52 protein-coding genes (2 of these 52 only partly in view) are annotated in these 56,685 nt (G+C 70.4%); 25 read left to right on the top strand and 27 right to left on the bottom strand.

The features are described 5' to 3' along the window. On the bottom strand, positions 1-1,016 hold the 5' portion of the coding sequence (locus tag AB0I04_RS13025) for a thiamine pyrophosphate-requiring protein (RefSeq protein ID WP_360882989.1). Its footprint begins 769 nt before the window's first position; the window shows 1,016 of its 1,785 coding nt (coding positions 1-1,016); it begins with the start codon at positions 1,014-1,016; its stop codon lies off the left edge, out of view. A gap of 80 nt (positions 1,017-1,096) precedes the next feature. Here AB0I04_RS13025 and AB0I04_RS13020 point away from each other — a divergent pair, with 80 nt between their 5' ends. Both AB0I04_RS13020 and AB0I04_RS13015 read left to right on the top strand, forming a co-directional pair. After that, on the top strand, positions 1,097-3,982 hold the full coding sequence (locus AB0I04_RS13020; RefSeq protein WP_360882986.1) for an FAD-linked oxidase C-terminal domain-containing protein: 2,886 nt from the start codon (positions 1,097-1,099) through the stop codon (positions 3,980-3,982). After that, positions 3,979-5,049: an enolase C-terminal domain-like protein gene (locus AB0I04_RS13015; RefSeq protein ID WP_360882983.1), complete on the top strand. Its 1,071-nt coding sequence runs from the start codon at positions 3,979-3,981 to the stop codon at positions 5,047-5,049. Before AB0I04_RS13020 ends, AB0I04_RS13015 begins: the two co-directional genes overlap by 4 nt. A 48-nt stretch (positions 5,050-5,097) precedes the next feature. On the opposite strand, the gene AB0I04_RS13010 is transcribed toward AB0I04_RS13015, so the two are convergent. Beyond that, positions 5,098-5,454: a hypothetical protein gene (locus tag AB0I04_RS13010; protein WP_360882980.1), complete on the bottom strand. Its 357-nt coding sequence runs from the start codon at positions 5,452-5,454 to the stop codon at positions 5,098-5,100. 378 nt (positions 5,455-5,832) lie between these two features. Here AB0I04_RS13010 and AB0I04_RS13005 point away from each other — a divergent pair, with 378 nt between their 5' ends. Continuing rightward, on the top strand, positions 5,833-6,744 hold the full coding sequence (locus AB0I04_RS13005) for a hypothetical protein (RefSeq protein WP_360882977.1): 912 nt from the start codon (positions 5,833-5,835) through the stop codon (positions 6,742-6,744). 24 nt (positions 6,745-6,768) lie between these two features. On the opposite strand, the gene AB0I04_RS13000 is transcribed toward AB0I04_RS13005, so the two are convergent. The 4 genes from AB0I04_RS13000 to AB0I04_RS12985 form a co-directional block, all read right to left on the bottom strand. Beyond that, complete coding sequence (locus AB0I04_RS13000; RefSeq protein ID WP_360882974.1) at positions 6,769-7,632, bottom strand: hypothetical protein; 864 nt, start codon at positions 7,630-7,632, stop codon at positions 6,769-6,771. A 326-nt stretch (positions 7,633-7,958) separates the two neighbouring features. Continuing rightward, positions 7,959-8,192, bottom strand: a complete 234-nt coding sequence (locus AB0I04_RS12995) for a hypothetical protein (RefSeq protein ID WP_360882971.1) — start codon at positions 8,190-8,192, stop codon at positions 7,959-7,961. Beyond that, complete coding sequence (locus tag AB0I04_RS12990; RefSeq protein WP_360882969.1) at positions 8,171-8,527, bottom strand: hypothetical protein; 357 nt, start codon at positions 8,525-8,527, stop codon at positions 8,171-8,173. The genes AB0I04_RS12995 and AB0I04_RS12990 overlap by 22 nt, the downstream gene beginning before the upstream one ends. Positions 8,528-8,833: 306 nt before the next feature. Continuing rightward, positions 8,834-10,846, bottom strand: coding sequence for a S53 family peptidase (locus tag AB0I04_RS12985; RefSeq protein ID WP_360882967.1), 2,013 nt, complete (start codon positions 10,844-10,846; stop codon positions 8,834-8,836). Positions 10,847-11,048: 202 nt separating this feature from the next. Here AB0I04_RS12985 and ctaD point away from each other — a divergent pair, with 202 nt between their 5' ends. After that, the gene (gene ctaD, locus AB0I04_RS12980) at positions 11,049-12,725 is read left to right on the top strand and encodes a cytochrome c oxidase subunit I (protein WP_360882963.1); all 1,677 of its coding nucleotides are present in this window, start codon (positions 11,049-11,051) and stop codon (positions 12,723-12,725) included. Positions 12,726-12,770: 45 nt separating this feature from the next. Here the strand turns inward: ctaD and AB0I04_RS12975 are convergent, their stop codons facing one another. The 11 genes from AB0I04_RS12975 to AB0I04_RS12925 form a co-directional block, all read right to left on the bottom strand. Further along, on the bottom strand, positions 12,771-13,592 hold the full coding sequence (locus AB0I04_RS12975; protein ID WP_360882960.1) for an SDR family oxidoreductase: 822 nt from the start codon (positions 13,590-13,592) through the stop codon (positions 12,771-12,773). Between the two features lie 22 nt (positions 13,593-13,614). After that, on the bottom strand, positions 13,615-14,610 hold the full coding sequence (locus tag AB0I04_RS12970) for a diiron oxygenase (RefSeq protein ID WP_360882957.1): 996 nt from the start codon (positions 14,608-14,610) through the stop codon (positions 13,615-13,617). A 12-nt stretch (positions 14,611-14,622) separates the two neighbouring features. Further along, the gene (locus tag AB0I04_RS12965) at positions 14,623-15,258 is read right to left on the bottom strand and encodes a TetR/AcrR family transcriptional regulator (protein ID WP_360882956.1); all 636 of its coding nucleotides are present in this window, start codon (positions 15,256-15,258) and stop codon (positions 14,623-14,625) included. Positions 15,259-15,443: 185 nt separating this feature from the next. Continuing rightward, positions 15,444-16,151 (bottom strand): hypothetical protein, encoded by a 708-nt coding sequence (locus AB0I04_RS12960; RefSeq protein ID WP_360882953.1) that lies wholly within the window; start codon positions 16,149-16,151, stop codon positions 15,444-15,446. After that, complete coding sequence (locus tag AB0I04_RS12955; protein ID WP_360882951.1) at positions 16,138-17,370, bottom strand: ATP-grasp domain-containing protein; 1,233 nt, start codon at positions 17,368-17,370, stop codon at positions 16,138-16,140. The genes AB0I04_RS12960 and AB0I04_RS12955 overlap by 14 nt, the downstream gene beginning before the upstream one ends. Positions 17,371-17,410: 40 nt before the next feature. Beyond that, positions 17,411-18,379 carry a glycosyltransferase family 2 protein gene (locus AB0I04_RS12950; RefSeq protein WP_360882947.1) on the bottom strand — a complete coding sequence of 323 codons (969 nt, stop codon included), beginning with the start codon at positions 18,377-18,379 and terminating at the stop codon, positions 17,411-17,413. A 269-nt stretch (positions 18,380-18,648) separates the two neighbouring features. Next, complete coding sequence (locus AB0I04_RS12945; RefSeq protein WP_360882944.1) at positions 18,649-19,911, bottom strand: hypothetical protein; 1,263 nt, start codon at positions 19,909-19,911, stop codon at positions 18,649-18,651. Position 19,912: 1 nt separating this feature from the next. Beyond that, on the bottom strand, positions 19,913-20,761 hold the full coding sequence (locus tag AB0I04_RS12940) for a hypothetical protein (protein WP_360882942.1): 849 nt from the start codon (positions 20,759-20,761) through the stop codon (positions 19,913-19,915). Further along, positions 20,758-21,762, bottom strand: a complete 1,005-nt coding sequence (locus AB0I04_RS12935; protein WP_360882939.1) for a GNAT family N-acetyltransferase — start codon at positions 21,760-21,762, stop codon at positions 20,758-20,760. Before AB0I04_RS12935 ends, AB0I04_RS12940 begins: the two co-directional genes overlap by 4 nt. 12 nt (positions 21,763-21,774) lie before the next feature. Continuing rightward, the gene (locus tag AB0I04_RS12930; protein WP_360882936.1) at positions 21,775-22,794 is read right to left on the bottom strand and encodes a hypothetical protein; all 1,020 of its coding nucleotides are present in this window, start codon (positions 22,792-22,794) and stop codon (positions 21,775-21,777) included. Beyond that, a complete protein-coding gene (locus AB0I04_RS12925) occupies positions 22,779-23,786 on the bottom strand; it encodes a GNAT family N-acetyltransferase (RefSeq protein ID WP_360882933.1) in 1,008 nt (335 codons plus the stop codon). The genes AB0I04_RS12930 and AB0I04_RS12925 overlap by 16 nt, the downstream gene beginning before the upstream one ends. Positions 23,787-23,851: 65 nt before the next feature. On the opposite strand from AB0I04_RS12925, the gene AB0I04_RS12920 reads away from it, so the two are divergent. Both AB0I04_RS12920 and AB0I04_RS12915 read left to right on the top strand, forming a co-directional pair. After that, positions 23,852-24,667 (top strand): hypothetical protein, encoded by an 816-nt coding sequence (locus tag AB0I04_RS12920; protein WP_360882930.1) that lies wholly within the window; start codon positions 23,852-23,854, stop codon positions 24,665-24,667. Positions 24,668-24,847: 180 nt separating this feature from the next. After that, positions 24,848-26,059: a pyridoxal phosphate-dependent aminotransferase gene (locus AB0I04_RS12915; RefSeq protein WP_360882927.1), complete on the top strand. Its 1,212-nt coding sequence runs from the start codon at positions 24,848-24,850 to the stop codon at positions 26,057-26,059. A gap of 103 nt (positions 26,060-26,162) precedes the next feature. Here the strand turns inward: AB0I04_RS12915 and AB0I04_RS12910 are convergent, their stop codons facing one another. Next, on the bottom strand, positions 26,163-27,410 hold the full coding sequence (locus tag AB0I04_RS12910; protein WP_360882924.1) for a serine hydrolase: 1,248 nt from the start codon (positions 27,408-27,410) through the stop codon (positions 26,163-26,165). A gap of 79 nt (positions 27,411-27,489) precedes the next feature. Here AB0I04_RS12910 and AB0I04_RS12905 point away from each other — a divergent pair, with 79 nt between their 5' ends. From AB0I04_RS12905 to AB0I04_RS12895, 3 genes are all read left to right on the top strand, one after another. Then, the gene (locus AB0I04_RS12905; RefSeq protein WP_360882921.1) at positions 27,490-28,041 is read left to right on the top strand and encodes a helix-turn-helix domain-containing protein; all 552 of its coding nucleotides are present in this window, start codon (positions 27,490-27,492) and stop codon (positions 28,039-28,041) included. 175 nt (positions 28,042-28,216) lie between these two features. Then, the gene (locus tag AB0I04_RS12900; protein WP_360882918.1) at positions 28,217-28,576 is read left to right on the top strand and encodes an ArsR family transcriptional regulator; all 360 of its coding nucleotides are present in this window, start codon (positions 28,217-28,219) and stop codon (positions 28,574-28,576) included. 156 nt (positions 28,577-28,732) lie between these two features. Continuing rightward, on the top strand, positions 28,733-30,820 hold the full coding sequence (locus AB0I04_RS12895; protein ID WP_360882915.1) for an ATP-dependent DNA helicase: 2,088 nt from the start codon (positions 28,733-28,735) through the stop codon (positions 30,818-30,820). Positions 30,821-30,843: 23 nt separating this feature from the next. Here the strand turns inward: AB0I04_RS12895 and AB0I04_RS12890 are convergent, their stop codons facing one another. Beyond that, positions 30,844-32,544: an AMP-binding protein gene (locus tag AB0I04_RS12890; protein ID WP_360882912.1), complete on the bottom strand. Its 1,701-nt coding sequence runs from the start codon at positions 32,542-32,544 to the stop codon at positions 30,844-30,846. A 142-nt stretch (positions 32,545-32,686) separates the two neighbouring features. Then, positions 32,687-33,721: an aminotransferase class V-fold PLP-dependent enzyme gene (locus AB0I04_RS12885; protein WP_360882909.1), complete on the bottom strand. Its 1,035-nt coding sequence runs from the start codon at positions 33,719-33,721 to the stop codon at positions 32,687-32,689. Positions 33,722-33,999: 278 nt separating this feature from the next. On the opposite strand from AB0I04_RS12885, the gene AB0I04_RS12880 reads away from it, so the two are divergent. After that, positions 34,000-35,076, top strand: coding sequence for a DUF4192 domain-containing protein (locus AB0I04_RS12880; protein WP_360882906.1), 1,077 nt, complete (start codon positions 34,000-34,002; stop codon positions 35,074-35,076). A gap of 81 nt (positions 35,077-35,157) precedes the next feature. On the opposite strand, the gene AB0I04_RS12875 is transcribed toward AB0I04_RS12880, so the two are convergent. Further along, positions 35,158-36,075, bottom strand: a complete 918-nt coding sequence (locus AB0I04_RS12875; RefSeq protein ID WP_360882903.1) for a LysR substrate-binding domain-containing protein — start codon at positions 36,073-36,075, stop codon at positions 35,158-35,160. Positions 36,076-36,184: 109 nt separating this feature from the next. Between AB0I04_RS12875 and AB0I04_RS12870 the strand changes: the two genes are divergently transcribed. Continuing rightward, the gene (locus AB0I04_RS12870) at positions 36,185-36,799 is read left to right on the top strand and encodes a LysE family translocator (protein ID WP_360882900.1); all 615 of its coding nucleotides are present in this window, start codon (positions 36,185-36,187) and stop codon (positions 36,797-36,799) included. Between the two features lie 73 nt (positions 36,800-36,872). On the opposite strand, the gene AB0I04_RS12865 is transcribed toward AB0I04_RS12870, so the two are convergent. Continuing rightward, positions 36,873-37,223: a hypothetical protein gene (locus AB0I04_RS12865; protein ID WP_360882897.1), complete on the bottom strand. Its 351-nt coding sequence runs from the start codon at positions 37,221-37,223 to the stop codon at positions 36,873-36,875. A 196-nt stretch (positions 37,224-37,419) separates the two neighbouring features. Between AB0I04_RS12865 and AB0I04_RS12860 the strand changes: the two genes are divergently transcribed. After that, complete coding sequence (locus AB0I04_RS12860; protein ID WP_360882895.1) at positions 37,420-38,532, top strand: polysaccharide deacetylase family protein; 1,113 nt, start codon at positions 37,420-37,422, stop codon at positions 38,530-38,532. A gap of 83 nt (positions 38,533-38,615) precedes the next feature. Beyond that, positions 38,616-39,146 carry a DUF1707 and DUF4870 domain-containing protein gene (locus tag AB0I04_RS12855; protein ID WP_360882892.1) on the top strand — a complete coding sequence of 177 codons (531 nt, stop codon included), beginning with the start codon at positions 38,616-38,618 and terminating at the stop codon, positions 39,144-39,146. Here the strand turns inward: AB0I04_RS12855 and AB0I04_RS12850 are convergent. Then, positions 39,124-39,714 carry a pyridoxamine 5'-phosphate oxidase family protein gene (locus tag AB0I04_RS12850; protein WP_360882889.1) on the bottom strand — a complete coding sequence of 197 codons (591 nt, stop codon included), beginning with the start codon at positions 39,712-39,714 and terminating at the stop codon, positions 39,124-39,126. The two genes, AB0I04_RS12855 and AB0I04_RS12850, sit on opposite strands and share 23 nt — an antisense overlap. A gap of 93 nt (positions 39,715-39,807) precedes the next feature. Here AB0I04_RS12850 and AB0I04_RS12845 point away from each other — a divergent pair, with 93 nt between their 5' ends. The 7 genes from AB0I04_RS12845 to leuS all read left to right on the top strand — a co-directional run bounded on the left by AB0I04_RS12845 (position 39,808) and on the right by leuS (position 48,411). Then, positions 39,808-41,172, top strand: a complete 1,365-nt coding sequence (locus AB0I04_RS12845; RefSeq protein WP_360882886.1) for an FAD-binding oxidoreductase — start codon at positions 39,808-39,810, stop codon at positions 41,170-41,172. 2 nt (positions 41,173-41,174) lie between these two features. Next, the gene (locus tag AB0I04_RS12840) at positions 41,175-42,458 is read left to right on the top strand and encodes a class I SAM-dependent methyltransferase (RefSeq protein ID WP_360883189.1); all 1,284 of its coding nucleotides are present in this window, start codon (positions 41,175-41,177) and stop codon (positions 42,456-42,458) included. A gap of 161 nt (positions 42,459-42,619) precedes the next feature. Then, on the top strand, positions 42,620-43,486 hold the full coding sequence (locus AB0I04_RS12835; protein WP_360882883.1) for an alpha/beta hydrolase: 867 nt from the start codon (positions 42,620-42,622) through the stop codon (positions 43,484-43,486). A gap of 89 nt (positions 43,487-43,575) precedes the next feature. After that, a complete protein-coding gene (locus tag AB0I04_RS12830; protein ID WP_360882880.1) occupies positions 43,576-44,829 on the top strand; it encodes a cytochrome P450 in 1,254 nt (417 codons plus the stop codon). A gap of 73 nt (positions 44,830-44,902) precedes the next feature. Then, on the top strand, positions 44,903-45,145 hold the full coding sequence (locus AB0I04_RS12825; protein ID WP_360882877.1) for a hypothetical protein: 243 nt from the start codon (positions 44,903-44,905) through the stop codon (positions 45,143-45,145). Further along, positions 45,142-45,615 (top strand): SRPBCC family protein, encoded by a 474-nt coding sequence (locus tag AB0I04_RS12820; RefSeq protein ID WP_360882874.1) that lies wholly within the window; start codon positions 45,142-45,144, stop codon positions 45,613-45,615. The genes AB0I04_RS12825 and AB0I04_RS12820 overlap by 4 nt, the downstream gene beginning before the upstream one ends. Positions 45,616-45,945: 330 nt before the next feature. Next, positions 45,946-48,411 carry a leucine--tRNA ligase gene (leuS, locus tag AB0I04_RS12815; protein WP_360882871.1) on the top strand — a complete coding sequence of 822 codons (2,466 nt, stop codon included), beginning with the start codon at positions 45,946-45,948 and terminating at the stop codon, positions 48,409-48,411. Between the two features lie 51 nt (positions 48,412-48,462). Here the strand turns inward: leuS and lexA are convergent, their stop codons facing one another. After that, complete coding sequence (gene lexA, locus AB0I04_RS12810) at positions 48,463-49,167, bottom strand: transcriptional repressor LexA (RefSeq protein ID WP_360882869.1); 705 nt, start codon at positions 49,165-49,167, stop codon at positions 48,463-48,465. Between the two features lie 628 nt (positions 49,168-49,795). Here lexA and nrdR point away from each other — a divergent pair. From nrdR to AB0I04_RS12795, 3 genes are all read left to right on the top strand, one after another. Beyond that, positions 49,796-50,260, top strand: coding sequence for a transcriptional regulator NrdR (gene nrdR / locus AB0I04_RS12805; protein ID WP_360882866.1), 465 nt, complete (start codon positions 49,796-49,798; stop codon positions 50,258-50,260). A 72-nt stretch (positions 50,261-50,332) separates the two neighbouring features. After that, complete coding sequence (locus AB0I04_RS12800; protein ID WP_360882863.1) at positions 50,333-53,152, top strand: vitamin B12-dependent ribonucleotide reductase; 2,820 nt, start codon at positions 50,333-50,335, stop codon at positions 53,150-53,152. A 305-nt stretch (positions 53,153-53,457) separates the two neighbouring features. After that, positions 53,458-53,967, top strand: a complete 510-nt coding sequence (locus AB0I04_RS12795; protein WP_360882860.1) for a TetR-like C-terminal domain-containing protein — start codon at positions 53,458-53,460, stop codon at positions 53,965-53,967. 41 nt (positions 53,968-54,008) lie between these two features. Here the strand turns inward: AB0I04_RS12795 and AB0I04_RS12790 are convergent, their stop codons facing one another. Continuing rightward, complete coding sequence (locus tag AB0I04_RS12790; protein ID WP_360882857.1) at positions 54,009-54,473, bottom strand: nuclear transport factor 2 family protein; 465 nt, start codon at positions 54,471-54,473, stop codon at positions 54,009-54,011. Between the two features lie 82 nt (positions 54,474-54,555). On the opposite strand from AB0I04_RS12790, the gene AB0I04_RS12785 reads away from it, so the two are divergent. Next, a complete protein-coding gene (locus AB0I04_RS12785; RefSeq protein WP_360882854.1) occupies positions 54,556-55,161 on the top strand; it encodes a TetR family transcriptional regulator in 606 nt (201 codons plus the stop codon). 78 nt (positions 55,162-55,239) lie between these two features. On the opposite strand, the gene AB0I04_RS12780 is transcribed toward AB0I04_RS12785, so the two are convergent. Next, a complete protein-coding gene (locus tag AB0I04_RS12780) occupies positions 55,240-55,980 on the bottom strand; it encodes an SDR family oxidoreductase (RefSeq protein WP_360882851.1) in 741 nt (246 codons plus the stop codon). 95 nt (positions 55,981-56,075) lie between these two features. On the opposite strand from AB0I04_RS12780, the gene AB0I04_RS12775 reads away from it, so the two are divergent. After that, the gene (locus AB0I04_RS12775; protein WP_360882848.1) at positions 56,076-56,627 is read left to right on the top strand and encodes a TetR family transcriptional regulator; all 552 of its coding nucleotides are present in this window, start codon (positions 56,076-56,078) and stop codon (positions 56,625-56,627) included. A gap of 23 nt (positions 56,628-56,650) precedes the next feature. Here the strand turns inward: AB0I04_RS12775 and AB0I04_RS12770 are convergent, their stop codons facing one another. Next, positions 56,651-56,685 carry the 3' end of a zinc-dependent alcohol dehydrogenase family protein gene (locus AB0I04_RS12770; protein WP_360882846.1) on the bottom strand. 964 nt of this gene lie beyond the right edge of the window, so only the last 35 of its 999 coding nucleotides appear in the window; its start codon lies beyond the right edge, outside the window; it ends in the stop codon at positions 56,651-56,653.

The raw sequence follows: 56,685 nt of genomic DNA, 5'->3' as shown, positions 1-56,685 counted from the left end.
CGATTCTTCTGCTTCTTCAGCTTCGGGATCAGTGCCCGCAGCGTCTCCGCCGCGTCGCCGACCAGGTTGACCTCGTTCGGGTAACGCATGCCGATGAGCTTGCCGTCCACGTCGATCTGCACCGCCCGCGCCTGGCCGAACTCGGGCAGGAACTGGGAGTACGGGAAGTTCGAGCCGACGATGAGCAGCGTGTCGCAGTCGCGCATCATCTCGTACGACGGCCGGGTGCCGAGCAGGCCGATCGCGCCGGTGACGTACGGCAGGGTGTCCGGCAGGACGTCCTTGCCGAGCAGGGCCTTGGCGACGCCCGCCCCGGTCAGCTCGGCGACCTGCTGTACCTCCGCGGCGGCGCCGCGCGCGCCCTGACCGACGAGGATCGCGACCTTCTCCCCGGCGTTGAGGACCTCCGCGGCGCGTTCGATCTCCGCGGGCGGCGCGACCGTGACGGGGGGCGTGTAGCCCGGGGCGCTCGACGGGACGTTCTTGAACGCGTGCGTCGGCGGCTCGTACGGCTCCTCCTGCAGGTCGGAGGGGATGATGATGGCGGTCGGCGCCCGCTCGTCCAGCGCGATCCGCATCGCGCGGTCGAGGAGGTTCGGCAGCTGCGCCGACACGGTCGCCATCTGCACGTACTCGCTGGCGACATCCTTGAACAGGGAGATCAGATCGACCTCCTGCTGGTAACTGCCGCCCATGGCGGAACGGGCGGTCTGCCCGACGATCGCCACCACCGGGACGTGGTCCAGCTTGGCGTCGTACAGGCCGTTCAGCAGGTGGATCGCGCCCGGCCCACTGGTCGCCGTGCACACCGCCGGCTTGCCACTGAACTTGGCGTACCCGACGGCCTCGAAAGCGGACATCTCCTCATGGCGGGCCTGCACGAACCGCGGTTTGTCGTCGGCCCGCCCGAGCGCCGCGATGAGGCCGTTGATCCCGTCACCCGGGTAGCCGAACAGGTATTCGACGCCCCACTCGCGGAGGCGTTCCAGCAGATAGTCGGCGACAGTGCGCGTCATCTCTCCTCCTCGTGTGCCTACCCAGGGTGCGGTTCCCGGCGCACGGGGTTGAAACCTGCCCGGGGGGTATCCGGGGTCGTATGAGCAGCCTTCAGCGAGATCTCGAGGCGCGGGTCGACGGGGAGGTCCGGTTCGACGCGGGTTCGCGCGCGGCGTACGCACACGACTCGTCCAACTACCGGCAGACGCCGATCGGGGTGGTGGTGCCCCACTGCGTCGAGGCCGCCGTCGAGGCGGTCCGGGTGTGCCGCGAACACGGGACGCCGCTGCTCTCGCGGGGCGGGGGGACGAGCCTGGCGGGGCAGTGCTGCAACGAAGGCGTGGTCATCGACTGGTCGAAGTACTGCGATCGGCTGGTCTGGCTGGACGAGAGCCGTCGGCGGGCGCTGGTGGAGCCGGGCGTCTGCCTGGACGACCTGAACGACCGCCTGAAGCCCCACGGCCTGCACGTCGGGCCGAAGCCATCCACCCACGACACCTGCACGATCGGCGGGATGGTCGGCAACAACTCGTGCGGCGCCTCGGCCCAGGCGTACGGCAAGATGGTCGACTCGGTGATCCGCCTGGAGGTGCTCACCTACGACGGCGTGCGGATGTGGGTCGGGGAGACCTCCGACGAGGAGTACGAGAAGATCCTCACCGAGGGCGGCCGCCGCGCGGAGATCTACCGGGCGATGCGTGAGCTGCGTGACGAGAACCTGGCCCTGATCCGCACCCGGTACCCCGACATCCCGCGCCGGGTGTCCGGCTACAACCTCGACTCGCTGCTCCCGGAGAGGGGCTTCAACGTGGCGCGGGCGCTCGTGGGCAGCGAGTCCACGCTGGTCACCGTGTTGCAGGCGGAGATCGAGCTGTTCCCGGTGGCGAAGTACCAGACGCTCGCCGTCATGGGGTATCCCGACATCTTCCGGGCGGGCGACGCGGTGCCCAGGGTCGCGAGCCACCGGCCGTTGGCGCTCGAGGGGCTGGACGAGACGCTGATCGACATCGCCCGCGCCGAGAACGCCGCGGGCAAGGAGGCCCTCGAGGGCCTGCCGGAGGGCTCGGGCTGGCTGATGGTCCGGTTCGGCGGCGACACGCGTGAGGAGGCCGACGCCAGAGCCGAGCAGATGATCAAGGACCTGCGGGGGAGCGAGCACGACCCTCACGTGGTCTTCATGGACGATCCCGCCGAGGAGGAGCGCCTGTGGAAGATCCGCGAGGCGGGCCTCGGCGCGACGGCGTACCCGCCGGGCCATCCCGACACCCATGAGGGCTGGGAGGACGCCGCCGTCCCGCCCGACCGCCTCGGCGACTACCTGCGCGACTTCCGGGCGCTGCTCACCGAGTTCGACTACGGGCAGGCCTCGCTGTACGGGCACTTCGGGCAGGGCTGCGTGCACACCCGCATCGCCTTCGATCTGGAGGACCCCGGCGGGGTCGGCAGGTACCGCCGGTTCGTCGAGCGGGCCGCCCGCCTGGTGGCCTCGTACGGCGGGTCGCTGTCCGGCGAGCACGGCGACGGTCAGTCCCGCGCCGAACTCCTGCCGATCATGTTCGGGCCCGAGATCGTCGAGCTGTTCGGCCGCTACAAGCGGATCTTCGACGCCGAGGACCGGATGAACCCGGGCAAGGTCGCCGCCCCGCCCGGCGGGCGCGTCCACCGTCTCGACGAGAACCTCGACCACCTCGACTACGACCCCGCCGAGCCCCGGACCCACTTCTCCTACCCGGATGACCATCACCGGTTCACCCATGCCGTGGCCCGCTGCGTCGGCATCGGCAAGTGCCGGTCCTCCTCGGGCGGCGTGATGTGCCCGAGCTACCGGGTCACCGGCGAGGAGGAGCACTCCACGCGCGGCCGCGCGCGCATCCTCATGGAGATGATGCGCGGTGACGTGATCACCGACGGCTGGCGGTCGCAGGAGGTGCACGACGCCCTCGATTTGTGCCTGGCGTGCAAGGGCTGCCGCGGCGAATGTCCCGTCAACGTGGACATGGCGACGTACAAGGCCGAGTTCCTGTCCCATCACTACCGGTGGCGGCCCCGGCCGCTCGCGCACTACTCGATGGGCTGGCTGCCGCTGTGGGCTCGGATGGCGTCGGCCGCGCCGCGCGCGGTGAACGCCCTGACGCACGCCAAGGGTCTGAACCGCGTGGTCAAGCGGGCCGGCGGCGTCGACCGCCACCGGGAGCTGCCCTCCTTCGCGTCCGAGCGCTTCATCGACTGGTTCGCCCGACGGGGATCGCAGGGGGACGGCGATCCGGTGGTGCTGTGGCCGGACACGTTCACGAACAACTTCCACCCGGACGCGGGCAAGGCCGCCGTACGGGTGCTGGAGGCGGCCGGGTTCCGCGTCGAGGTGCCGCCCGTCCCGCTGTGCTGCGGGCTGACCTGGATCTCCACCGGCCAGCTCGGCACGGCCGCCCGCGTGCTGCGGCGCACCGTCCGCGCCCTCGCGCCACGGCTCCGCCGCGGTGTGCCCGTCATCGGCCTGGAGCCCAGCTGCTCGGCCGTGTTCCGCTCCGACGCGCCCGAACTGCTGGCCGGGGAGCCGGTGTCGGAGGACGTCGAGCGGCTCGCGAAGCAGACGCACTCGCTGTCGGAGTTCCTCCTGGACCGGGCCTCCGGGTTCGTCACGGCGCCGCCGCACGGGACCGGGATCCACGCGATCGCCCAGCCGCACTGTCACCAGCACGCCATCTGGGGATTCGACGCCGACCGCGAGCTGATGAAGCGCGTCGGGATCGAGGCGGAGGTCCTCGACGAGGGCTGCTGCGGCCTCGCCGGCAACTTCGGCTTCGAACGCGGGCACCACGACGTGTCGGTCGACGTCGGCGAGCTCGGAGTGCTGCCCGCCGTACGGAACGCCGCGGACGACACCCGGATCCTCGCCGACGGCTTCTCCTGCCGGACCCAGATCGAGCATCGGACCCCGGCCCGGCCGGTCCACCTCGCCGAACTCCTGGCGGAGGTGCTCACGTGATCGGGCTCTCCGCGGCCGCGTACACGATCCCGACCGACGGCCCCGAGGCGGACGGCTCGCTCGAGTGGACGTCGACGACGATGGTCCTCGTCGAGGTGCGGGCCAATGGCCGTCACGGCATCGGCTGGACGTACGGCCCGACCGCGATCGCCGACGTGGTGACCTCGGAGCTGGCGCCGGTGGTGAGCGAGGACGTCCCCGCGTCGCACGAGGCGATGTGCCGGGCGGTCCGCAACGCCGGGCGGCCGGGGATCTGCTCGATGGCGATCTCCGCGGTCGACTGCGCGCTGTGGGACCTGCGGGCCCGGACGTTCGGGGTCCCGCTGCACCGGCTCCTCGGCGCCGTCCGCAGCGAGGTGCCGGTGTACGGCTCCGGCGGCTTCACGACCTATGACGCGGCCCGGACCCGGGAGCAGCTCGGGCGCTGGGCCGGCGATCTCGGCATCCCCCGCGTCAAGATCAAGATCGGTGAGGCGTGGGGGACCCGGGAGAGCCGCGACCTGCGGCGCCTCGAGCTCGCCCGCGAGATCATCGGCGGCGGCGTGGAGCTGTACGCCGACGCCAACGGCGCGTACTCCGCCAAACAGGCGATCCGCGTCGCCCGGCAGGCCGCCGACGTCGATCTGCGGTGGTTCGAGGAGCCCGTCTCCTCCGACGACCTGGCCGGTCTGCGGGAGGTCCGCGCGGCCGTCGAATGCGAGGTGGCGGCCGGGGAGTACGGCTATGACCTGCCGTACTTCGCCAGGATCATCGACGCCGTCGACTGCCCGCAGGCCGACGTCACCCGGGTCGGCGGCATCACCGAGTTCCTGCGCGTCGCCGGCCTGGCCCGCGCGCACGGCAGGGACCTGTCCGCGCACTGCGCCCCGCACCTGCACGCGGCCGCGATGGCCGCGATCCCGAACGCCCGCCACATCGAGTGGTTCCACGACCACATGCGGATCGAGTCGATGCTCTTCGACGGCGCGCTGTCGCCGAAGGGCGGCTCCATCCGCCCGCGCGACGACGCTCCCGGCCTCGGCCTGGAGTTCAAACGGGCCGACGCCGAGCGCTACCGCGTTCGCTGAGCCGGAGCCCGGTCACGGCAGGGCGACGACGCTTGAGCCGGTGCCCGGTCAGGTGGCGGACGGCAGGGCGACGACGGTGCGGATGCGCCGCGCCACCTCGTCGACCTCCTCCACCGGCAGGATCGGCTCGGAGTCGTGACCGCCGCGCTCGGCGTCGGTCCACACCCAGCACCACCACAACCGGCCCCCGCGGGACTCGATCGTGACGGACTGGCTGAGCGGCGCCGCCGGCTCGAAGAGGTGGGCGACGCCGTCGCCGAGGTCGGGCGCCGGTGCGTCGCCGCGCACCGACAGGGTCAGGGGCCCGGTGATCGTGGCGTGCAGCCCGAGCCCGCTCACCTCGTCGGCGAGCGTGCGGAGCGCGTGTTCGAGCGCTTCGCGGTGGGGAGTGGGGCGTGCGCCCATCGCTGTTCCCTTCCGGAATCGCCGGTCTTCGAACAGGCCGTCGACACCTGCTATTTCAGCTGGTCAATGAGCCTGTTTCGGCAAGTCCAGCCCTTTGTTGGAAATGATGCATGCTGATCGGTGAGGGCGGTAGCGGGCGAGTGCGATACGCACTACTCTCCGAATATGGACGGTCACGGCCTCCCTGAGGCACTTCGATCGATCATGGGCCGGCGCGGCTGGTCACAACTGGATCTGGCCCGCGAGCTGGGGGTATCTCAAAGCTGGGTGTCCCAGGCGTCGCGCGGGATTCGCGACCCGGGAATCGGACGAACGGAACGACTTCTGAGCCGCGTAGGTTGGGAGGTACGCATATCGCCCATTTCGGAGGACGATCCCGTGAGGCGCAGAGAGTTCGTCGCGACGGCAGCATCCATCACTTTCGTTCCCTCCCCGAAGGTCGGTCCCTATCAGGACCCGGGCTACGTACGGCACCTCGCCGAACGGCTCGCGCACGACCGGTACCAGCAGGGCGGCACCCCGGTCGTCGCCACGGCGTTGCGGCATCTGCGGAAGGTCGGCCCGGCGGTGGGCGGGTCCGATCGCGCGCTCCAGGAGGCGTCCTCCGACCTGGCCGGTGAGGCCGCGCGCGTCCTCTACGACTCACGGCGTTATCCGGCGGCCGAGCGGACCGGGGCGTTCGCCCTCGAACTGGCCCGCCGCTCCGGCAGCGTCCGTGCCCAGGCCGACGCGTACAGCACGCTCAGCCGCGTCAACATCGACCAGCGGCGCGGCGACCGCGGCGCGATGTACGCGCGGCGGGGCCTGCGGCTCGGCGACCTGCCGCCGGCGCGCGAGGCGTGGCTGCGGCTGCGCCTCGGCCGCTCGCTCGCCCTGCTGCCCGGGCGGGAACGCACGGCACGAGAGGTCCTCGACGAGGCCCTGACCGTCCACGGGCTGCCCGCGTACGAGACGGCCGACATGCTCGGAAACGTCGGGGTGGCGCTGCTCGGTATGCGCGAGTACGACGTCGCCCGCGCCACCATCGCCGAGGCCGTGCGCCTCAGCGCGCAGTGCTCCGCCCTCCTCGCCGTCGCCTACCAGGCGTGGGAGGTCGAAGCGGCGCTGCGGTCGGACGACGCGTCCCTGGCGGCCGTCCGGATGACCGCACTGGCCCGGATCGCCCCGCTCGTGTCGTCCGCGCGGGTCACCACCCACATCGAGAGCGTCTACCGGATGTCCGGCCGCTGGGCCGCAGTGCCGGAGATGCACGACGCCCGCGAGCAACTCCACTCCGTCATACGAGGGTAAGCCGAGGCCAGAGATTTCCAGTGGTCACGCGGCGGCGGCCGTGGTGCGGCGGAGAGCGTCGAGGTCGCCTCGCATGACGTCGGTGTACGGGATGGTGAAGTCCCCGTTCGGCATGGTGTTGGTGAAGCGTGCGCCGATCACACGGGCTGGGAGGTATGGCGCGGCGGGTCCGTGCCGGCCCGGGTGCCGCCCATGTCCGGCACGGCTGTCGTCGGCGGTGTAGGTGACCGGGACACCCCACGAGGTTGGGGGGTTGTCACGTCCGAGGATGACCCAGTGGTCGGTAGGGACGTGCGCGGTCAGATCGGGAACGCCTCCGGTGTGGCAGTCCAGCGCCGGTAGTACGAAGTGGCGGAGGCTGTGCGGTCGGTACCACATGAGCAGTGGGTTGGCTGATCTCGCCTCGGTGTTATCGAAACAGCACACGATGATCGCATGCCCGGGATAGCGAGCAGCGTAGAAGCCGAACAGTGGTGTGTTGGGCTGGATCCGTCGGTGTTCGGGCACTTGTTCCAGCGCTTGAGGGATCAGGGTGGGGTCGGTGGCCAGTACCACGGTGTAGATGTCATGGTCGAAGATCTGGACGGGCGGTGGTCCGCCGGCCATCGCAACGCAGCCCTCTGGCATCGGCCGCCAACCGCGGGTCGGGGGAGCGATGGCGTCGACCATGTCGCGCAGGACGCGCGGGCAGTGGCGGGTGTCGACGAAGTTCGCCGGGGTCATGCCGGTGGCGGGCACGTGCAGGAGCATCGCGTTCGGTCCGCTCGCCAGGTTGACAGCGGTGTTCTGATAGCCCAGCACATGGACCCGGCCGTGCTCGGGATGCCTGGTCTGACCGTGATACAGAATCGTGCCCGAGAACTGTGACGCCGCTGTCGACACGCACATCCGACACCCTCCCGAGGCTGAGATCACGTGGAACGATAGCGTCTGGCAGCCTGGACGCGCGAAGTCAGTGTCATAGGTCGATGAAGCAGGCGGCGCCGATGTTCTCGCCTGTACTCAATGCCATGCGCCGTCGGAGATGGTGACCGCTTGGAAGGAGCCGTCAATGAGGCGGCGCGACACTTCCTGCCATTCGCGGATGACTCTCCGTCGGCCGTCTGGGATCCCCGGCCAGCGGTCACGGGTGACCAGTTCTCCCGAGTATACCGGCTCCCACGATATGGCATAGAAAGGCCCGACTTCGGGAAGCAGGGTCCTGAGGGCATGGATTACCCGGCGGTACCGTTCGACAGCAATATCGACGGGCGCCATTTGTGCCATTGTGCGGTCTTGTTGCTTCTCAGGATGTCGTCGACATACGACCGTACGGCGATGAGCTCGTCGTATGCCTCGGCAGGAGGCATGGCGCAGACGGCCAGCGCATAGTGCTCGACGAGCTCCCCGAGGCTGTCCGCGACGGCGTCGAAATTACAGCCGTTGATCAGGTGAAGCGCCTCGAGCACACGCCGACCTCGATGCAGCCCGGCAACAGCGGCGACCCCGAGGAGAGCGCGCCGTCGCATGTCGTCCTCCCCGCTGGTGGTCGGGCGGCTGGATGGCGGAAACAGATCGTCTTCGGCCATATCGAACGCCACGCGTAGGCCGCCGTCCAGTCACGGGGGAAGTGTTCGCCTTTCTCCCAGCCGAGGATCTGCCGGACCAGCGAGGTCACGGGCGGATACGGCCGACCGGTGGCCTTCTGTAGCCGGCGGGCCATCTCGTGCTTGTTCCACGAACGCCGCTCTCGCTCCGCTTGTAACCGCGCCGCCCACGACGGCAGCGTCTGCTCACTGGCCACGTCCCCATCCTCCGGCTCGTCCCGACCATCCGGCGACACACAGTGTCGGGATGTTGCGCCCAGCATCGGTCCTCTCGCGGCGTCTCCGCAGCGGCTTCCCTCTGACGCCTGACGGGTGGCCGTGGTCGGGACGTGACCCACGGTGACTTTGCCGCTGTCATGGTCACGTTGCCACCGACCTTGACGGGGCGATGACCGGTTTTGACGGGCCTGCTACGTCAAAACCGACGTCAAAGCAGGTCCCGTGCAACGCGAAGGGGCCGGGCGCGTGAACGCACCCGGCCCCAAGCTGCCGACTGTGACCGGTTAGAACCGGTAGGACAGCAGGTACCTCGCCGTCGGGGTGCCGACGCCGGTGATGCTGTCGTAGCCGCGGACGGCCGGCAGCGCGTCACCCTTGGGGATGCCGTAGTTGCCGGTGGTGCGCAGGACGTAGACCAGCGGGCCCTTCTTGCCGTACGGGTCGGTGTAGTTGGTCCGTACGAAGGCCACCGGGTTCTTGCCGAGCGGGTGGTCGGTCACGTCGTGGTACAGGCCCTTGCCCGCCCGCAGGTAGATCGCCGGGTTGGCGAAGCCGAGCGGCGCGCCGCCCTGGCGCTGCTGCGCGAGCGCCTGCAGGCCGGCGATGGTCGGGCAGGCGAGGCTGGTGCCGCCGACGCGGCTCTCGGCGTAGCCGAACGTGCCGTCCGGCAGCTGCGCCCAGATCGGGTAGCGGATGCCCGTCGTCGAGTCGGCGACGGCCGAGATGTCCGGGATGACGCGCATCGGCTTGGCCGCCTTTGAACCGTCCGGCAGCGTCCGGCTCAGCGACGACGGCACGACCGCCCGCTGGTAGCCGGGCTGCGTGAACAGCTCGCTGGTGCCGCCGCCCGAGCCGCCGGCGTAGTCGGCCGGGTACTGGCCGGGAGGCGCCGGGTCCCACGTCTTGCCGTCCTTGGACAGGTTGTCGTTGCTCATGTTCCAACCGGTCTCGAACGCGTACCGGTTGTGGCCGTCCACGGCGAGGCTGGTGCCGCCGACCGCGGTCACCCATGGGTCGGAGGCCGGCATGTCCGTCTGGCGCTTCGTCGACCCGCTGTCGCCGTAGCGCGCCTGGCACGGCGTCTTGGGCACCTCGTAGCCGCAGTCACCGGTGGAGAAGTAGAAGCCGATGCCCTCGATCGCGCCCTGCTTGTAGATCGACTCTTCCGCCTGGATCATCGCCGGCGTGTAGTGCTCCGACAGGTCGCCCCAGGAGTTGCTGACGATGCCGGCCAGGTGATTGTCGACGATCTTGATGAGGGCGTCGTCGAGTCCGGTGTCGAGGCAGTTCTGCGCGCCGACGTAGACGACGTTGGCCTTGGGTGCCACCGCGTGCACGGCCGTGACGTCGAGCGCCTCCTCGCCGTACCACCCGGCCGCACCGCACGCGTCGGTGTTGTCGAAGGTGGCGGGCAGGGCCTCCTGGTACTGGCCCTTGGCGAACGGCCGCTCACCGTACTTCTTGGAGTAGATGTTCGAGACCTCGAGCATCTTCGGCGCGGCGTAGGCGTCGACGATGGCGACCGTCGCGCCCTTGCCGGTGAGCCCGCTCGCCGTGGCGCCGTACGCGCCGCGCAGCTGCTTGGGCAGCAGGCCGCACATCGCGCGCGACTGGTGCTTCCCGTAGGCCTTCGGCTGGGCCGTGGCCACCTTCTGCCCGTAGTACTGCGCGCACGGCTGGGCGACCCAGTAGTTCGGCTCGGGCGGGGGCAGCGTGTCGCCGTGGACCCGGACGTGCTTGGCGCTGTCCAGGCCGGTGATCGTGAGCACGGCCGAGGAGACCGAGGCGGGGACGGTCGCCTCACCGGAGGGCGCCCGGACGACCGCGCCCTCGGCGGCGTAGTTGCGGAAGTCGGTGCCGAACGCCTTCTTCGCCTGGGCGACCTGCCCCGTGACGTGGACGTAATGGCTGTTGACGGCGTCGACCTGCAGGTGCGAGGAGGTCAGCCAGGACTTCACGGAGTTCACCTGCTCGGCCGAGGGGCCGAAGCGGGCGTTGAAGTCGGCGGGGCTGAGGAACTTGCGGTACTGCGGGCTGCCTGGCGTGGAGACCGCCTGGGCGTAGGCGTCGAGGCCCTTGGGGTCCTTGCCGGCCAGCCAGATCCTCGCGTCGAGCCGCTGCTCGTCGCTGGTCTTGCCACGGTCGGCGGAGGCACGCGCCCAAGTGGGCTTGGTGCCGGCGACCGGTCTGCGGTCGTTCGCCTGCGCTGTGGTCGTGGCCGCCAGGCCCGCCGCGATGAGCGGCAGAGCCAGGGCCGCGGCCGTCAGCGCACGACGACGTCGTCCGTCTCGGGACATCCACCCGTCCTTTCGTGAGCGGCGGAATGATCGCCGCGTCGCGAGGATTTCGGTGGGGCTCCCGTGAATCAAGAGACGTTATGAAATAGATGCAAGAATCGGGAACCGAGGGCCACATGTGGACATGGAGCAGCGCTCTTGCGTGTCGCGTGACGAGGGCGAATAGTGGATTGCGGCGATGCCTCAGGGCAGGGGAGACCTCATGGTCCTACTCGGTCGTACGCCCCCGGCCGCGGCAGCGCGGTCTCGGCCCCGCACGAAGGGGCAACAAGTCGTCGCGTGGCTCACGTCGACCGATCACAAGGTGATCGGTCAGCTCTACCTGGCGACCTCGTTCGGCTTCTTCCTGGTCGCGGGTCTGATGGCCATGCTCATGCGCGCGGAGTTGGCCAAGCCGGGCCTGCAGTTCGTGAGCAGGGAGCAGTTCAACGTGCTGTTCACGATGCACGGGACGATCATGTTGCTGCTCTTCGCGACGCCGTTGTTCGCCGGCTTCGCGAACGTCATCATGCCGCTGCAGATCGGATCGCCGGACGTCGCGTTCCCGCGTATGAACATGTTGAGCTACTGGCTGTTCCTGCTCGGGGGGCTGATCGTGCTCGCCTCGGCGTTCGCCCCCAGCGGCGCGGCGAGCTTTGGCTGGACCGCGTACGCGCCGCTGAACAGCGTGGTCAGATCGCCCGGAATCGGCGGGGATCTATGGATCATGGGGCTGGTGCTGTCGGGCCTCGGCACCATCCTGACCGCGGTCAACTTCATCACGACGATCGTCGGAATGCGGGCGCCGGGCATGACGATGTTCCGGATGCCGATCTTCACGTGGAACGTCCTGTTCACCAGCGTCCTCGTCCTGATGGCCTTTCCGGTGCTGGCCGCGGCGCTGCTCGTCCTGGAGGCGGACCGTAAGCTCGGCGCACACGTGTTCGACGCCCAGTACGGCGGTGCCATGACCTGGCAGCACCTGTTCTGGTTCTTCGGACACCCCGAGGTGTACATCATCGCGCTGCCGTTCTTCGGGATCATCACCGAGGTGATCCCGGTGTTCAGCCGGAAACCGCTGTTCGGGTACATCGGCATGGTCGCCGCCACCATCGCGATCACCGGCCTGTCGATGGCCGTCTGGGCGCATCACATGTTCGCCACCGGCCAGGTGCTGCTGCCGTTCTTCTCCTTCATGTCGTTCCTGATCGCGATCCCGACCGGGGTGAAGTTCTTCAACTGGACGGGCACGATGTGGCGAGGACACCTGTCCTTCGAATCACCGATGCTGTGGGCCATCGGATTCCTCGTGACGTTCTTGTTCGGGGGGCTGACCGGCGTCATCCTCGCCTCACCGCCGCTGGACTTCCAGGTCACCGACTCGTACTTCGTGGTGGCGCACTTCCACTACGTGGTCTTCGGGACCGTCGTCTTCGCCATGTTCGCCGGGTTCTTCTTCTGGTGGCCGAAGATGACCGGGAAGATGCTCAACGACCGGCTCGGAAAGATCCAGTTCTGGATGCTGTTCATCGGCTTCCACACGACGTTCCTGGTCCAGCACTGGCTCGGGGCCGAGGGGATGCAGCGGCGGGTCGCCGACTACGCCCGGGAGTTCGCACCGCTGAACCTCGTCTCCAGCATCGGCGCGTTCCTGCTGGGGGCCTCCACGCTGGTGTTCTTCTGGAACGTGTTCATCACCGCGCGGAAGGCGCCGCGCGTCGGTGTCGACGATCCGTGGGGCTTCGGCAACTCCCTCGAGTGGGCGACCTCATGCCCGCCGCCGCGCCACAACTTCACCTCGATCCCGCGGATCCGCTCCGAGCGCCCCGCCTTCGACCTGCACTACCCGCGCCTGCCATCGCCACCTGCCGAGGAGCTCCCGGCCGGCGAGGAACGCTGACAGCGGCCTCCCGGACCCGGCGCCGGCCGCCTGGAACCGTACGCTTCAGCGGGCGAAGCCGCGCATGCGCCGTACGCTGAGGCCGGCGACGCGCACGGCGCCTCGGGGCCACAACCGGGCGGCCAGCCACGCCGCGCGGGACGAGGCGGGGGCCACGATGAGGGGGTCGTTGCGGTCGACGCCCCGCAGCACGTCCCGGGCCAGCTCCGGGGCGGTGTAGAGCCTGCGCTGCACGCGCTGCGCCGCCTGCCGGGCGTTCTTCGCGGCCTCGGTCTCCGGCAGGTCCGGGTTGGCGTTGTCGAGCAGGGGCGTGTCCACGAAGCCCGGGCAGATCACGCTGACCCGTACGCCCCGGCTCGCCGCCTCGGCGCGGAGCGCGAGGCTCATCCCGACGACCGCGTGTTTCGTGGCGGTGTAGGGCAGCATCAGCGGCGCGGGCACCAGGCCGGCCATCGACGCGGTGTTCACGATGTGCCCGTGCCCCTGCTCCAGCATGATCGGGTACGCCGCGTGCACGCCGTGGACGACGCCCCGCAGGTTGACGTCGATGGTGCGGTTCCAGTGGTCGAGGGTCAGCTCCTCGGTCAGCCCGCCGACCGCGATGCCGGCGTTGTTGAACACCAGGTCCAGGCGGCCGTGCTCCTCCCGGACCGACCGGTACAGCGCGGCGACCGCGTCCGCGTCCGTCACGTCGAGGGCGGCGGCCGCGACCTTCGCGTGCGCGGACAGCCGGTCCGCGACCTTCTTCGCGCCGTCGGCGTCGATGTCGGCCACGGTCACGGTGTCGCCGCGTGCCGCGAGTGCGGTCGCGATGGCCCGGCCGATGCCGGAGGCTCCGCCGGTGACGATGGCGATCCGGGAGGTCATGGATGGACTCCTCGTACGGGTCTCAGCGGGCCGCTCGGGCCCGGCGCGGTTTCGGGGTGTCCCAGAGGCCGACGACCTTCCACACCCGCGTGCTGACGCGGTTCAGCAGGCCGAGCTCGGCGGCGAGGTCGCGGACCTTGGCGACGCAGGCCTTCAGCTCCGCGGACCAGGCGTCCGTGCGGTACGCCTCGCGGACGACCTCCTTCGGGATGCCGAAGTACTTCACCATCGGGCCCGGGGGAGCGAGCATGATCCGCGCCATCCGGCCGAGGACCAGGGGCGTGGCCACGGCGAGCGCCCTGCGGCGGACGGGGTTCATCGCGGGCACGCGGTGGCGCAGATAGTGGCGGGCGAAGGAGATGTGCCGCGCCTCTTCGGCGATGTGGATCCGCATGATCGTGTCCTGCAACGGATGCAGCCCGTCGCCGTCCTTGATCGTCTTGCGCTGGACGTAGTCGATGGGGTCCTCGCCGCCCAGCACGAAGATGAAGAACAGCTCCGTCGAGATCCTGGGGACGTGCGGGAAGATCTGGGCGAGGAGGTCGAGGGCCTTGGGCATGCCGCGGATCGGCATCTCGGTCCGGTTGACGAACTCCTGGAACATCATCGCGTGCTGACATTCCTCGCTCGTCTCGTGCAGGACGTAGCGGAACTCCGGGGATCCGTTCGGCAGCCGGTAGGCGTAGCTCAGCAGCCCGCGCTTGAGCAGGTTCTCGAACTGCAGGCCGATCTTCATCATGGTGGCCACGCGCCACAGGCCGATCCGGGACTGCACGTCCGGGGGCTGCGAGCGGTACCACTCCGTACGGCCGAGCGGGTCGACGGGCGGCAGGATCCAGCGGGGGTCGTCGGGATCGAGCGCGAAGTCCGGGTCGGCCCAGGGGATGTCGGCGTAGGCGTCCCAGTGCTTGTCGACGGACGCCTTCGACAGGCGCTCGATCACACTGGTGTAGGCCGCGCGGTCGGAGACCTTCGCGCGGATCTCCTCGTCCAACGTCTTGCTCGGGGGATTGGGCATGACACTCCTCCCTTAGGGGATGAGCAGGCGGGCCAGGCTCTTGATCCGCGTGAGCACCGCCGCCTGGTGGCCGTTGGCGTCGTCGTCGAGGGAATTCTGCAGCGTCAGGCCGACGAACATGGCGAACACGGTCCGGATGAGCGTCCCCGCGGTCTCCTCGTCCACCGACTCCGGGAAGAGCCGCTGGAACTCCTCAAGGATGACCTGGATGATCCGCTCGTTGATGCCGATGCTCAGCTCGCGCAGCGTCTCGTCCGTGCGGGCCGCCATCGCCAGCTCCATGAGGGCCAGCGCGGGCGCCTGCCGGAAGATCTCCCACAGCAGGTCCAGTGCGCCCTCGACGTTGCGGCGCTCCGCCGGCAACGCGGCGAACGCCCGCTCGAACGCGATCCGCTGCCGCTCCAGCAGGTGCTCGAGCGCGGCCGCGACCAGCAGCATCTTCGTGGGGTAGTGGTGCTGCTGCGCGCCCCGCGAGACGCCGGCGCGGCGGGCCACCTCGGTCGTCGAGGTGCTCGACCAGCCCAGCTCGGCGAGGCACGCCACCGTCGCGTCGAGCAGGCGGGCCTGGGTCTCCGCACGCCGCTCCTCCTGCGTACGGGGAGCGCGGCGCGGCACCCGGCCGTGTCGTCGGCGGCTGGTCACTGACATGCCTCGACGGTAGACGCCGACAAACATGCAATCAAGCCTGCTTGTTTGTTGCCCCGGTCACACTATTGGATGGCACGTCCAAGGAGCCGGGCCCGATCTGGTGCCGTTCTCGAGGCATTTATCGCCTGGTACGGCAACGTCCGGCGTGCCCTCGGTGGGCGCGCCGGACGTTGCCGCGGCTCCGGTCAGCGGTTGCGGCGCAGGAGCGGGGCCACCGCGCGGCCGGGGAGGAACAGCACGAGCAGCGCCAGCACGACGTGCACGGTGATGAAGGCGTAGGCCTGGTACTTGGTCGGCGCGTGACCGATGAACACCGACATGTGGTACGCCCACGTCCACACGTCCGGGACGTGCTGCCACTTCGGGTCGGTATGCGGGTTGACCAGGATGTACGCGAGGTCCTCCAGGCCGGACAGCTGGAGGAGGAGCAGCGCGCCGCCGAGCCGCAGGGTGCCGGTCCGCGTGCCGCCGCCCAGCCGGTAGGACAGGCAGAGCGACAAGATGATCAGCGGCACCAGGGTCAGCATGTGGTAGTACAGCTGATCGCCGTCCCGCCCCGCGTAGTAGAAGATCCGCGGCACGAAGAAGCAGAACATCGCGAGGAACGCCGCCGGGATCACCACCAGGTGCAGGCGGAGCCGGCGCGCCCAGTCGACGTCGAGCCAGGCGATCGCGCCGGCCGCCGCCAGGAAGGGCGTCAGCTCGAACAGGAACAGCCAGAGCGAGCTGATCTTGTGCTGGTGGGGGACGGCGAACCAGATGATCCCCGCGAGGATCAGTGCCGTCAGCAACAGACCGATCGTCACCGCGTTGGCGCGCACGAAGGACGTACGGGCGGCGCGGACCGGCACCTCCTCCACGGACGTGTCGGCGGTCTGTTCAGACGTGGGCATCCGGTTCTCCTTGGGTGGCGAGCAGTGGTGTCGGGACGACGACGATCCGCAGGGTCTCCAGGGCCCGCGCCATGACCTGGCCGGTCTCCGCGTCGGACGCTCCGGTGGTCACCAGGTGGCCGACCTTGTGGCCGGACTCGGTGAACGGCCGGACCAGGTCGCCGGGGCGGACGTAGACGTCGAGGCCGGCCACGCCGGGCATCGCGCGTACGGCGTCCAGCCCGGCGAGGTCGGCGAGTTCCCCCTCCTCGGAGAGAGGCGACGCGAGCAGGCGCAGCATCGACGGACGCGGGGGACCGGGCACGATGTCGAACGCCTCACCCATGACGAGCGAGATCAACGCGGCGACGTTGTCGATCCCGTAGCAGGCGCGCAGGAGGTGGGAGATGCCGTTGCCTCCCAGCCGCGCGCCCGCCTCGATGATCCGGAACTCGCCGTCCTCCGCCGCGACGACGTCGAAGTCGGCCGGGCCGTCGCGCAGGCCCATGGCCGCGCACAGGCGTACGACCAAGCCGATGAGGCGGTCGGCGCCGGGAATCGAGACCGGGCAGACGTGGCCGGCGACCATGAAGTCCGTGTCGGGGACGAGCCGTTTCTCCATGACGGCCGCGAACATCGCCGCACCGTCCCGCAGGAAGAGTTCGACGACCAGATGGCGGCCCTCGACGTACTCCTCCGCGATGACGTCGCCGTCCAGGGAGTACGCCCGGGCATGGGCGAAGGCGCGGCCCAGTTCGCTCGGCCGGTCGACGCGGTGGACTCCCTTGCCGCCCGAGCCGTCGTTCGGCTTGACGATCAGGGGAAAGCGCAGGCTGCGGGCCGCGTCGATCAGGTCGGCCGGATCCGAGGCACGGGTCCACGCGTGACCGTCGACGCCCGCGCTCCTCGCCATCGTGTGGAACGCCGCCTTGTCTAGCGAGACGACCGCGGCCTGGCGCGGGTACCGGTAGGGCGTCGCGTAGTACGCGCACAGCTCGTGCCAGGTCATCAGGGCCGCGTCGCTCGCCGCGGACACCACCGCGGTGGGCCGCCGGTCGCCCAGCGCGGCGATGATCGCGCCGGCGTCCCGGGTCGTCACGTGCAGGAACTCGTCCGCGACCCGCAGTGCGGGACGGTCCCGGCGCTGGTCCACCGCGATGGTCCGGATGCCGCGGCGGCGCGCTTCCCAATAGAGCGGCAACTGCTCTTCGCTCGCGCCGAGGATGAGCAGGTCGGTCATCGCGCGGCACCTGAGGGCCCAGACCGGATGTTCGCGGCCGTCACGAGGCCACCTCCCGAAGAGCCGGAGGCGGTGCCGGGCGGGCGGTCTCGTCGTCCTGGAACGCCACGGGCGGCGTCGGACGGCCCGTTCCGCCGTCGATCGTGTCCTCGTGACGCAGTTCCACGTTCGCCTCGCGTACGTAGAAGAGGCGAGAGGGCTGCTGGTCGCGCATGAAGCGGTGGAGGTATCGCGCCAGCACCGCGACGCAGGCGAGCGCCAGCGCGGCGCCGACGGAGCCGAGGCCGAGAAGCGTCGCGAGCACGCCCACCACGGCCGCGAGGTAGACGTACAGGAACGGGCGCCACGAGTAGCTGAAGAACAGCTCGAAGCTGTAGCCGATCAGGCGGGTCACCCGGAACTTGGACTCACCGGCGGTACGCGGCCGGTGCTCGGTGGGCACGAGCGCGTAGCGGGCCCCGACCAGCGGGACGGCGGCGATGAAGTACGGCGTGCCGAAGCGCAGGTCGGCGATGGTACGGGCGACCGAGGTGCGGATGACCCGGAAGGAGGACGCGCCGCGTGGAACGTCGATGCCGAAGAGCCGGCGCGCCGCCCAGTGCATGCCGTTCGAGCCGATGCGCCGGATGAACGGGTCGTCGCGGTCCTCGCGGATCCCGAAGACCACGTCATAGCCTTCGGCCGCCTTGGCGATTAATTTCCGGATCTCCTCCGGTGGTGCCTGCAGATCGGCATCGATTTGGACGCACCATGGCTTGGCGGCATATCGAGCACCGGCCGCGTGTGCGGCCTCGAGCCCGAAATTCCGAGTGAACGACAAATAGGTGACGCGGTGATCGTCGGCGGCCACATTCCGTATTCGCGTCAGGGTGTCGTCCGTGCTGCCGTCGTCGATGAAAAGAAACTCCAGATCGGACACGTCCTGCAACGCCTCGCCGATCGCGCGATGCGCCTCCTCGACCTGTGCGCCCTCGTTGTAGCAGGGCACGATGACGGTGAGGCCGGTCATTCGGCGGTCACCTCGCCGGTCGGTGCGGATCGTCGCATCCCTTTCGGCGGTTGCGCGGAGAGTGACGGAAGTATCATGCCGGATACCTGGTCGGACACGCCTCATTCCCTTCTGCGCCACGCCGCGCAGCATCCGCCGTGTTGCGAACTTGTGGTTCGCACGGCCTCGGGCTTTTCAAGGGTAAATAGCGAGGATTGGACGGGAACATAGCATCCGGCGTGCGCGAAGAAAAGATCTTTTGTCGCCTTGGATCCTGTTCAAATCCCTGACTATTTGTGCGGTCTTCTTGTTAGCCTTTTCGGGCGAGGCCGATATGCGACGTTAAGGGCTAGAACAAGTTCTTTGACGCCCAGGGCATAGACCGCGCCCGCCGCGCCGAGCAGCGGCGTTGCGACCGCGCCCACCCCGGCGACCGTGAGCATGCTGAACACCGCGCCGCGCGCGCTGGTCCGCAGCCCCGCCGCGTCCGTGTTCTCCAGCACGAACGTCACCTGGCTCATCAGCAGGTAGGCCGGGATCCGGGTCACGATCAGCACGGCCAGCAGGACGGTGAGCCGAATCGGAGGCAGATCGGTCACGGAAGTGGGGAACGCGGCGAGCAGTGCCGTGGCGGCGACGAGCCAGCCCGCGCCGAGCGCCACCACCGGGCGCGCGAGCCGCGCGATCCGGGCCCGGCCGTCGGCGGCGCCATCGATCGCGAGCCGGGCCGACAGGCGCGGCTGAAGCAGCCGCTGGAGGAAGTAGACGAAGGCGATGATCACCGCCCAGCCCTGCAGCACCAGGTAGAGCTCCGAACTCTGCCCCGCGTGGGTGCCCGCCGTCAGCTCCACGTAGAGCACGCTGGTCCCGGCGTTCATCAGCACCTCGGGCGTACCCATGAGCACGCTCGTCGCGGTGAGCAGGCGCCGGACCCCCGGGCGGGGGCGCCGCTTCGGCGCCGGGCGGCGCAACAGCAGGCCGAGGGCGGCCAGCGTGAGGACGAGCTGCCCGGTCAGGTAGGCCACCGGCGGGATGCCCGGTGCGTAGGCGAGCCCGATCAGCACGACGGTGCCCAGCGCGAGGAGCAGGAAGGTCAGCGTGTCGCTGCGCGGCCGGCCGAGCGCCCGGTGCAGCGCGACCCCGAGAAGCACCGAGCCGAGGGCGGTGGCCTGTGCGGCCGCGAGGGCGTACAACGCGACGCGCGACTGCGGCGCGGCCACCACCGCGACGGCCGCCGCGCCCACGAGGAGGATCGGCGCCAGCAGCGCGAAGGCCCGTAGCGCCGCGACGAGATCTCCGTGGGTTCGCCGGGCGCGGGGCAGCAGCTTCAGGGCGGCCTTCTCCGGCCCCATCTGGACGACCGTCGTCAGCCAGCTGGTGGTGCCGAGCGCCGCCGCGTACGGCGCGAACCGCGCCGACCCCCAGGCGGCGAGCAGGAGGATCCCGGCCGCGTACAGTGCCACGCGGTATGCGCTCCGGCCGGCGATGAGCGACGCCACCGTCCAGAGCCGGACGCGTTCGGGAACCGCGGTGGACGGCAGCGTCTCGGTCATGTCATGACGCGCCGTCGGCGGGCTCCTCGCCCGCGTCCGGTTCCAGAGCGGCCAGGACGGCGTCGCGGAGGGGGCGTGCGCCGTTCTCCAGATAGGCGCGGACGGCCGCCTCGACGCGAGGTACCGAGAACGTCTCGACGACGCTGCGGGCGGAGGGGCCCTTCGCCACCCCGAAGAGCACGGCGAAGAAGACTCCGACCTGTTCCCCGCGAAGGCCCTCGGCCAATCCTCCGGGCTCGAGCAGCGCCTTGACGCGGACCAGGTCCGGTTCCGGCGGCGCCTCCGCGTCGATCCACGTGGCGGGCCGGCCCTCCGTCGTGAACCATCGATGAGCGTGCCGGGTCCGCTCGACGGCCGTCCCCGGGTCATTGCCCTGGGCGACCAGGTGCGCCACCGCGGCGTCGGCGTCGTAGAAGGAGGCGTTGAGCGCCCCGATCACCTTCGTGAACGGAGTGGGCTTCATGGGCAGCTCGTCCAGCGGGACCTCGCTCAGCCGCGCGAAGCTCTTCCGCGCTTCGGCGGAGTCGCGGGCCTGCGCCGTGAACCGGTCGAACTCGGCGTACCAGCGCGTCAGCGTCCGGCGGTCCGGTGCCTCGGCCGGCTTCTGGTCGCCTTCGCGCAGCCAGCGGACCATGCGGGGCGGCATGAAGGCCAGCAGCGGGTCACCGTCGACCGGAGCCAACCGCGGCGCGGCGTCGCGTCGCCAGAGGCCGCGTCCCGCCTCGACGTCCGCGCGCCGGGCACTGATCACCGCGCCGCACGACCGGCAGGAGTAGCGGACCGTCCGGCGTCGCAGCCTGATGACGTCCGGGCCGGGACGGCCGCACTGGGCACACGGAACCTCGATCACCGGAGGGTCGCCGCCGCGTACAGGGGCGAGAGCCGCGCGCCGAACCGGCGCTTGAGCTCGTACATCGACTTCCCCATGATCATCTTCTCTCTTCCGTCCTCGATCAGCTGGTACACCTGCCGCAGGAAGTGATCGAAGTACAGGTGCGGGCGTCCGCCATCGGATCGATCGCGGGTGCCCCAGCCCTGGCAGAGCAGCGTCCGGCCGTCGTCGACCTGCAGGGCGTAGGCGAGAAGTTCGCCGTCCGGGCGCCGATAGGTGAGGAAGCGGATCCCGGGGCGTCCGGACAACATCTCGAAGTACAGCGCCGGAACGGGTACCGGGACGGTGAAGCGGCCCCGGTAGCGGTGCTGCACGACACTGAGCAACCGCCCGGCGTCGGCGCCGTCGATCGAGGTCTCCACCGCGGCCCGCACCCCGGGATCCTCGCTCACCAGGCGTTCGACGCGCCGCATGTGCCGGCGGTCGTCTCCCGGCAGGTCGCGCAGGTACTCCTCGACGCCGCCCCAGCGGTTGTCGACGACCGCCTCGGGCTCGCCGGGGCGGATCACGTGGCCGCGGAAGATCGGTCTGTCCTCGTCGATCACCTGGCGGTAGACGACGCCCGCGCAGCGCAGGCCCAACCGGTGGGCCATGCCCCGTTCGAACGCCTTGACCGCCGCCGCGCGCTCGGCGGTTCCCGACTCCGGGTGGAACGCGTAGCCCGGAGTCGTGACGTACGGCGCCAGGTGGCACTCGACGAGCCCCGGCAGGAGGCGCGGGGACGTGCCGCGGAACCTCCGGGGCGGCCGCGCGCCCCGGTGACGCGCGTGGAAGAGCGCGCACGGCGTGCCGCCGTCCGTCACCAGCGCCATGTACGCCGGCTGCCGGGCGAACCACGCCAGGCGCACCAGGAGATCGTCGTGCCAGATGGCCGGCAGCCCGGCCGCCCGGACCAGCTCCGGCCACTCGGCCGGAACCGTCTCGCGCACCGGATCGATGACCACGACGTCCAGTGCCATCGACGCCTCCCCTCAGCCCGCTGCGGCGATCGCGTAGGTCGGGAGCAGTTCGGCGCCGAGGTCGCTCTTGAGCTCGGGTTTGCCCTTTCCCAGGACCACACCGGCCTTCCCGGCGCCGATCGCCCAGCCGATCACCCGTGTCATGCCATCGAAGTACAGATGGCGCCGACCGCCGCGTCGTACGGGAAGCGCCCCCCAGGTCAGGTAGAGCGGCCACCCGGGGTGGTCCAGAACGAGCCCCACCCCGAGCAACCGTCCGGTCAGGTCGCGGTACGTCACCGCGAGCGTGCCCTCTTGCCGGATCAGTCCCTCGATGTACGGCACGGGCAGCGGCGCGGCGTCGTACTTCAGCTCGTTCTCCCGGCGGAGCAGCGCCACCTCGAGGGCGGTCACGAGCTCGCGCGCCGGCCCCATCGCGGGGAGCACCGTCGCGTCGGCGGTGATCTGGCGGAGCTGACGGCGCAGGTCGCCCGTGCGCCCGGGCCGCAGCGAACCGAGCCATCCCTCCACGTTCGGCCAGGTGATCGGCAGCCGTGCCACCGGGTGGACCGCGTGGACGAGCCGGACGCGGCCCGGCAGGGAGGGCAGGTCGGCCGCGCCGGCCTGCCGCCAGACCAGACCCCGCCAGGTCCGGCCGAGCCGCCGGCGCATCAGGCCGGCGTACGTCGTCAGCAGGGTGCGGCGATCCCGCGGCGCGAGGTCGTCGGCGAACCACCAGCCGCGTTCCGCGTTGGTCCCGGGCAGGGCGACCTGGAGGACGCCGACACGGGGACCGCCCGTCGGCGGCGCGTACGACCCACGGTGCCGTCGGGGGCCCAGGAGCGTGGCGCAGACCGCTCCGACCGGCGCCGAGCCGTCGTGCAGGACGAACAGGAGTAACGGGGACCGGGCGGTCCAGGCCGCGATCCCGAGCTGGTCGTACTCCCAGACGGCGCGGCGGCGCGACGCGGCGAGCAGTTCCCGCCAGTACACGGGTTCCGGGTCGTGTCGGGGATCCAGCACCTCCAGCTCGACCGTCATCCGGCGGCCCATCGCGGGACGATGACGAGCCGGGCCGGCACCACGGCGAAGCCGAGTTCGCGCTTGTGCTCGTCGGCTCCGCGCCCGGCGGAAAGGGCCTGTGCGCCCGCCGCCACGGCGTACTCCACGAAGCGTCCGTAGCAGTCGAAGTAGAGGTGACCGCGGCCGCCCTCTTCCGGCGGGACGCTCGCCCACCAGCTGAGCTGCGGGCGCGTCGGATGGTGCAGGAACATCCCGGTGGCGAGAAGCCGTCCGTCCGCCTGGGTGTAGGTGAGGGTCGACACGTCGTCGTGCGCGGTGAGCGCCGCGAAGTACGAGGGCGGTAGGGGAGCGCGTCGATCGATGCGCCCCGTGCGCGCGGCGACGTGCCGGTTGACCATCCGGGCGAGCTGGTCGGCGTCCACGTCGGTGCGGGCCCGCCCGATGACGACCGTCAGGTCCTCGTCGATCCGCCGCCGGCGGCGGCGGAGGGCCTTACGCCGGCCGGCTCCGAGGCCGGCCAGCCAGTCGTCGACGGTGCCGAGCGTCAGCTCCGTGTCGCCCGCCGTCTCCCGGAGGAGCACGCCGCGCCGTGCGACCGCGGTCACCTCGTCCACCGGCACGTGCCGGTACACGAAGCCGGTCGTACCCACACCGAGCCGGCGAACGGCCGCCCGCTCGTAGGCGCGCATCAGGCCGGCCCGGGCATCGGGCGGGACGTCGGCGGAGAAGTGCCAGGTGGGCCGCCCGTTTCCCTCGCCCGGGAGCCGAACGTCCACCACGAGCGGCTCGCGTCGACGCCGGGGCGGCCGGGACACGCGGACCCCCCGGTACACGGCTCCGACGGCGCCCACGATCTTCTCGCCCTGCCGGAAGACCGCGAGCATCACCGGCGCCCAGGACGTGGAGGCGTGATGGAGCGCCTGGTAGTCCCACGTGGCCGCGAGGTTCTCCCGCCGCCGGAAGTCCGCCCAGCCGGACGGCTCCGGATCGCGGAGCGGGTCCTGTAACTCGACGCCGATCATGGGCAAAGGATCGCACGGTATCGCGCAATTTTGTGGTGGAATTTCGTGCTGTCGAGAGGGGGCACATGAACCGGTTCTCTTCCGAGCGCTGGGAGGCCGCCCGGCGGCGTGTCGTCGACCAGGCCTTCCAGCAGGTTCCGTACTACCGCGAGCAGTGGGCGGTCGCCGGTCGGGTGCTGGAGGAGCCGGTGCCGGTGGCCTCCGCCGATCTCACCGCGCACTTGTTCCGCCTGTTCCCGCTGGGCCGGCCCTGGCTGCCCGACCGCGCCCCCTCGCCGTGGCTCGGCGAGCCCGCGATGCTCGCCTCGGCGCTGCGGGAGGCGGGTGCGCTGTCCCGCGTCCTGCCGGTGCTGGAAGCACGGCGGGAGATGGTGGACTGGCGTGCGCTGGGCCGCCTCGGCCCCCGCTACGCGGCCCTGTTGTCGTCGCGGGCCGACGTCGTGGACGAGGAACGGCGGCGGCTGCTCAACCTCCCGGCCGTGGAGCTCGCGACCATCGCGAACCGGGTCGTGGTCGTCGGCACGAGCGAGGACCTGGCCGAGGTCGTGCCCGCGCTGCCGAAGACCGCCGACGTCCTCCCGGTCGTGCGCGGCACCGCCGCGCAGATCGTCGGCGGTGACGCGGTGGAGATCGCCGGGCGGCGGCCCGCCGTACGGCTCGCCCACGACCCCCGTCTCGGCGACTTCGCGGCGACAGCACCGTCCTGCGGGCGGCCGCATCTTCTGTGGCGGCGCTACCACGCCGGGAGCCGGGACAGCGCCCTGCTGATCACCGCGCTGCGCCGCCGGCCGGTGCTGTGCTCCGTGGTCCCGGAGGACTCCGCCGGCGTGACCGTCGGACGCTGCCCGGAGCACGGCACGGCGATCCTGACAGGCCCTTGATCCATCGCCGCGAGGCGGCTCCGCTCATCGCCAACGTCGCCACGCTCGACAGCCCGTACGCGGGGAAGCGCCACATGGTCGAGCGGGCCCTGTACTACTGGCAGAAGTGGTGACAGACGGCACAAGCGTGGCGCGGTAATCCTCGCGACGGGCTCGGGGACGCCCCGTTAGGGTGTTTCCATGCAGGTCAGCCAGTCGGACAAGCTCGCGAACGTCCTCTACGACATCCGGGGCCCGGTCCTCAAACGCGCCATGGAGCTGGAGGCCCAGGGGCACCAGATCCTCAAGCTGCACATCGGTAACCCCGCGACGTTCGGCTTCGAGGCCCCGGATGAGATCCTCCAGGACGTCATCCGCAACCTGCCGGTCGCGCACGGCTACAGCGACTCCAAGGGCATCCTGTCCGCCCGCCGCTCGGTCGTGCAGCACTACGAGCAGCAGGGGTTCCCCGGGCTCGACGTCGAGGACGTCTACCTCGGCAACGGCGTGTCCGAGCTGATCGTCATGGCCATGCAGGCACTGCTGAACAACGGCGACGAGGTGCTGATCCCGGCGCCGGACTACCCGCTGTGGACCGCGGCGGTGTCCCTCGGCGGCGGCACGCCCGTGCACTACCTCTGCGACGAGAAGCAGGGCTGGATGCCCGACGTGGCGGACCTCGAGGCGAAGATCACCCCGGCCACGAAGGCCATCGTGATCATCAACCCGAACAACCCGACCGGCGCGGTGTACTCCAGTGAGCTGCTGCAGGGCGTGGCCGAGCTGGCCCGGCGGCGCGGCCTGCTGATCCTCGCTGACGAGATCTACGACCGGATCCTGTACGACGGCGCCGAGCACGTCTCGATCGCGCCGCTCGCCCCGGACGTGCTGTCCCTGACCTTTTCCGGCCTGTCGAAGGCCTACCGCGTCTGTGGCTTCCGCTCCGGCTGGATGGTGGTCTCCGGGCCGAAGGACCACGCGGAGTCCTACATCGAGGGCCTCGACATGCTCGCCAACATGCGGCTGTGCCCCAACGTGCCGGGCCAGCACGCGATCCAGGCGGCGCTCGGCGGGCACCAGAGCATCAAGGACCTCATCCTTCCCGGCGGCCGGCTCCACGAGCAGCGCGACCGCGCCTGGCGGCTCCTCAACGAGATCCCCGGCGTGAGCTGCGCGAAGCCGTCCGGCGCGCTGTACGTCTTCCCGCGCCTGGACCCGGAGGTCTACCCCATCGAGGACGACCGGCGGTTCGTGCTGGAGCTGCTGGACGAGCAGCAGATCCTCGTCGTGCAGGGCTCCGGCTTCAACTGGCCCGACACCGATCACCTGCGAATCGTCACCCTGCAGCACGCCGACGATCTCGAAGAGGCGATCGGCAGGCTGGGGGAGTTCCTGGCCGCCCGCCGCCCCTGACCGCCGCCCTGACCGCCGCGCGCGAGCGGTGGAGCCGAAATCCGGTGCTGAGCAGCGACCCTGTGGAGTCGGCGCGAGATGTGAGCCGGGACGTCGGACTTGGTCATTGTGGAGTGGCCAGCAGGCGGAGCACGCTTCGGATGATCGCCTGGCCTTTCATCGTCACGTCGGCCGTGTCGATCGAGACGGCGGGGTCGGACACCATGAGGCTGGTGGCCAGGGCACGGCCGTCGGCGGTGCGGGCCTGGTAGCTCAGGGTCACGACGCCAGGTTCGCTGCCGCCCTTGTACCACACCACCGGGAACCGGGAGGCGTCCAGGTTCAGGCCCTCGTCGTTGCGGGACAGCGCGTGGTGGATCTCAGGTTGGCCAAGCCGCAGCAGCCCCGCATAGGCGTGGCAGATGTCGGCCGGCGAGGCGAACCACTCGATCTCGTCGATCCGGAACGGCCGGGGCCAGGTCTCTCGCACGTCGGGCAGGGGCAGTCGTTCCAGTTCCTTCAACGCGGCAGCGCGTTCTTCCCCGGACGTGGTCAGGAACGGTCGCGCGCGGGCCGGATCGACTTTGAGCTGGAAGAACGCCTTGGTGGTCAGGAAAGGGGTGTTCGCGTGGGGCTGCCGGTGGCCGAACAGGGCGATCTGGCGCTGTACCGCGTCCCCGCCGAGCCGGTGGATCAGGTGGTCGGTGGCGGTGTTGTCACTGATCGAGATCATGTGGTCGGCGTATTCCCCCAAGGTGAGGGTGGTGCCGGCCGGTCGGTTCTGCAGTACGCCTCCAGGCAGGCTCTTCCAGCCGTCGCGGATCGCCAGCTCTTCGTCCCAGGAGGCCCGCCCTTCGGCGACCGCTTGGCCGAGCGCGCCCAGCACGTACAGTTTGAACGCCGAGCCGATGGGTCGTTGTGTGTCGGCGCCGAGGCCGTGCACGATCCGGCACTGCCCGTCCGGGCCGATCTCGGCCGCGGCGAAGGACACGCGCGCTCCGAGCCGGGCCAGTCGGCCGTCGACGTCCGTCCATGAGGTCGGCGAGGCGTCGTCGGGGGTCAGCCGCACGTCGTCGATGAGGCCCGCCCCGTCCACGCGCACCGTGACGAGGTAGTCGGCAGCGCGGCCGCGCACCGCCGACTGGGCGTGATCCGGCCGCCGCGTAAGGATCTCGCGTACGGCGAGCGGGCCGACCCCGGCCAGCGCGGCATTGAGTCCTTCCGGCCCGCCGATCGCATCCAGTAGGGCCGGCGCCAGGCGCTGACGGATCTCGTCGTCCGGTAGGGGTGCGCGCGCCGACGCGCCGACCAGCCACTCCAGCCGCCGGGCGGCGGTCGACGGGGATGCGTCCACCGCGATTTCTTCGCTCACTGCTCTGTTCTCCTCGGTCGGTTCCGAACTATCTTTCTCAGCTTTTGCGAACGGTAACACATTATGAGATCGTTGAACCGTGAACATCTTGGAGCTGCTGGGGCACCCGGTGCGGCTACGAATCGTGCACGCCATGCGCGGCGGTCGGACGTTCACCACCGCTCAGCTGTGCGCGCGCCTGTCCGACGTCTCGAAGGCCATGGTCTATCGGCACGTCGACCTGCTCGCCGCCGGCGGAATCCTGGAAGTGGCCGAGGAGCGGCGGGTGCGCGGTGCGGTGGAGCGCCACTACCGGCTGCGCCAGGACCGGGCGGTCATCGACCTCGACACGGCCAAGTCGCTGTCACCCGACGACCACCGGCGCGGATTCGCCAATGCGCTGGCCGCCCTGGTCGCCGAGTTCAACGCCTACCTCGACCGAGGGAACGCCGACCCGGTCACCGACCTCGTCGGCTACCGGCAGCACGCGATCTGGCTCAGTCGCGACGAACTCAACGCGATGATCGGCGAACTGCGCTCCGCGATCGCGCCCCGACTGGCCAACCCGCCCACACCCGACCGCACGCGATACCTGCTCAGCCCCATCTTCTTCCCCATCGAAGAACCACCGGCCGACCCCGAGTCCGGCTGAGGCGCCGCCTCGGGTGGTGCTCGGGACGCTACGCCTCAGGCCCGTCGCGTCACTGCGCGCTGCGGACGGGTCGGCCGTCTCGGTCAGGCGGTCGCGGGCGCCGGGGCCGTACGCCGGGTCGGTGTGCCGGATCATTGTGACTCCTCGCCTACAGTGTTCGATGGAGGTCGACCATATGAGTGTACGACGCGGATCGAACACCGAACCGCCCGGCCCGTCCGCGCGGGCCCGCGGGCTGACGCACCGGCATCCCTCCGAAGTGCCGCTGCAGGACGCCCTGGACGCGGTCGCCGACCCCGTCCGCCGGACGATCATGCGCGAACTCGCCGGGCAGCCGGACTGGACCCGCGCCTGCGGCACCTTCGACCTTCCGGTGTCGAAGGCGACCCGGAGCCACCACTTCGCCGTGCTCCGCGACGCCGGGCTGGTCGAGCAGCGCGACGAGGGGCCGCGCCGGTTCAATCGGCTGCGGCGAGCCGAGTTCGACGAGGCGTTCCCCGGCCTCCTCTCCCTGGTTCTGGCCGAGCGCACCTGACGGGGAAGCGCGGCTGCGGCGGCCGGCGAGCGGAGTTCGAGGCGCTGTTTCCCGGTCTCCTCGCCCTGGTCCTGGCCGAGTGCAGCCGACGGTGACGACTGGGGAAAGCGTGGCTGTGGCGGCGAACGGTCCTCGTCGCCCGGTAGCGTTGAGCGGGTGGCCGACGACCTCCTCGACTCCTCTGAAAAAACCGACGTTCCGGACGTCGGGCCTCTGCTCGCCGCGGCCGTAGCCGGGGTCGGCGGCGCCGAGCGGCCCGGCCAGGTCAAGATGGCCGAGGCGGTCGCCCACGCCATCGAGTCCGGGGAGCACCTCGCCGTCCAGGCCGGCACGGGCACCGGAAAGTCCCTGGCCTACCTCGTCCCGGCCGTCCGCCACGCCGCCGCCGAGAACGCCTGCGTCGTCGTGTCCACCGCGACGATCGCGCTGCAGCGCCAGCTCGTCGAGCGCGACCTGCCGCGCCTCGCCGAGTCGCTGACGCCCCTCCTCGACCGCGAGCCGGCGTTCGCGATCCTCAAGGGCCGGCGCAACTACCTGTGCCTGCACCGGATGCAGGTCGACGAGCCCGACGACCCGGACGAGATCCTCTTCGACGCCCAGACGGTCTCCGCCACGGGCCGGCAGGTCCAGCGCATCCACGAGTGGGCCGAGAAGACCGAGACCGGCGACCGCGACGAGCTCGTCCCCGGGGTCTCCGAGCAGGCGTGGCGGCAGGTCGCCGTCAGCGCCCGCGAGTGCCTTGGGGCGCAGCGCTGCCCGTTCGGCACCGAGTGCTACGCCGAGCGCGCCCGTGACAAGGCCGGCGACGCCGACGTCGTCGTCACCAACCACGCGCTGCTGGCCATCGACGCGCTGGAGGAGTTCCAGGTCCTCCCCGAGCACGACGTCGCGATCATCGATGAGGCGCACGAGCTCGTCGACCGGGTCACCTCCGTGGCCACCGCCGAGTTGTCCGCGTCGGCCGTGGAGTTCGCCGCGCGCCGCTGCGGCCGGCTCATCGAGGACGACCTCGCCGACCGGCTCAAGGAGGCCGGGGAGGCGCTGCAGCCGATCCTCGCCGACACCGCGCCGGGCCGCATGGACGTCCTGCCCCAGGCCCTCGGCGGGACCCTGCTGCCGATCCGGGACGCCGCGTACGCCTGCGCCACCGCGCTGCGCACCAGCCTGAAGACCGCCGGGGACGACGCCGAGCGGCTCGGCGCGGGCCGGGCCGCGCTCACGGCGCTGGAGGAGATCCACGACACCGCCGGGCGGCTCCTGGAGACGTTCGAGACCGACCTGGCGTCCCGGCACGACGTCGTCTGGCTGGACCGGCCCTTCAACGAGGACTCCCGGCGGCCGACCGCGCTCCGCGTGGCGCCGCTCGGCGTCGGCGGGCTGCTGCGCGAGCGCCTGTTCGGCCGCCGTACGACCGTGCTCACCTCGGCGACCCTGTCGCTGGGCGGGTCGTTCGAGCCGCTGGCCCGGCAGTGGGGCCTGCCGCCGCTCGGGACCGCCGCGGACGGAGCGGCGGAGGCCGCCGAGGCACCAGACGGCGACGAGCCGGAGAAGAAGGACGCGGGGGAGCGGCCGCTGCGGTGGTCGGGGCTGGACGTCGGCTCGCCGTTCGACCACGCCCGCAGCGGCATCCTCTACATCGCGCGGGGGCTGCCGCAGCCGGGCCGCGACGGCCTGCCCGAGGCGTACCTCACCGAGCTGACCGAGCTGATCGAGGCCGCCGGGGGCCGTACGCTCGGCCTGTTCTCGTCCATGCGGGCCGCCAAGCAGGCCGCCGAGGAGCTGCGCGGCCGCCTCAAGCAGCCGCTGCTGTGCCAGGGGGACGACTCCACGACGCAGCTCATCAAGCAGTTCACCGACGACGAGGCGACCTGCCTGTTCGGCACGCTGTCGCTCTGGCAGGGCGTCGACGTGCCCGGCCCGTCGCTGCGGCTGGTCGTCATCGACCGCATCCCGTTCCCGCGCCCGGACGACCCGCTGTCCTCGGCCCGGCAGCGTGCCGTCGCCGCGCACGGCGGCAACGGCTTCATGGCCGTCGCCGCGACCCACGCCGCGCTGCTGCTCGCGCAGGGCGCGGGACGCCTGCTGCGGTCCATGACCGACCGCGGCGTCGTCGCCGTCCTCGACCCCAGGCTCGCCACCGCACGCTACGGCGGATTCCTGCGGTCGTCGCTGCCGCCGTTCTGGACGACGTTCGATTCCGAGAAGGTCAAGGCCGCGCTGCGCCGCCTCGACACGGCGGACTGAGACGGGCCGCGGGCGTCACCGGGTCAGGACAGCGCGTTCTCCTCCCGGAGCACCCGGCGCAGGACCTTGCCCAGCATGTTGCGGGGCAGCGACGAGCGGAACTCCACGAAGGTGGGCACCTTGTACCCGACGAGGTGCTCCGCGCAGTACGCCCGCACCTCATCCGGGCTCGGCCGGTGCGACCGCTCAAGGATGATGTACACGGCGACCGCCTCTCCATGGCCCGGGTCCGGTATGCCGATGACGGCCGCCTCTTCCACGGCCGGGTGGGTGAGCAGGACCGCCTCGACCTCCGAGGGGTAGACGTTGAACCCGTCGACGATGATGACGTCGCGTTTGCGGTCGATGAGGGTGAAGAAACCGTCCGGGCTCATCATCCCGATGTCGCCCGTCCGGTACCAGCCGTCGGGTGACAGGGTCTGCGCGGTCTCGGCGGGCTGGCCCCAGTACCCGGCGAAGATCTGCGGTCCGCGCACCATCAGCTCGCCGGGATAGCCCACCGGGAGGACGCGGAAGGGGTCGTTCTCGTCGACGATCCGCGCCTCGGTGCTCGGCAGGGGAGTGCCGACGGACACGTGCCGGGCGTTGCCGTCGAGGGGGTTGGCCATGACCACCGGGGACGCCTCGGTCATCCCGTATCCCTGGATGACGTGCCCTCCCGTCCCCGTCTTGAAGGCGTCGACCGTCGTACGGGCGAGTTTCATGGCTCCCGACACGCAGGTACGGATCTTGCCGACCCCGGCCTTCTTCGCCTCCGGCGCCGCGGCGAGTTGCTGGAAGATCGGCGGCACGCCGGGGAACAGCGTGGGCTTGTGCTTGCGGACGGCGTCGAGCACGAGCTCCAGGTCGAAGCGCGGGATCAGGACGACCGTTCCGCCGATGAGAATCGTGCAGGTCAGGCAGAACGTCAGACCGAAGACGTGGAACAACGGCACCACCGCCAGATTGACGTCGTGCCCCGGCCGGATCGCCGGATCCCACGCCGTGGTCTGCAAGGCGTTCGCGACGAGGTTCCGGTGAGTGAGCATGGCGCCCTTGGGGCGGCCGGTGGTTCCGCCGGTGTACTGCAGGACGGCCAGGTCACGGAACGGGTCGACCATCACCTGCGGGTGTGCTTCGGACGCCTCGTCGAGCAGGTCGTCGAACCACTGGACGGGCTCGTCCTCGGGGATCTCGGTGCTCAGCTCGGCGGCCAGCCGGCGCGCCTTGGCCAGCGGGAGCTTGAGCATCCTCCGCTTGAGGAAGGGCAGGTAGTCGGGGAGCGAGGTGACGACGACGTGCTCGACCGCCGTCCCGGGGATGGCCTCGCGTACCGTCTCATATGCCTTGTCGAAGACGATCGCCACGCGGGAACCGGAGTCGGTCAGCTGATACCACAGCTCGTCCGGGGTGTACAGCGGGTTGGTGGGAACCACTACCGCGCCGATCCGCAGCACGGCGTAGAAGGCGATGACCTCCTGCGGGCAGTTGGGGAGGATCACCGCCACCCGGTCGCCCTTCCGGACGCCCAATCGGGCGAGCGCCGTCGCGAACCGATCGACCGCGTCGCGCAGCTTGGCGTACGTCATCGAACGCCCGAGGAACTCCAGCGCCCGATTGCCGGGGAAGCGATCGGCCGACGCGTCGAGCAGCCGCGTGAGCGGCACGTCGGGCACCTCGACGTCGGCGGGAACCCCGTCTGCGTAGAAGCGGAGCCAAGGTCTCTCGTCGTAGGGCGTGCGCATTCGCCGACGATCACCACCGTAAGCAGACGAAACCTTTAAGTCACCTTCGCATCATCTGCCGCCCATTGCCCAGTGTTCCGGCATATGCGATTTATCCACCCTCTTAGCAGGCATGTGCGCAGGAACGGCGCCGCCGTGGCGTTCACGTGAGCGCGTTCAGGGCCAGGTCCACGTCGGCGTCGGTCGTGTACAGGTGGAACGCCGCCCGCAGCCGGCCGTCCCGTACGGCCGCGCGCACCCCCGCCGCGGCCAGGCGTTCCTGCGCTCCGGGCAGGTCGACGCTCACGATCGCACTGCCCGCGGGCGGCCGTCCCAGACCGGCCAGGAACCGGTCGGCGAGCGCGACGTTGTGGGCGTGGATCCGCTCGACCCCGATGGCGCCCAGGAGTTCCAGGGCGGGCGCCGCCCCGACGTACGAGAACCACGCCGGCGACAGGTCGAACCGCCGGGCCGCCGACGCGAGCCGCAGCGGCGGTCCGTAGTACGCGTGAGGCTCCCCGTCCGGCTCCTCACCCGCGTACCAGCCGGCGGCGACCGGCCGGATCCGCTCCCGTACGGCGGGGGAGAGGTAGCAGAACGCGGCGCCGCGCGGGGCCATCAGCCACTTGTACGCCGCGCAGGCGAGCACGTCGAACCGCCGCGCGTCGACGGGCAGCCAGCCGACCGCCTGTGTCGCGTCGGCCACCACGAGCGCGCCGTTCGCCCGCGCCGCCGCGACGATGTCGTCGACCGGCGCGATCTGCCCGGTCGCCGACTGCACGACGCTGAACGCCACGACCGCGGTACGGCCGTCGACGGCCTCCGCGACCTTCTCCAGCGGCACCGTCCGTACGCTCAGGTCCTGGACCAGCCACGGGAAGAGGTTCGAGGTGAACTCGACCTCCGGCACGACGACGTGCGCGCCGGACGGCAGCGATGCGGCCACCGGGGCCAGCTGCTGCGAGACGGCGGCGCCCACGGCGATGTCGTCGGTGTCCGCACCGACCAGCCGGGCGAACTCCTCCCGGGCCCGTCCGGTCGAGACGTCCCAGGAGTTCCACGGCTCGTCGCCGCACTGCCATTCGCCGAGGACCCGCCGGACCGCCTCCAGGGCGGGACAGGGCGGCAGCCCGTAGCTCGCGGTGTTGAGGTACCCCGGTGTGGGCTCCCACAGATGTACGGCCTCGTGTAGTTCCACCGACTCAGTGTGCCGTGCCGCGAAGGACGGTCGGAGGCCGCGCGGCGCGTCGAGGTGCCACGTGGGATCTCGTCCGCCGTGAGCCCCGCTCGGCGAAGTCGGCCGTAGATCAGGCGCCCGCGGAATGCGGCGGCCGGGCGGGCCGGGTGGCGCGGCTGCGTGCCGCGGCGCCTCTCTGGCGGCCCACGCGGCCGTGCACCTCGGTGCCGCCAGCGGTTTTCCACAGTCGGGGGTGGAGGGGTGTCGGCAGGCCGGGTCCGCGCGGGACGCTCGTGGTCATGAGACCGAACACACTGCGGCTCCGGTCGCCCGCCGACGTCGTCGCCGCCATTCCCTATCTCGTCGGCTTCCACCCCACCGACAGCGTCGTCGTGCTGTGCTGCGGCGGCGAAGACGGCACATACGCGATCCGGCTGGACTTAACGGCCTCGGACGTGCTCCTCGACCACGTCACCGACCTCATCACGCGACGCCGGCCCGCCGAGGTCATCCTCGCCGGCTACGGTCCGGGCGCCCGGGTCACGCCCGTCGTCGAGCGGGTCGGTGACCTCCTGGCCCGCGACGGCGTACGGCTCCGCGAGGTGATGCGCGTCGAGGACGACCGCTACTGGTCCTACCTGTGCACCGACCCGGCGTGCTGCCCGCCGGAGGGCACGTTCGTCGACGTGCGCGGCAGCGCGGTGGCCGCGGCGGCCATCGCCGGCGGCCTGGTCGCCCTGCCGGACCGCGACGAGTTGGCGCGGATGATCGCGCCGGCCGGCGGCGAGGCGATGCGACAGGCGACCCTGGAGGCCGAGCATCGCCTGGCCTCCTGGGCCGAGGCCGCCGCGACCGAGGCCGCCCGGAGCGGGACGGGCACTACCGCTCAGGACGACGGAGCATCGGGAGGCGGGAGCCGCGAGGGTGCGGGGGCGGGTGGCGGAGGACTGTCGCGGCGCGTGGCCGGGGAGGGGGTGCGGCTGGTCCGGCTCCTCATCGAGCGCGCGCGGGCGGGCGGCGCCCCGCCGACCGATGCGGAGGTCGCCTGGCTGGGCGTGCTCCTGGTCAACCTCCGGGTGCGCGACGAGGCGTGGGTCCGCATCGACGACGGCGAGATCGGCGCCCACATCGGGCTCTGGCGTGACGTCGTGCGCCGGGTGGCCGAGCCGTACCTCGCCGCGCCGGCCTGTCTGCTGGCGTTCGCCGCCTGGCGGGCGGGCGAGGGCGCGCTGGCCAACCTCGCGCTGGACCGGGCGCTGGCCGCCGACCCGCACTACTCCATGGCGCGGCTGCTGCACGAGTTGTTCGTCAGCGGCCTGCCGCCCTGGTCCGTTCCACTCGACATCACCCCGGAGCAACTCGACGAGGCGAGCTGACCGGTTCGAGGCGACATCGTCGTCGGGAAGTCCTGGCGGTCGCCACCGCGAGCGAGCGGCGACCGCCAGGGATCGAGTGGCTCAGCGGCCGATGTCGCGGGCGACGTCCCGCAGGAGGTCGAGGAACTCACCGACGAGCGGCGTCAGCGTGGTGTCGGCGGGAGTCACCGCGTGGAGGCGGCGGTGCGGCGCGGGCGTGGCCAGCGGCCGGTGGGTGGTGCCGGGCGCTCCGGTGAGGGCGAGCCGGGAGACCAGGGCGACGCCGATGCCGGTGCCGACCAGTGCCTGGGCGACGTCGTAGGACCCCGTCTGGAACCTCATCTGCGGCGTGAAGCCCGCCGTGGCCGTGATCCGGTCGAACTGCGCCCGCGCGGCGTGGCCGGCCAGGATCGTGACCCACGCCTCGTCCCGCAGTCGCTCCAGGCCGATCGGCGCCTGTGGCGGGTGTTCGAGGGCGAGCGGGTGGTCGTCGGGGAGTACCACCACCAGAGGGTCTCGCAGCAGTTCGCGGACCGAGAGGTGCGGGGGCGCCGCGACGTCGGCGTCCCAGGTCGCGACGACGGCCATGTCGAGCCGGCCGGCCGTGACCTCCTCCACGCCGTGCTCGGACTGGAGGTCGACGACGGACAGGTCGGCGTCCGGATGGCGGTGCCGAAGCGCCGTCAGCGCCGGGGGCAGCAGGTGCAGGGCGGCGGCCTGGAACGCGCCGATGCGGAGGCGCAGCGACAGGTGGCCGAGCAGGGCCGCCAGCTCGGCGGACGCCCGGTCGGTCTCCTCGTCGATGACCCGTCCGCGGGCGGCCAGCACCGCTCCCGCCGCCGTCAGCGTCGCTCCTCGCGGGCCCCGCAGGACCAACGGGGCCCGGAAGTCCCGCTCGGCCTTGGCGATCTGCTGGGTGACCGCGGCGGGAGTGAGCCTCAGGACGTCGGCGGCGCCCGACAGCGACCCATAGCGTTCGATCAGCGCGAGCAGGCGGAGTTGTCGAGGATCGGTGAGCATTAAGGAATCTTAAAACAGCACGCCTCTGAGCTAACTTCTCTACGGGCCGCCCCGGACGGCAGGCTGAGGGTGGACGTAAACCCCCGCCGACCGTGGAGTGTGCTGTCGCGTGCCCGCTCACCTGCCCGTGTTCATCGTCACCACCTGGCTGCTGGCCATGCTGCCCGGCGCCGGTCAGGCGCTCATGCTCCGGCAGACGCTCGGCGGTGGTCGCCGCGCGGCGTGGGCCTGCATCGCCGGCAACGCCACCGGCCTGCTGATCTGGGCGACCGCCGCCGCGGCCGGCCTCTCCGCGGTCCTGCTGGCCAATCCAGCCGCATACCGGGCGATCCGGATCATGGGCGGGGTGGTGCTCCTCGCGTTGGGAGTGAGCACTCTGTGGGCGGCGCGGGACTCCGGCACGGCCGAGCCCCGCGCGCGGCGGGCGAACCGGTGGGGCGGCTACGCGGCCGGCCTCTCCACCACCCTGGGCAACCCGAAGGCGGGAGTGTTCGCCGTCTCCGTGCTCCCGCAGTTCGTCACGGCGAAGGGCCCGGTGCTCCTTTCCAGCATCGCGCTGGGGCTGGTCTGGGCGCTGGTGAACACCTGCTGGTACCTGCTGTTCACCTGGGGCGTCGACCGGGGGAGGACTCTGGTCGCCAGGCCCGCCGTCCAGCGTCGCCTGCGCATGATCACCGGTGGCGTGCTGCTCGTGCTCGGCGTCGCGGTGGCCGTGGGCGTGTGACGCGCTGGTCGGGTCGTGGTGGCCGTGCGGGCCCCTGGTCAGGTGGTGGCCGTGGGCGTGTGAGGCCCCGAGGTCAGAGTGAGGTGGCGCCGCCCTGGCGTTTGCGGCGCTCGTTGAAGTCCCGCATGCGCTGCGGATAGCCGGTGATCTGCACGTCGTACACCGGGAGTCGCAGGTCGCGGGCGACCTTGTGGATGACCTGCGGGGAGCCGACCCGGCGCCGGGTCCATTCGCCGTCGGCGGCGATCGCCACGGCCGTGGTGTCGGTGGCGAACGTCTCCGGCTCGACGTAGAACTCCACGCCTCTGCGGCTGCGGGCGAACGCCATCAGCGACTCGATGTCGGCGTTCGTCGCCTCCCGGTCGAGCATGGTGACCCTGTTCCCCCGCCAGCGGCGAATCCCGAAGCGATCGCCCCACCTCATCGGACGTCCTCCCCAAGAACCCGTTGCGATCCTCTCGTCCGTCGCCTGACGGCCTCCGGAGCCGGATCGCGCGATTCGTCACGTCTCTAACGCCCGATCCATCGTGCAGGGTTCCAAACGATGGCACCATGCGCTTGTCGGCATTTGACCGACTCGAGATCACTAAAGCAAATATCGCATTAAGGTGTGCCCTGTCGTGCGTAGATCGCGAATCGGGGGTTCGGTGGGCTTCGTCATTCCGTCGAGGATCGCCCGATCGGGTAATGGGCGCGTCGCGCCGCGTCGCAAGGGCATCGCCATCGCCGCGGTCGTGCTGGGGCTGGGCTGGCTCAGCGGCCTTGGTGCGCACCCCACCGTGGCCTCCTCCGCGCAGGGAGCGCCGACCGGCGCCGCCCGCCCCACGCCGGCACGGCCGCCCGCCGGGCCGGACCTGCGGCGTGTCACCGGCGGCTCCGGAGCGGCCGCGCGTCCGGCCGCCGACCTGGCCACCCGCCTCCGCTCCTTCTCCTGGCCGCCGCGAGCCGCCGCGTCCCCCGCCGCGCGTCCCAGGGTCGACTGCCACAAGGTCAAGTGCATCGCGCTCACGTTCGACGACGGCCCCGGCCCGTACACCGCCAAGCTGCTCGACATGCTCGCCGCCCGTCACGTCAAGGCCACGTTCTTCCTGATCGGCGGCAGCATCCGCGGCCGGGAGGCGCTCGTGCGGCGCGAACTCGCCGAGGGCCACGCGATCGGCGACCACAGCTGGACGCATCCGCAGCTCAGTGCGATGTCCGACGGCGCGGTCAGGTCGGAGTTGGTGCGCACGCTCGGCGAGATCCGCCGGGCCACCGGCGGCGGTACACCGCTGATGCGCCCGCCGTACGGCGCCACGAACCGGCGCGTGGCCGCGGTGACGCGCCACATGGGCATGGCGCAGATCCTCTGGAGCGTCGACACGAACGACTGGCTGGACCGGAACTCGGCGATCGTCGCCCACCGGGCCGTCAGCTGGGCCCGGCCGGGCGACATCATCCTCATGCACGACATCCACCCCACGACGGTGAACGCCGTGCCCAAGATCCTGGTCGGCCTGGCCCACCGCGGCTTCACGTTCGTGACGGTGCCGGAGCTGTTCGGCGGCCGTCCTCTCAAACCCGGTCAGGTGTACTTCGACGGGCCTGTCCCCCAGCGGAAGAGCCCGCACGAGCAGTCGGCGTCCCACCCGAAGGGCCAGGGAGGAACGGCCGCACCGCCCGGCGCGGGGAACCCCGCCCTGCCGCCCGGGTCGCCCGCCACCCCCGCACCGGGCGCGCCGTCCGGAGGCTGACGTGCCGTACTCGGGTTGACCTCAGGGACCGATCAGGGGTCTCCCCGATGGCTCTGGAAGCCGGCGCGGAGCACGATCGAGTTATGACCACCTCCGTACCGCCCGGCGCGCTGCGCGTCTCCACGACCGAACGTGAGCCGATCGTCGACCGGCTGCAGCAGGCCTTCGCCGAAGGCCGCATCGACAAGGAAGAACTCGACCTGCGGCTGCATCTCGCCATGACCGCGCGGACGCGTGCCGACCTGGACGCGGTCCTGGCGGACCTGGCCCCCGTGCCCGCGGGACCCGCCGCGCGCGCCGTGTCGATGCCGGTCGGTGAGCCGACCGCCGAGCAGCGGGTGCTGGCCGCGCTCGCGCACGTCCTCGGCGGCACGACGCTCTTCCTCGGGCCGCTGGTCATGCTGTGCACGACCGCCCGCCGCTCGCCGTACGTCCGCGCTCACATCGTGACGGCGCTCAACTTCCAGCTCACGCTGCTGATCCTCACGGTCGTGACGCTCGGCGTCGGGGCGATCGCGTACGCCGTCAGCTGGATCGTGTGCGGGGTGGCCGCGCTGCTCGGGCTCGCGGGAACGCCGTTCCGCTATCCCTTCACGCTTCGGCTGGTGCGCTGACGCCCGAGGCCGACGGCGCTGGGTGGTCGGGCTCGAGGGCGGGCAGGCCGTCGATGCTCGCGCCGTTGCGCTCGACGCGCGGCGCCCATTCCTCGGGGGCCCGGCGGCCGTGCTGGTCGTCGAGCAGGGGCCGCTCCCCGGCGAGCTCCATGAACGGGACCGAGTAACCGCAGGAGTCGGCGATGCGCTCGACGTCGACCACGATGATGGTCCGCGTGCCGGGGTGTCCTCCGAAGCGGCCGATGAGCGAGGCCCACTCCGGGGCGTCCGGCCGTACGACGCGCCCGGAGCCGTACAGGCGCAAGATCTTGGGCTGCCGATCGAACGAGCAGAACATGATGGTGATCCGGCCGTTGTCGCGCAGGTGCGCGATCGTCTCCGAGCCGCTGCCGTACAGGTCGAGGTAGGCCACCGTCAGGTCGTCCAGGATCGCGAAGGTGTCGCGGTAGCCCTTGGGGGAGACGTTGACGTGGCCGCCCGCCGCCGGGGCGGTCGCCACGAAGAACATCGGCTGCGCCGCGATGAAGGCACGAAGCCGCTCGTCGATGCGTTCGTAGAGCTTCCCCATGGGCGCCGCCCCTCGCGTCCTACACCGCCGCCGAATCCGACACTACACGCGCCCTGGCTGTAACGACCTGGACGGTGGTGAGAAGATCGACCGGTGACAGGTCACCACAGCGCGGTCGAGAAGCTCCTGGCCTCCTACCGGGCCATCCCCGAGGGCACCCCGGTCCGGCTGGCGAAACGCACCTCGAACCTGTTCCGTTTCCGCGACGAGATCCAGGCCCCCGGCCTGGACGTGAGCGGCTTCGACAAGGTCCTCAGCGTCGATCCCGAGGCCCGGGTCGCCGACGTGCAGGGCATGACGACGTACGAGGACCTGGTCGACGCGACGCTGCCGTACGGGCTGATGCCGCTGGTCGTGCCGCAGCTGAAGACCATCACCCTGGGCGGCGCGGTCACCGGGCTCGGCATCGAGTCGTCGTCGTTCCACCACGGTCTGCCGCACGAGTCGGTCCTGGAGATGGAGATCCTCACCGGCTCGGGTCAGGTCGTCGTCGCGACCCCGGACAACGAGCACCGCGACCTGTTCTACGCGTTCCCCAACTCGTACGGCACGCTCGGATACACCCTGCGGCTGAAGATTCGGCTGCAGCCCGTCAAGCCGTACGTCGCGTTGTGGCACGTGCGGTTCTCCTCCGCCCGGGAGTGCGCGGAGGCCATCGACGAGCTCGGCGCGCAGGCGGACTTCATCGACGGCACGGTGTTCGGCGGGGACGAGGTGTATCTCACGCTCGGCAGGTTCGCCGACACGGCCGAGCGCGTCTCCGACTACACCGGGCAGGACATCTACTACCGCTCGATACGCGACCGCTACGTCACGGCGCGCTGGCTGCGGCCGGACGGTCCGCCGACCGACGTGCTGACCACGCACGACTACCTCTGGCGCTGGGACACCGACTGGTTCTGGTGCTCGCGGGCGTTCGGCGTCCAGAACCCCCTGATACGCCGGGCGTGGCCGGCGTCCAAGAAACGCTCCGACGTCTACCGTCGCTTGGTCGCCCTCGACAAGCGACTGCAGACGTCGGCACGGGTCGACCGCTGGCTGGGTCGCCCGCCGCGGGAGGACGTCATCCAGGACGTCGAGGTGCCGGTGGAGCGGCTGCCGGACTTCCTGGACTTCTTCCACCGCGAGATCGGCATGAGCCCGGTGTGGCTCTGCCCGCTGCGGGCACAGGACAAGTGGCCGCTGTACCCCCTGGAGCCCGGGCGGACGTACGTCAACGTGGGCTTCTGGGGAACGGTGCCGCAGAAGCCCGGCCGACTACCCGAACACCACAACCGGCTGATCGAGCGCGAGGTCGCCCGCCTCGACGGCCACAAATCGCTGTACTCGACGGCCTTCTACACCCGCGAGGACTTCTGGCGGTACTACGACGGCACGACGTACCAGCGGCTGAAGGAGGAATACGACCCGGACCGACGGCTGCTGGATCTCTACGACAAAACCGTACGAGGCAGGTGAGCATGAAGCTGGCGGAGGCATTCGAGCGTGTCGTCGGTCGCGATGCGCAGGTGGAGTTCCGGGCCTATGACGAGAGCCGTGCGGGCGCTCTCGGCGCGGACATCAGGGTGGAGGTGAAGTCGCCGTACGCGATCTCCTACCTCGCGCACGCGCCGGGCGCGCTCGGGCTGGCGCGGGCGTACGTCGCGGGGCACCTCGACATCATCGGGGACATGCATACGGCGCTGTACCGGATGCAGTCGGCGCTGGGGGAGCTGACGTGGGCCGACAAGACGACGCTGCTGCGCGGCATCCTGCGCGACCCGCTGCTGCGCGCCGCCGCGCTGAAGCGCCTCGACCCGCCGCCACAGGAGGTCCGGCCCGCCCGGGTGCCGCTGCTGTCGGGCCTGCGGCATTCGAAGCGCCGTGACGCCAAGGCGATCTCCCATCACTACGACGTCTCGAACACCTTCTACGAGTGGGTGCTCGGCCCGTCGATGGCCTACACCTGTGCGTGCTTCCCGTCGGAGGACGCGACGCTGGAACAGGCGCAGTTCAACAAGTTCGACCTCGTCGCCCGCAAGCTCGGACTGCGCACGGGCATGCGGCTGCTCGACGTCGGCTGCGGCTGGGGCGGCATGGTCATGCACGCCGCGCGCGAGTACGGCGTGAAGGCGCTCGGCGTGACGCTGTCCAAGCAGCAGGCCGAGTGGGCGCAGAAGGCGATCGCCGAGGCCGGGCTGTCGGAGCTCGCCGAGGTCCGCCACCTCGACTACCGGGACGTCACCGAGGGCGACTTCGACGCCGTCAGCTCGATCGGCCTGACCGAGCACATCGGCAAGGCCAACGTCCCCGGCTACTTCTCCTTCCTGTACGGCAAGCTGAAGCCCGGCGGGCGGATGCTCAACCACTGCATCACCCGTCCCGACGACAGTGAGCCGTCGATCCGGGAGGAAGGCTTCATCAACCGGTACGTCTTCCCCGACGGCGAGCTCGAGGGGCCGGGCTGGCTGATCTCGCGGATGAACGACGCGGGGTTCGAGATCCGGCACGAGGAGAACCTCCGTGAGCACTACGCGAAGACCCTCACCGGCTGGTGCCGCAACCTCGACGACCACTGGGACGAGGCCGTCGCCGAGGTGGGGGAGGGCACCGCTCGCGTGTGGCGGCTGTACATGGCCGGCTCGCGGCTCGGCTTCGACCTCAACTGGATCCAGCTGCACCAGGTCCTCGGCGTCAAACTGCACGACGACGGAGGCTCCGGCATGCCGTTGCGGCCCTCGTTCGAGCCGCCGACGGCCGGCTGACCCGCGGTGACGTGCGGTCGCGGCACGCGCCGCGACCGCCGTCTCTCTGCGGGCGGAGCATCGGCGGTCGGCTTCGTCGCCCCGTTCGCGGATGATGTCCTGCCCTGGCCGGGTTCGCCGAAGACGGTGACGTCGGGGCGACGGCGGCTTAACGTCGGCTCATGGCGGAGATCGCGACGATTCGTGCGAACGATCTGACCTTCGGCTACCTGGAGGCCGGTAGCGGGCCGCTCGCCCTGTGCCTGCACGGCTTTCCCGATTCGGCGCACACGTGGCGGCACTTGATGCCCGCGCTGGCCGACGCCGGCTACCACGCGGTCGCGCCGTTCCTGCGCGGGTACGCGCCCACGGAGGTGCCGAAGGACGGCGCCTACCAGACCGGCGCGCTGGCGGCGGACGCGAACGCCCTGCACGAGGCCTTCGGCGGGGACGCCGACGCCGTGCTCATCGGGCACGACTGGGGCGCCGCCGCGACGTACGCCGCGGTCTCGGCGGCGCCGGAGCGCTGGCGGCGCGCGGTGGCCATGGCGGTCCCGCCGTTCGGTGCGCTGCTGTCGGCGTTCTTCGACTACGCGCAGCTCAAACGGTCCTTCTACATATTCCTCTTCCAGACGCCGCTGGCCGAGACGGCCGTGCTAACGGGGGACATGGCGTTCCTGGACGGCCTGTGGGCGGACTGGTCGCCCGGCTACGACGCGACCCGCGACGTCGCGTACGCCAAGGAGTGCCTGCGCGACCCGGAGAACCTCGCCGCCGCCATCGGCTACTACCGGGCGATGCTCGACCCGTCGCGGCACGTCCCCGCGTACGCCGCCGTGCAGGAGGCGGCCGAGCGCGTCGGCGAGCGGCCGGCGCTCTATCTGCACGGCGCGGCCGACGGCTGCCTGGCCGCGCCGTCGGCGACGGACGTGGAGGCCCATCTCCCGCCCGGGTCGGTGGCGCGGATCGTCTCGGACGTCGGTCACTTCCTTCACCTGGAGAGGCCGGCCGAGGTGAACCGGCTGATCCTCGACTGGCTGGACGCCTGACGGACGCTCGTCGTCACCATCGCCTGCGGCGTAAGTGGCCACTTTGGCAGAATGGAGCAGAATGCGATTCTAATGGTGAGGGGTGGCGGATGACGGTGGAGAAGACCCGGCCCGACGGGATCGATCTGACCGAATGGGAGTTCTGGGAACGTCCGCTCGAGGAGCGTCACGCGTTGTTCCGGACGCTGCGGAGGTTGCCGCGGCCGGCGTTCTTCCGCGAACCGGAGATGTCGTTCTTGCCCACTGGACCCGGTTACTACGCGCTGGTGAGCCACGCGGACGTCGTGGAGGCGTCGCGCCGGCCGGCCGACTTCTGCTCCGGGCAGGGCGCGATCAACATCAATGACATGCCGGCCGACCTCGGCGAGTACTTCGGCTCCATGATCAACATGGACGATCCGCGGCACGCCAAGATCCGCCGGATCGTCTCGCGCGCGTTCTCGCCGCGCATGATCCAGCGGTTCGAGGACCAGGTGCAGGCCACCGCCGGGCAGGTCGTCGAGGAGGTCCTGGCCAAGGGCGCCGGCGACTTCGTGACCGACGTCGCCGCCCGGCTTCCCTTGAAGATCATCTGTGACCTGATGGGGATCGACGAGAGGCACTACAAGACCGTCTTCGACAACACCAACGTCATCCTCGCCGGCGCCGACCCCGAGTTCGTCCCGGACGACCCCGACCAGGTCGCGCTCCAGCTCCTCGAGGCCGGGCAGACCCTGAAGGATCTCGTCGAGGAGGTCGGCCGGCGGCGCCGCGACGAGCCGACCGGCGACCTCATCTCGGCCCTGGTCAACGCGAACATCGACGGCGAGTCGCTGACCGACCAGGAGCTCGGGTCCTTCTTCATCCTCCTGGTCGTCGCCGGCAACGAGACCACGCGCAACGCCATCGCGCACGGCCTGCACCTGCTCACCACCAATCCGGAGCAGCGGGCACTCCTCGCCTCGGACTTCGAGCGGTACATCCCGGGCGCCGTCGAGGAGATCGTGCGGTACGCCTCGCCGGTGATCTGGATGCGGCGCACCGCGACCCGCGACACCGAGCTGAACGGCCATGAGTTCAAGGCCGGGGACAAGCTGCTGCTGTACTACTGGGCGGCCAACCGGGACGAGGCCGTCTTCACCGACCCGGAGGTCTTCGACATCACCCGGGATCCCAACCCGCACGTGGGCTTCGGCGGCCCGGGTCCGCATTTCTGCCTCGGCGCGCACCTGGCCCGCAGGGAGGTCACCGTGATGTTCCGCGAGCTTTTCCAGCGGGCTCCGGGCATTCGCGCCACCGGCGAGCCGGACCGCCTGCTGTCCAACTTCATCAACGGCATCAAGCACCTGCCCTACACCGTCTGACGCGTGACCCCGGTACGGCGCCGCCGTTGGCGCGGCGCCGTACCCGTGATCGCTATCATGTTATCTTGGTAACATGGTAACAGTTGAGCGTGTCCAGACGGGGCTGCGGATCGAGCGCAACACCCTGAAGGTCCTCAAAGCGCTCGCCGAGTATCTCGACATGCCCCTCGGTGAGCTGGTCGAAGGCGTCGTCCTGCACGCCTTCGAGGGAAAGGCGCCCTTCTCCCCGGAGACACTGCGAAAGATCGAGCAGCTCACGTCGGTGTACGGTCTGACGCTGACCGCAGCCGACGCGCACCGGCTGGAGGAGAAATGACGGCCGGCGGCGCGGATCCGGCCCCCGCCGTGGAGGGAGCGCGGCACCGTCTCACCGGCGCGATCCGCGTCGGCCTTCCCCCTGAGGAGGCCTTCCGTCTGTTCACCCCGGTCGGCGAACGAGACTGGGTCGACGGCTGGGACCCTCGCTTCCCGGCACCGGCCGAGGACGACACCGCGCCGGGCACGGCGTTCGAGACGGCGGCCCACGGCCGGGTGACCACCTGGGTGGTCACGGCCCGCGAGCCCGGACGCACCGTCTCGTACGCCCGCGTCACCCCCGGCGTCCACGCCGGGACCGTGTCCGTCGTCCTGGACGGCGCGGACGGCCCCGGAACGCGGGTGACGGTCACCTACGAACTCACCGCGCTGACCGAGGCCGCGCAGGATGAGCTCCGCCACTTCGCCGCCGGTTACCCGGACTTCCTCCGGTCCTGGAAGCGGGCCATCGACCTCGCGCTGGGACTCTGACGCCGGCGTCACCAGGGGAGTGGGCCGTCGTCGCCGAAGAAGGAGCCGGTCGGCCCGCCGAGACTCTGATCCGGGTCGCGGGAGACCGGGAGAGACCCGCGGAAGCCGGGATCAGCGGCCCCCCTTCCCTGCCGTGTTCGCTCGGTGACCACAAATCGCCCGGTGTCCTTGCGTCTGCGATAGTCTTGAGGTATGCGATCTCGGCTGCTCCTCAGCCGGCCGCGTTGACCCGAGACGTCGACGCGGCAGCCCCTCCTGCGTGAGGGGCGTTCTCATGCAAGGGGCACGGTTCACCGCCAGCCGAAGCCGTGCGAATCAGACGAGGAATCCATGACAGGCGCCGACGAGAACTACGACCCACGGACGATCCAGGACAAGTGGCAGTCCCGGTGGGAACAGCTGAAGCCCTTCGCCGCGAGCGAGGACCCCGGTGACGAGCGGCCTCGCAAGTACGCGCTGGACATGTTCCCGTACCCCTCCGGCGATCTTCACATGGGTCACGCCGAGGCGTTCGCGATCGGCGACGTCATCGCCCGCTACTGGCTGCAGAAGGGGTACAACGTCCTGCACCCCATCGGCTGGGACTCCTTCGGCCTGCCGGCCGAGAACGCCGCGATCAAGCGCAACTCCCACCCCGCCGAGTGGACGTACACCAACATCGACACCCAGGCGGAGTCGTTCAAGCGGTACGGGATCTCCTTCGACTGGTCGCGCCGGCTGCACACCTCCGACCCGGAGTACTACCGCTGGAACCAGTGGCTGTTCCTGCGCTTCTACGAGCGCGGCCTGGCCTACCGCAAGGGCGGGCAGGTCAACTGGTGCCCCAAGGACCAGACGGTGCTGGCCAACGAGCAGGTCGTCAACGGGCACTGTGAGCGGTGCGGCACGCTGGTCGAGAAGCGCGTTCTGACGCAGTGGTACTTCAAGATCACCGAGTACGCCGACCGGCTGCTGACCGACATGGCGGATCTGGAGTGGCCCGAGCGGGTGCTGCTGATGCAGCGCAACTGGATCGGCCGCTCGGAGGGCGCCGACGTCGCCTTCCAGATCGAGGGGCGCGCGGAGCCGGTCACCGTCTACACGACCCGGCCGGACACCCTGTTCGGCGCGACGTTCTTCGTCGTCGCCGCGGACGCCGCGCTGGCCGATGAGATTTGCGCGCCGGAACAGCGCGCCGAGTTCGAGGCCTACCGCGAGGCCGTGGGGCGCGAGTCGGAGATCGAGCGGCTGTCCGCGGACCGGGAGAAGACCGGCGTCTTCCTGGGCCGCTACGCGATCAACCCGGTGAACGGCGAGCGCATCCCCGTGTGGGCCTCCGACTACGTCCTGGCGGAGTACGGCCACGGCGCGATCATGGCGGTGCCCGCCCACGACCAGCGCGACCTGGACTTCGCCCGCAAGTTCGGCCTGCCGGTCCGCATCGTCGTCCAGACGGGGGAGCAGGACCCGGCCGAGACCGGGGTCGCCACCCCCGGCGAGGGCGAGCTGGTCAACTCCGGGCCGCTGGACGGCATGACCAAGTCCGCCGCCATCCCGCGGATCGTCGAGGTCCTGGAGGAGAAGGGCCTGGGCAAGGCCTCCGTCAACTACCGGCTGCGCGACTGGCTGATCTCCCGGCAGCGGTTCTGGGGCACGCCGATCCCGATCATCCACTGCGACGCGTGCGGCGAGGTCCCCGTCCCCGACGAGCAGCTGCCGGTGCGCCTGCCGGACGACCTGCGCGGCGCCGACCTGGCGCCGAAGGGCGTGTCGCCGCTGGCGGCGGCCCACGACTGGGTGAACGTCGAATGCCCCAAGTGTGGCGGTCCGGCCAAGCGCGACACCGACACGATGGACACCTTCGTCGACTCGTCCTGGTACTTCCTGCGGTACTGCTCGCCGGACTACACCGACGGGCCGTTCGACGTGGAGAAGGTGCGCCGGTGGATGCCGGCCGACCAGTACACCGGTGGTGTCGAGCACGCCATCCTGCACCTGCTGTACGCGCGGTTCTTCACCAAGGTGCTGTACGACATGGGGATGGTGGACTTCACCGAGCCGTTCAAGCGGCTGGTCAACCAGGGCCAGGTCATTCTGAACGGCTCGTCGATGTCGAAGACGACCGGCAACCTGGTCGACCTGGGCGAGCAGATCGCCGAGTACGGCGTCGACGCCGTGCGGCTGACGATGCTGTTCTCGGGTCCGCCGGAGGACGACATCGACTGGGCCGACGTGTCCCCGTCCGGTTCGGTGAAGTTCCTGGCCCGCGTGTACCGGGTGGCCGCCGACGTGACCTCCGCGCCCGGGGCCGACCCGGCGGCCGGGGACGTCGAGCTGCGCAAGCTGACGCACCGGACGATCGACGAGGTCACCCGGCTGGTCGAGGCGCACCGGTACAACGTCGCGATCGCGCGGATGATGGAGCTGACCTCCGCCGCCCGTAAGGCGATCGATGCCGGCGCGGGCGGCGCCGACCCGGCGGTGCGGGAGGCGGCCGAGACCCTGGCGGTCATGCTGTCGCTGGTCGCGCCGTACACCGCCGAGGAGATCTGGGAGCGGCTGGGCCGTACGGCTCCGGTGACCAGGGCGGGCTGGCCGACGGCCGAGCCCTCGCTGCTGGTCCAGGAGTCGGTCACCTGCGTCGTGCAGGTGGCGGGCAAGGTCCGCGACCGCCTGGAGGTGTCTCCGGACATCGCCGAGGGCGACCTGGAGCGGCTGGCCCTGGACTCGGAGAAGATCCGGGCGGCGCTGGGCGACCGGGGTGTGCGCAAGGTCATCGTGCGCGCCCCGAAGATCGTGAACATCGTGCCCGCCTGACGGGCGAATCCACCCGGGTCGGTGCCCCCCTGGCCGCCGACCCGGGTGGGATCACATCTTGCGCAGGACCGCCACCACGCGACCGAGGATCGTGGCGTCGTCGCCGGGGATCGGGTCGTACGCCGGGTTGTGCGGCATCAGCCAGACCTTGTCGTCGCGCCGCTTGAGGGTCTTGACGGTGGCCTCGCCGTCGATCATCGCGGCGACGATGTCGCCGTTCTCCGCGACGGGCTGCTGACGTACGACGACCCAGTCGCCGTCGGCGATGGCGGCCTCGATCATCGAGTCACCGGTGACGTTCAGCAGGAAGTGCGTGCCCTCGCCGACGAGCTGTCGCGGCAGCGCGAAGACGTCCTCGACGGCCTCCTCGGCGAGGATCGGGCCACCGGCGGCGATGCGGCCGACGAGCGGGACGTACGCGGGGGCGGGGCGCGCCGAGGCCTCCTGGCCGTTGGTGATCTCGTACGCCTCGTGCTCGGACTCGGTGGCGACCGCCGAGGATCCGGGCATGCGGACGACCACCGCGCGCGGCCGGTTCGGGTCGCGCAGCAGGAAGCCCTTGCGCTGCAGTGTCCGGAGCTGGTGGGAGACGCTCGAGGTGCTGGTCAGCCCGACGGCCTCGCCGATCTCGCGCATCGAGGGCGGGTAGCCGCGCCGCTGGACCGAGTCCCTGATCACCTCCAGCACCTTGCGCTGGCGGACCGTCAGCCCGCTCTCGTCGCCTGGGCCGTCCGGCATTTCCCGAACCTTGCTCATGGTGTCTCCGATGGATGTCTTCTGCGGTGACGCGCGGCCGCCGGTATTTCACTCCCGTAGAGGGACGTTATCGCTTCTCCGGGAAATGATCAAACAGGTGTTCGAAAAATGTGGAATTTTACGGTCCGGGCCTATGTCGGCTTTAGCTCGTACATGTGTTCGATAATAATTCCTGTCCGGCCGTTGGTGAAGGGCGGATGTCATCGCCGGGCCACTGTCGTACGGGCGGCGCTCCGAAGGGGGTGGTCGCCGTCGTGTGCCCGGGCGGGACATGGCAGGCTTGGGAGTCAGGGGTGCGCCCGCGCGAAAGCGCCGGCGCAATGTGATCCACTTCACCGTTCCGGCCGTCGGCGGCGTCTCCGCAGGTCGATGAGGGTGAGGCGTGCCATGGCGGCGGATCGTCGCGTCCGGCGGAGGGCGCGACACGCCGGTGGGGGCCGCGGATCTCCTCGTAGGCGGGCTCTTCGCGCCGGGTGCCTCATGTGGGTTGCGATGCCCTCGGTCGGGCTCTACGGTTGGACCACAACATCTAGTAGTTACATGGATGTAGTTCACCATAAGTTGTGGTTACAAGGTGAGGTTCGCGTAGAAGACGCGTGACTCGCTGTCAGGGGAGGAGTCCGGAGGCATGCACTGCCCGTTCTGCCGACACACCGACAGCAGGGTCATCGACAGCCGGGCGACCGACGACGGATCCGCCATCCGGCGCCGTCGCTCGTGCCCAGAGTGCGGTCGTCGCTTCACCACCCAGGAGACGGTCCTCATGATGGTCGCCAAGCGCAGTGGCGTCACCGAGCCGTTCTCCCGGGAGAAGATCATCGCTGGAGTGCGCCGGGCGTGTCAGGGCCGTCCCGTCAACGAGGACGCGCTCGCCATGCTCGGGCAGCGGGTCGAGGAGGCGATCCGGGCGACCGGAAACGCCGAGATTCCCTCGCACCAGATCGGGCTGGCGATCCTCGGCCCGCTCCGCGAACTGGACGAGGTCGCGTACCTGCGATTCGCCTCCGTATACCGGGGGTTCGAGACGCTCGACGACTTCGCCAAGGAAATCGAATCGCTGCGCGTGGCGTCCGACGGCGACGTCCTGTCCTAGGGCGGCGCCCGCGCCGCGGGCTGTACGGGTAATCCTGGAGGTGGGCCTGGTGTGCCCGAGAAGGGGGATGTCATGACAGAGACGGTGAGCGGCTCAGCCCGACGGGGTAAGGCGAGCCGCAAGGGCGTGAAGATGGAGCGCATCTTCACGCGGCCGGGCGTCCACCCGTACGACGACGTCAAGTGGGAGCGGCGCGACGTCGTCATGACCAACTGGCGCGACGGGTCGGTGAACTTCGAGCAGAAGGGCGTCGAGTTCCCCGCGTCCTGGTCCGTCAACGCGGTCAACATCGTCACGTCGAAGTACTTCCGCGGCGCGGTGGGGACCCCGCAGCGCGAGTGGAGCCTGAAGCAGCTGGTCGACCGGGTCGTCGGGGTCTACACCGAGACCGGCGTCAAGGAGGGCTACTTCGCCTCCGACGAGGACGCCGAGATCTTCGACCACGAGCTGAAGCACGCCCTGGTCAACCAGGTGTTCAGCTTCAACTCGCCGGTCTGGTTCAACGTCGGCACGGCCTCTCCGCAGCAGGTCAGCGCCTGCTTCATCCTGTCGGTGGACGACACGATGGAGGCGATCCTGGACTGGTACAAGGAAGAGGGCGTCATCTTCAAGGGCGGCTCCGGGTCGGGTGTGAACCTCTCCCGCATCCGCTCCAGCAAGGAGCTGCTGTCCTCCGGCGGCACCGCGAGCGGCCCGGTGTCGTTCATGCGCGGCGCCGACGCCTCCGCGGGCACCATCAAGTCCGGTGGCGCGACCCGCAGGGCGGCGAAGATGCTCGTCCTCGACGTCGACCACCCCGACGTCGAGGAGTTCATCGAGACCAAGGCGCGCGAAGAGGACAAGATCCGCGCGCTCCGCGACGCCGGCTTCGACATGGACCTCGGCGGCAAGGACATCGTCAGCGTCCAGTACCAGAACGCCAACAACTCCGTCCGTGTCTCCGACGAGTTCATGCGCGCGGTCGAGTCGGGCGACTCCTTCGGCCTGCGCGCCCGCCGTACGGGCGAGGTCATCGAGCGGGTCGACGCCAAGGGCCTGTTCCGCAAGGTCGCCAAGGCGGCCTGGGAGTGCGCGGACCCGGGCATCCAGTACGACGACACGATCAACGACTGGCACACGAACCCCGAGACCGGGCGTATCACGGCCAGCAACCCGTGCTCGGAGTACATGAGCCTGGACAACTCGTCCTGCAACCTGGCCAGCATCAACCTGCTGAAGTTCCTGGGCGAGGACAACACCTTCGACGTCGCGCGGTTCGTCAAGCTCAGCGAGCTGGTCATCACCGCGATGGACATCTCCATCACGTTCGCGGACTTCCCGACCGAGAAGATCGGCGAGACGACGCGGGCGTACCGGCAGCTCGGCATCGGCTACGCCAACCTCGGCGCGCTGCTGATGGCGACCGGCCACGCGTACGACTCCGAGGGCGGGCGCTCGCTCGCGGGCACCATCACCTCGCTGATGACCGGCGTGGCCTACCGCCGCTCCGCCGAGCTCGCGGCCGCGGTCGGCACGTACGAGGGCTACGCCCGCAACGCCGAGGCGCACAAGCGCGTCATGCGCAAGCACGCCGTCGCCAACGACGAGATCCGCACGCTCGACGAGATGGACAAGTCCATCCACCTCGAGGCCACCAAGCAGTGGCAGCAGTGCCTCAAGCTCGGCGAGAGGAACGGCTACCGCAACGCCCAGGCGTCACTGCTCGCGCCGACCGGCACGATCGGCCTCATGATGGACTGCGACACGACGGGCATCGAGCCCGACCTGGCGCTGGTCAAGTACAAGAAGCTGGTCGGCGGCGGCTCGATGCAGATCGTCAACCAGACCGTGCCGCGCGCCCTCAAGAAGCTCGGCTACCAGCAGGAGCAGATCGAGGCGGTCGTCGAGTACATCGCCGAGCACGGTCACGTCGTCGACGCGCCCGGCCTGCGCACCGAGCACTACGAGGTCTTCGACTGCGCGATGGGCGAGCGGGCCATCAGCCCGATGGGCCACGTGCGGATGATGGCCGCGGTGCAGCCGTTCCTGTCCGGCGCGATCTCCAAGACCGTGAACATGCCGGAGCAGGCCACCGTCGAGGACGTCGAGAAGATCTACTTCGAGGGCTGGAAGCTCGGCCTGAAGGCGCTCGCGATCTACCGCGACAACTGCAAGGTCGGCCAGCCGCTGTCGGTGGCCAAGAAGAAGACCGAGCAGAAGGTCGAGGAGGCGCCGGCCCCGGTCGTCGAGCGCGGCCCGGTCCGTACCCGCCTGCCCAAGCAGCGGTCCGCGACCGTCACCCGGTTCTCCGTCGGCGGCGCCGAGGGCTACATGACCGCCTCCAGCTACCCCGACAACGGGCTCGGCGAGGTGTTCCTCAAGCTCGGCAAGCAGGGCTCCACCCTGGCGGGCGTGATGGACGCCTTCTCGATGGCGATCTCCATCAGCCTCCAGTACGGCGTGCCGCTGGAGACCTGGGTCGACAAGTTCACCAACATGCGGTTCGAGCCGGCGGGCATGACCGACGACCCGGACATCCGCATGGCGACCTCGATGATGGACTACATCTTCCGTCGCCTCGCCCTGGACCACCTGCCGTACGAGACGCGCGCCGAGCTGGGGATCTTCTCCGCCGAGGAGCGCACCGCGCAGGCGGCGGGCCAGGACCCGGCGTCCCTCCACACGGAGGACGACGTCGATCGTGAGTCGCTCGCCCAGTCGGTCCCGGTCGAGCAGCCGAAGGTCAAGGAGCCCGAGCCGCCCGCGGCCGCGCACTCCTCGACCGAGCTGATCGAGAGCCACCAGGGCCGTACGGCTGACGCGCCGCTGTGCCTCACCTGCGGCACGAAGATGCGCCCGGCGGGCAGCTGCTACGTCTGCGAGGGCTGCGGCTCCACCAGCGGCTGCAGCTGAAAACGGGTCAAATTGCAGCTGATCCAACACCCGGGCTGATCGGCTACGGCCATCATGCCTGGTGACGAGGGGGATCCGGAGACGCTCCGGATCCCCCTCGACCTGTTTCTGCGAGTCGGTCCGTCGCGACATAAGTCCTCTCTAGTAGAGGAATAGATGAAATTTAGTGTGAAATAGATCAGAGTCGCCGCTCTCCTGTCTTCTGCGGGCAGGCACGGCGAACTGACCGACGGTGGGCGCCGTCTCTCAGCTATGCGTGGTGGCTGAAGGGTCCGAAGTGGCACTTCGGGGACCGCGCCGGCCTGTTGACCGCGGTCGCCGCGGCAGGCTTTCGCGGGCTCGGCGAGGCACTCGCCGCCGCCGATGCCGGACCGGACGCGTCCGCCCGGTTCACGGCGCTTGGACGGGCCTACCTCCGGTTCGGCCTGGACAATCCGGCACTGTTCGACCTAATGTTCCGCCCGGACCAGCTCCATGCCGACGACCCGAACCTGCAGGCCGCTCAGCAGCAGTCGTTCGCCGTGCTGCGGCAGGCCACGGCCGGCATCAGCGGGCGACCGCAGGAGCCGGAGGCGGCGCAGGAGCTGGCACTGCTGGCCTGGGCGGCCGCCCACGGCCTGGTCGCCCTCGTCCGTGACGGCGCACTGCAGGCGATGGCCGGGACCACCGCACAGGGCACCGCGCGCAGCTGGCGCATTCGCTGGTCGACCGTTTCACGAACGGCATGCGACCGCCCGAGCGCGCCGACTAGACGAAACGCGCAGCGGAAAAAGGGAACCGACCATGGCCGGTTCCCTTCGGCATGTCAGAGGTGATGTGCCGACGCCGGTGGATCGGAACGGTGCTCGGTGCCCTTCTATGCCGCGTGGGCGCGAGCCTGCAGGGAGCGGATGACGCCGATGTCGATCCCGATCTGGTCCGCGAAGGTCCCGGTGTCCCAGTAGGAGCGGATCCCGTCGATGAGGCCTTCGTCGTCGAAATGAAAGAACGATGCCATGTTCATCGAATAGGGCCGGCCGCCCGGAGAGAGGCCCATCGGGTCGGCCACCTCGGACGGGACGGTGAGCGTTCCGGTTTCGACGAACTCGCAGGCCGCGAATCGCCCGTGTGCCACTGTCGAGAGCATCTCCTGGCGAATGTCGGGGATGACGGTCGTGAACACCATCGACCAGACTGGCCGGATGCTCTGCTTGCCGCGAGTGGCCTGCGGACTGGTCGGGAACTGGATGACCACGTCTTCGGCCAGGTACGCCAGCGCCCCCTCGATGTCGTGGTCGCTGTACGCCCGGTGGAATTGGTCGATCTTATCGGTGAGTCGCATGCCCCGGGACAGTAGTGGCACATCTGCCATTTGGCAATCCTGTCAGTTGGCATGGGTGTCAAACGATCGCTACGCTGAGGCCGTGACGGCCAGCAGCGAGGACACCGGCCTGCGGGCGCGCAAGAGGAAGCGCACTCAGGAAGCGATCCTCGATGTCGCTCTGCGCCTCTTCGAGGAGAAGGGGTATGAGGCCGTGTCGGTGGAGGAGATCGCGGCGGTGGCCGATGTCTCGCCGCGGACGTTCTACCGATACTTCCCGGCCAAAGAGGACGTTCTTCTCGGCGGTCAGGGTGTCGAGGAGGCGACCCGTGAGGCGCTGGCCGAGCGCCGACCGGGAGAGACCGATGTCGACTTCGTGGCGCGAGCGATGCTCGCCGGTTTGAGCGCCGGCGATCCGGCTCGCACCTTGCGCGGATACCGCCTGGTCCAGACGGTGCCCGCTCTTCAGGCGCGGATGTTCCAGCTCGTCTGGCGCGGTGGCCAGGAGCATTTCGTGACGGCCCTGCTCGCCGACGGCCCCAGGACCCACGACGCCGAACTGCGTGCCCACGTGCTCACGCACGCCGTCACGGACGCGATGCGTGTCGCCGTCACGTTCTGGCTGGAATCAGGCATGCGTGGCCCTCTCCAACAGGAGTGCGAGAAGGCCCTTTCATTCCTCCATGAGGCGTTCGCCCGGCCAGAGTGACCGGGGCATGGGCTCCGCGGCGGCCCGGCGCCGGAGGCCGACCTGCCGCTCCGCGAAGCCCACCGCCACTGACATGCCCTAGCCCTGAACGGTCGGGCGGATGGTGATCTCGCCGATCTCGACGTCATGGGGCTGTTCGATGGCGAAGGCGACAGCGCGGGCGACCGCTTCCGGCGCGATGGCGAATCCGTCCATCGCGCGGCGGATCTGCTCGCGGTCGTCGGCGTTGTCGACAGAGTCGGTGAGTTCGGTGCGGACGTAGCCCGGCGACACCGCGGTCGTCCGGAGCACGCCATCGGTCGACTCCTGCCGCAGTCCTTCCAGGAGCGTGCGGACGGCGTTCTTGGTCGCGGCGTAGACCGCCTGGGTAGGGACGATCTTCAGGCCGGACGTCGACACCGTGGTCACCAGGTGGCCCTGGCCCTGCCGGCGGAACACGGGCAGGGCGGCGGCGATGCCATGGAGCACCCCGCGCAGGTTGACGTCGATCATCGCGGACCAGCCGTCGACATCGAGGTCGGCCATGGGCCCGATCTTGGCGATGCCGGCGTTGCCTACCAGCACGTCGAGCCGGCCGAACTCCGCCACGGCCCGGTCGACGAGTCGTTCGAGGTCCTCGCGGCGAGCGACGTCGGTGGCGCAGGTGATGGCACGTCCGCCGCGGTCGCGGATGTCCTGGGCGAGCTCGTCGAGGCGCTGGGTCCGGCGCGCGCCGAGGACGACGGCCGCGCCGTGCTCGGCGAGCAGGCGCGCCGTGGCCTCGCCGATGCCGCTGCTCGCTCCGGTGATGGCGACGACCTTGCCGCTGATGGCTGGCATGGGGGATCCCTCCAAAGTAAAGTGGACACATGTCCGCATAGCTTCGAACACTACCGGACACGTGTCCGCTTAGCCAGTCGCCGAGCAGAGGAACGATGGACTCAACCCGCCGCCGGGCCGACGCGGCCGACAATCGCGCGCGGATCATCCGCGTCGCACGAGAGGTCATCGCGAACGCGGACGAGGTGAAGCTCAACGCGATCGCGAAGCAGGCGGGGGTCGGCCAGGGAACCCTCTACCGCCATTTCCCGACACGCGAGGACCTGCTCGCCGAGGTCTACCGGGAGGACGTCGACGAACTCGTGGCGGCGGCCCCGGCGCTGCTCGCCGAACACGAGCCGCTCACCGCGCTGGCTCGCTGGTTCGACCGAGTGGTCGAATACGCGGAGGTCAAGCGTGGGGTGTTCGCCGCGGTCGAAGCGTCGGTGGGGCAGGACCTCTCCGCCCACGGCCTCGGCCCCATCGGCGACGCGCTGACCGCGCTCCTCGCCGCCGGCAAGGCCGAAGGGACTGTCCGCCCAGACGTCGACGCCCGCGACGTCATCCTCCTCATCGGCTATCTGACCCGCCTCGAGCAGGCCGAGTGGGACACCCGCGCCCGGCATCTGCTCCACGTCGTTCTCGACGGACTGCGTCGTCACGAGTAGCCCGCCACGGCAGGACCCGGTGATCAGCGCGCGACAGTGACGACGATCTTGCCGATCT

Origin of the sequence: Actinoallomurus sp. NPDC050550 (assembly GCF_040655075.1) — a bacterium.
GTDB lineage: Bacteria > Actinomycetota > Actinomycetes > Streptosporangiales > Streptosporangiaceae > Actinoallomurus.
Note: the sequence above shows the minus strand (reverse complement) of the source record. Positions and strands in the feature narration are given on the sequence as shown.

Coding starts and splice junctions, on each gene's coding strand:
- AB0I04_RS12920 (WP_360882930.1), top strand. CDS start 23,852: ATGAACCGGTTCTCTTCCGAGCGCTGGGAGGCCGCCCGGCGGCGTGTC.
- AB0I04_RS12790 (WP_360882857.1), bottom strand. CDS start 54,473: ATGCGACTCACCGATAAGATCGACCAATTCCACCGGGCGTACAGCGAC.
- AB0I04_RS12915 (WP_360882927.1), top strand. CDS start 24,848: ATGCAGGTCAGCCAGTCGGACAAGCTCGCGAACGTCCTCTACGACATC.
- AB0I04_RS12880 (WP_360882906.1), top strand. CDS start 34,000: ATGAGACCGAACACACTGCGGCTCCGGTCGCCCGCCGACGTCGTCGCC.
- AB0I04_RS12935 (WP_360882939.1), bottom strand. CDS start 21,762: ATGGCACTGGACGTCGTGGTCATCGATCCGGTGCGCGAGACGGTTCCG.
- AB0I04_RS12875 (WP_360882903.1), bottom strand. CDS start 36,075: ATGCTCACCGATCCTCGACAACTCCGCCTGCTCGCGCTGATCGAACGC.
- AB0I04_RS12970 (WP_360882957.1), bottom strand. CDS start 14,610: ATGCCCAATCCCCCGAGCAAGACGTTGGACGAGGAGATCCGCGCGAAG.
- AB0I04_RS12945 (WP_360882944.1), bottom strand. CDS start 19,911: ATGACCGAGACGCTGCCGTCCACCGCGGTTCCCGAACGCGTCCGGCTC.
- AB0I04_RS12820 (WP_360882874.1), top strand. CDS start 45,142: ATGACGGCCGGCGGCGCGGATCCGGCCCCCGCCGTGGAGGGAGCGCGG.
- AB0I04_RS12965 (WP_360882956.1), bottom strand. CDS start 15,258: ATGTCAGTGACCAGCCGCCGACGACACGGCCGGGTGCCGCGCCGCGCT.
- AB0I04_RS13010 (WP_360882980.1), bottom strand. CDS start 5,454: ATGGGCGCACGCCCCACTCCCCACCGCGAAGCGCTCGAACACGCGCTC.
- ctaD (WP_360882963.1), top strand. CDS start 11,049: ATGGTCCTACTCGGTCGTACGCCCCCGGCCGCGGCAGCGCGGTCTCGG.
- AB0I04_RS12800 (WP_360882863.1), top strand. CDS start 50,333: ATGACAGAGACGGTGAGCGGCTCAGCCCGACGGGGTAAGGCGAGCCGC.
- AB0I04_RS12780 (WP_360882851.1), bottom strand. CDS start 55,980: ATGCCAGCCATCAGCGGCAAGGTCGTCGCCATCACCGGAGCGAGCAGC.
- AB0I04_RS13000 (WP_360882974.1), bottom strand. CDS start 7,632: ATGTGCGTGTCGACAGCGGCGTCACAGTTCTCGGGCACGATTCTGTAT.
- AB0I04_RS12855 (WP_360882892.1), top strand. CDS start 38,616: ATGACCACCTCCGTACCGCCCGGCGCGCTGCGCGTCTCCACGACCGAA.
- AB0I04_RS12900 (WP_360882918.1), top strand. CDS start 28,217: ATGAGTGTACGACGCGGATCGAACACCGAACCGCCCGGCCCGTCCGCG.
- AB0I04_RS12975 (WP_360882960.1), bottom strand. CDS start 13,592: ATGACCTCCCGGATCGCCATCGTCACCGGCGGAGCCTCCGGCATCGGC.
- AB0I04_RS12835 (WP_360882883.1), top strand. CDS start 42,620: ATGGCGGAGATCGCGACGATTCGTGCGAACGATCTGACCTTCGGCTAC.
- AB0I04_RS12960 (WP_360882953.1), bottom strand. CDS start 16,151: ATGCCCACGTCTGAACAGACCGCCGACACGTCCGTGGAGGAGGTGCCG.
- AB0I04_RS12925 (WP_360882933.1), bottom strand. CDS start 23,786: ATGATCGGCGTCGAGTTACAGGACCCGCTCCGCGATCCGGAGCCGTCC.
- AB0I04_RS12830 (WP_360882880.1), top strand. CDS start 43,576: ATGACGGTGGAGAAGACCCGGCCCGACGGGATCGATCTGACCGAATGG.
- AB0I04_RS12930 (WP_360882936.1), bottom strand. CDS start 22,794: ATGGGCCGCCGGATGACGGTCGAGCTGGAGGTGCTGGATCCCCGACAC.
- AB0I04_RS12890 (WP_360882912.1), bottom strand. CDS start 32,544: ATGCGCACGCCCTACGACGAGAGACCTTGGCTCCGCTTCTACGCAGAC.
- nrdR (WP_360882866.1), top strand. CDS start 49,796: ATGCACTGCCCGTTCTGCCGACACACCGACAGCAGGGTCATCGACAGC.
- AB0I04_RS12840 (WP_360883189.1), top strand. CDS start 41,175: ATGAAGCTGGCGGAGGCATTCGAGCGTGTCGTCGGTCGCGATGCGCAG.
- AB0I04_RS12865 (WP_360882897.1), bottom strand. CDS start 37,223: ATGAGGTGGGGCGATCGCTTCGGGATTCGCCGCTGGCGGGGGAACAGG.
- AB0I04_RS12955 (WP_360882951.1), bottom strand. CDS start 17,370: ATGACCGACCTGCTCATCCTCGGCGCGAGCGAAGAGCAGTTGCCGCTC.
- AB0I04_RS12775 (WP_360882848.1), top strand. CDS start 56,076: ATGGACTCAACCCGCCGCCGGGCCGACGCGGCCGACAATCGCGCGCGG.
- AB0I04_RS13020 (WP_360882986.1), top strand. CDS start 1,097: ATGAGCAGCCTTCAGCGAGATCTCGAGGCGCGGGTCGACGGGGAGGTC.
- AB0I04_RS12985 (WP_360882967.1), bottom strand. CDS start 10,846: ATGTCCCGAGACGGACGACGTCGTCGTGCGCTGACGGCCGCGGCCCTG.
- AB0I04_RS12950 (WP_360882947.1), bottom strand. CDS start 18,379: ATGACCGGCCTCACCGTCATCGTGCCCTGCTACAACGAGGGCGCACAG.
- lexA (WP_360882869.1), bottom strand. CDS start 49,167: ATGAGCAAGGTTCGGGAAATGCCGGACGGCCCAGGCGACGAGAGCGGG.
- leuS (WP_360882871.1), top strand. CDS start 45,946: ATGACAGGCGCCGACGAGAACTACGACCCACGGACGATCCAGGACAAG.
- AB0I04_RS12850 (WP_360882889.1), bottom strand. CDS start 39,714: ATGGGGAAGCTCTACGAACGCATCGACGAGCGGCTTCGTGCCTTCATC.
- AB0I04_RS12825 (WP_360882877.1), top strand. CDS start 44,903: ATGGTAACAGTTGAGCGTGTCCAGACGGGGCTGCGGATCGAGCGCAAC.